58 protein-coding genes (1 of these 58 running past the window's edge) are annotated in these 57671 nt (G+C 55.8%); 12 read left to right on the top strand and 46 right to left on the bottom strand.

Annotation, left to right across the window (positions count from 1 at the left end; all coding sequences use genetic code 11):
• From aegA to BLU64_RS09735, 3 genes are all read left to right on the top strand, one after another.
• Positions 1-1066: the 3' portion of a formate-dependent uric acid utilization protein AegA gene (aegA, locus tag BLU64_RS09745; RefSeq protein ID WP_074728530.1), read on the top strand. The gene continues 941 nt to the left of window position 1, outside the view; only the last 1066 of its 2007 coding nucleotides appear in the window; its start codon lies off the left edge, out of view; its stop codon occupies positions 1064-1066.
• Positions 1063-1587, top strand: a complete 525-nt coding sequence (locus BLU64_RS09740) for a 4Fe-4S dicluster domain-containing protein (protein ID WP_074728528.1) — start codon at positions 1063-1065, stop codon at positions 1585-1587. The genes aegA and BLU64_RS09740 overlap by 4 nt, the downstream gene beginning before the upstream one ends.
• Positions 1588-1877: 290 nt before the next feature.
• On the top strand, positions 1878-2597 hold the full coding sequence (locus tag BLU64_RS09735) for a 4'-phosphopantetheinyl transferase family protein (RefSeq protein ID WP_074728526.1): 720 nt from the start codon (positions 1878-1880) through the stop codon (positions 2595-2597).
• Between the two features lie 32 nt (positions 2598-2629).
• Here BLU64_RS09735 and BLU64_RS09730 read toward each other — a convergent pair whose 3' ends face one another.
• Positions 2630-3967, bottom strand: coding sequence for an NCS2 family permease (locus BLU64_RS09730; RefSeq protein WP_074728524.1), 1338 nt, complete (start codon positions 3965-3967; stop codon positions 2630-2632).
• 261 nt (positions 3968-4228) lie between these two features.
• On the opposite strand from BLU64_RS09730, the gene yieH reads away from it, so the two are divergent.
• Positions 4229-4903: a 6-phosphogluconate phosphatase gene (gene yieH / locus BLU64_RS09725; protein WP_074728522.1), complete on the top strand. Its 675-nt coding sequence runs from the start codon at positions 4229-4231 to the stop codon at positions 4901-4903.
• Positions 4904-4907: 4 nt separating this feature from the next.
• On the opposite strand, the gene BLU64_RS09720 is transcribed toward yieH, so the two are convergent.
• The 43 genes from BLU64_RS09720 to ravA all read right to left on the bottom strand — a co-directional run bounded on the left by BLU64_RS09720 (position 4908) and on the right by ravA (position 46409).
• Entirely contained in the window at positions 4908-5624 is a 717-nt protein-coding gene (locus BLU64_RS09720) for an amino acid ABC transporter permease (protein ID WP_074728520.1), read from the bottom strand.
• A gap of 1 nt (position 5625) precedes the next feature.
• A complete protein-coding gene (locus BLU64_RS09715) occupies positions 5626-6375 on the bottom strand; it encodes an amino acid ABC transporter permease (protein ID WP_394296487.1) in 750 nt (249 codons plus the stop codon).
• A 64-nt stretch (positions 6376-6439) separates the two neighbouring features.
• The gene (locus BLU64_RS09710; protein WP_074728518.1) at positions 6440-7276 is read right to left on the bottom strand and encodes an ABC transporter substrate-binding protein; all 837 of its coding nucleotides are present in this window, start codon (positions 7274-7276) and stop codon (positions 6440-6442) included.
• A 181-nt stretch (positions 7277-7457) separates the two neighbouring features.
• Entirely contained in the window at positions 7458-8189 is a 732-nt protein-coding gene (gene phoU / locus BLU64_RS09705; protein ID WP_026743789.1) for a phosphate signaling complex protein PhoU, read from the bottom strand.
• A 13-nt stretch (positions 8190-8202) separates the two neighbouring features.
• Positions 8203-8979, bottom strand: coding sequence for a phosphate ABC transporter ATP-binding protein PstB (pstB, locus tag BLU64_RS09700; RefSeq protein ID WP_026743788.1), 777 nt, complete (start codon positions 8977-8979; stop codon positions 8203-8205).
• 52 nt (positions 8980-9031) lie between these two features.
• Positions 9032-9919 (bottom strand): phosphate ABC transporter permease PstA, encoded by an 888-nt coding sequence (pstA, locus tag BLU64_RS09695; protein ID WP_026743787.1) that lies wholly within the window; start codon positions 9917-9919, stop codon positions 9032-9034.
• Positions 9919-10878, bottom strand: a complete 960-nt coding sequence (gene pstC, locus BLU64_RS09690; protein WP_026743786.1) for a phosphate ABC transporter permease PstC — start codon at positions 10876-10878, stop codon at positions 9919-9921. Before pstC ends, pstA begins: the two co-directional genes overlap by 1 nt.
• A 123-nt stretch (positions 10879-11001) precedes the next feature.
• Complete coding sequence (gene pstS / locus BLU64_RS09685; RefSeq protein ID WP_026743785.1) at positions 11002-12042, bottom strand: phosphate ABC transporter substrate-binding protein PstS; 1041 nt, start codon at positions 12040-12042, stop codon at positions 11002-11004.
• Between the two features lie 608 nt (positions 12043-12650).
• A complete protein-coding gene (locus tag BLU64_RS09680; RefSeq protein WP_026743784.1) occupies positions 12651-13877 on the bottom strand; it encodes a beta-ketoacyl-ACP synthase in 1227 nt (408 codons plus the stop codon).
• Positions 13877-14608 (bottom strand): 3-ketoacyl-ACP reductase FabG2, encoded by a 732-nt coding sequence (locus tag BLU64_RS09675; protein ID WP_026743783.1) that lies wholly within the window; start codon positions 14606-14608, stop codon positions 13877-13879. The genes BLU64_RS09680 and BLU64_RS09675 overlap by 1 nt, the downstream gene beginning before the upstream one ends.
• Positions 14605-15081, bottom strand: coding sequence for a hotdog family protein (locus tag BLU64_RS09670; RefSeq protein ID WP_026743782.1), 477 nt, complete (start codon positions 15079-15081; stop codon positions 14605-14607). Before BLU64_RS09670 ends, BLU64_RS09675 begins: the two co-directional genes overlap by 4 nt.
• The gene (locus BLU64_RS09665) at positions 15074-16231 is read right to left on the bottom strand and encodes a beta-ketoacyl-[acyl-carrier-protein] synthase family protein (protein ID WP_074728516.1); all 1158 of its coding nucleotides are present in this window, start codon (positions 16229-16231) and stop codon (positions 15074-15076) included. Before BLU64_RS09665 ends, BLU64_RS09670 begins: the two co-directional genes overlap by 8 nt.
• Positions 16228-16803, bottom strand: coding sequence for a DUF3261 domain-containing protein (locus BLU64_RS09660; protein WP_175527809.1), 576 nt, complete (start codon positions 16801-16803; stop codon positions 16228-16230). Before BLU64_RS09660 ends, BLU64_RS09665 begins: the two co-directional genes overlap by 4 nt.
• Complete coding sequence (locus tag BLU64_RS09655) at positions 16803-19124, bottom strand: MMPL family transporter (RefSeq protein ID WP_074728514.1); 2322 nt, start codon at positions 19122-19124, stop codon at positions 16803-16805. The genes BLU64_RS09660 and BLU64_RS09655 overlap by 1 nt, the downstream gene beginning before the upstream one ends.
• On the bottom strand, positions 19096-19677 hold the full coding sequence (locus tag BLU64_RS09650; RefSeq protein WP_036153498.1) for a LolA family protein: 582 nt from the start codon (positions 19675-19677) through the stop codon (positions 19096-19098). Before BLU64_RS09650 ends, BLU64_RS09655 begins: the two co-directional genes overlap by 29 nt.
• Before the next feature lie 20 nt (positions 19678-19697).
• On the bottom strand, positions 19698-20126 hold the full coding sequence (locus BLU64_RS09645; protein WP_026738590.1) for an acyl-CoA thioesterase: 429 nt from the start codon (positions 20124-20126) through the stop codon (positions 19698-19700).
• Entirely contained in the window at positions 20123-21832 is a 1710-nt protein-coding gene (locus tag BLU64_RS09640) for a glycosyltransferase family 2 protein (RefSeq protein ID WP_026743776.1), read from the bottom strand. Before BLU64_RS09640 ends, BLU64_RS09645 begins: the two co-directional genes overlap by 4 nt.
• Positions 21823-22176: an ApeI family dehydratase gene (locus BLU64_RS09635; protein ID WP_026743775.1), complete on the bottom strand. Its 354-nt coding sequence runs from the start codon at positions 22174-22176 to the stop codon at positions 21823-21825. Before BLU64_RS09635 ends, BLU64_RS09640 begins: the two co-directional genes overlap by 10 nt.
• On the bottom strand, positions 22163-23521 hold the full coding sequence (locus BLU64_RS09630; protein ID WP_074728669.1) for an AMP-binding protein: 1359 nt from the start codon (positions 23519-23521) through the stop codon (positions 22163-22165). The genes BLU64_RS09635 and BLU64_RS09630 overlap by 14 nt, the downstream gene beginning before the upstream one ends.
• On the bottom strand, positions 23521-24114 hold the full coding sequence (locus BLU64_RS09625) for a COG4648 family protein (protein ID WP_051625577.1): 594 nt from the start codon (positions 24112-24114) through the stop codon (positions 23521-23523). The genes BLU64_RS09630 and BLU64_RS09625 overlap by 1 nt, the downstream gene beginning before the upstream one ends.
• Positions 24101-24352, bottom strand: a complete 252-nt coding sequence (locus BLU64_RS09620; protein WP_026743772.1) for an acyl carrier protein — start codon at positions 24350-24352, stop codon at positions 24101-24103. Before BLU64_RS09620 ends, BLU64_RS09625 begins: the two co-directional genes overlap by 14 nt.
• A gap of 2 nt (positions 24353-24354) precedes the next feature.
• Entirely contained in the window at positions 24355-24639 is a 285-nt protein-coding gene (locus BLU64_RS09615; protein WP_026743771.1) for a phosphopantetheine-binding protein, read from the bottom strand.
• Positions 24640-24673: 34 nt separating this feature from the next.
• Positions 24674-25462 carry a lysophospholipid acyltransferase family protein gene (locus BLU64_RS09610; RefSeq protein ID WP_074728512.1) on the bottom strand — a complete coding sequence of 263 codons (789 nt, stop codon included), beginning with the start codon at positions 25460-25462 and terminating at the stop codon, positions 24674-24676.
• On the bottom strand, positions 25455-26183 hold the full coding sequence (locus BLU64_RS09605) for a beta-ketoacyl synthase chain length factor (protein ID WP_026743769.1): 729 nt from the start codon (positions 26181-26183) through the stop codon (positions 25455-25457). The genes BLU64_RS09610 and BLU64_RS09605 overlap by 8 nt, the downstream gene beginning before the upstream one ends.
• A gap of 47 nt (positions 26184-26230) precedes the next feature.
• Entirely contained in the window at positions 26231-27313 is a 1083-nt protein-coding gene (locus BLU64_RS09600; RefSeq protein ID WP_074728511.1) for a methyltransferase, read from the bottom strand.
• 63 nt (positions 27314-27376) lie between these two features.
• Positions 27377-27769: a hypothetical protein gene (locus BLU64_RS09595; protein WP_026743767.1), complete on the bottom strand. Its 393-nt coding sequence runs from the start codon at positions 27767-27769 to the stop codon at positions 27377-27379.
• A gap of 316 nt (positions 27770-28085) precedes the next feature.
• Entirely contained in the window at positions 28086-29921 is a 1836-nt protein-coding gene (glmS, locus tag BLU64_RS09590) for a glutamine--fructose-6-phosphate transaminase (isomerizing) (RefSeq protein ID WP_074728509.1), read from the bottom strand.
• 252 nt (positions 29922-30173) lie between these two features.
• The gene (gene glmU, locus BLU64_RS09580) at positions 30174-31544 is read right to left on the bottom strand and encodes a bifunctional UDP-N-acetylglucosamine diphosphorylase/glucosamine-1-phosphate N-acetyltransferase GlmU (protein WP_074728507.1); all 1371 of its coding nucleotides are present in this window, start codon (positions 31542-31544) and stop codon (positions 30174-30176) included.
• A 269-nt stretch (positions 31545-31813) separates the two neighbouring features.
• Positions 31814-32227, bottom strand: coding sequence for a F0F1 ATP synthase subunit epsilon (locus BLU64_RS09575; RefSeq protein WP_026738603.1), 414 nt, complete (start codon positions 32225-32227; stop codon positions 31814-31816).
• A 29-nt stretch (positions 32228-32256) separates the two neighbouring features.
• Positions 32257-33639 (bottom strand): F0F1 ATP synthase subunit beta, encoded by a 1383-nt coding sequence (gene atpD / locus BLU64_RS09570; RefSeq protein WP_026738604.1) that lies wholly within the window; start codon positions 33637-33639, stop codon positions 32257-32259.
• A 46-nt stretch (positions 33640-33685) separates the two neighbouring features.
• Positions 33686-34549: a F0F1 ATP synthase subunit gamma gene (gene atpG, locus BLU64_RS09565; RefSeq protein ID WP_026743763.1), complete on the bottom strand. Its 864-nt coding sequence runs from the start codon at positions 34547-34549 to the stop codon at positions 33686-33688.
• A 53-nt stretch (positions 34550-34602) separates the two neighbouring features.
• Positions 34603-36144, bottom strand: a complete 1542-nt coding sequence (gene atpA / locus BLU64_RS09560; RefSeq protein WP_026743762.1) for a F0F1 ATP synthase subunit alpha — start codon at positions 36142-36144, stop codon at positions 34603-34605.
• A gap of 12 nt (positions 36145-36156) precedes the next feature.
• A complete protein-coding gene (atpH, locus tag BLU64_RS09555) occupies positions 36157-36690 on the bottom strand; it encodes a F0F1 ATP synthase subunit delta (protein WP_026743761.1) in 534 nt (177 codons plus the stop codon).
• Between the two features lie 14 nt (positions 36691-36704).
• Positions 36705-37175, bottom strand: a complete 471-nt coding sequence (gene atpF / locus BLU64_RS09550; RefSeq protein WP_074728505.1) for a F0F1 ATP synthase subunit B — start codon at positions 37173-37175, stop codon at positions 36705-36707.
• 63 nt (positions 37176-37238) lie between these two features.
• Entirely contained in the window at positions 37239-37478 is a 240-nt protein-coding gene (gene atpE, locus BLU64_RS09545; protein WP_005976545.1) for a F0F1 ATP synthase subunit C, read from the bottom strand.
• A 49-nt stretch (positions 37479-37527) separates the two neighbouring features.
• Positions 37528-38331: a F0F1 ATP synthase subunit A gene (atpB, locus tag BLU64_RS09540; protein ID WP_026743759.1), complete on the bottom strand. Its 804-nt coding sequence runs from the start codon at positions 38329-38331 to the stop codon at positions 37528-37530.
• A gap of 23 nt (positions 38332-38354) precedes the next feature.
• Complete coding sequence (atpI, locus tag BLU64_RS09535) at positions 38355-38738, bottom strand: F0F1 ATP synthase subunit I (RefSeq protein ID WP_026743758.1); 384 nt, start codon at positions 38736-38738, stop codon at positions 38355-38357.
• A gap of 638 nt (positions 38739-39376) precedes the next feature.
• Positions 39377-39991, bottom strand: a complete 615-nt coding sequence (gene rsmG, locus BLU64_RS09530) for a 16S rRNA (guanine(527)-N(7))-methyltransferase RsmG (protein WP_074728667.1) — start codon at positions 39989-39991, stop codon at positions 39377-39379.
• Between the two features lie 81 nt (positions 39992-40072).
• Complete coding sequence (gene mnmG / locus BLU64_RS09525) at positions 40073-41962, bottom strand: tRNA uridine-5-carboxymethylaminomethyl(34) synthesis enzyme MnmG (protein ID WP_074728503.1); 1890 nt, start codon at positions 41960-41962, stop codon at positions 40073-40075.
• A 377-nt stretch (positions 41963-42339) separates the two neighbouring features.
• Positions 42340-42783 carry an FMN-binding protein MioC gene (gene mioC, locus BLU64_RS09515; RefSeq protein ID WP_074728501.1) on the bottom strand — a complete coding sequence of 148 codons (444 nt, stop codon included), beginning with the start codon at positions 42781-42783 and terminating at the stop codon, positions 42340-42342.
• 91 nt (positions 42784-42874) lie between these two features.
• The gene (asnC, locus tag BLU64_RS09510; protein WP_026743754.1) at positions 42875-43336 is read right to left on the bottom strand and encodes a transcriptional regulator AsnC; all 462 of its coding nucleotides are present in this window, start codon (positions 43334-43336) and stop codon (positions 42875-42877) included.
• Positions 43337-43433: 97 nt separating this feature from the next.
• Positions 43434-44906, bottom strand: coding sequence for an ATPase RavA stimulator ViaA (gene viaA, locus BLU64_RS09505; RefSeq protein ID WP_074728499.1), 1473 nt, complete (start codon positions 44904-44906; stop codon positions 43434-43436).
• 6 nt (positions 44907-44912) lie between these two features.
• On the bottom strand, positions 44913-46409 hold the full coding sequence (ravA, locus tag BLU64_RS09500; protein WP_074728498.1) for an ATPase RavA: 1497 nt from the start codon (positions 46407-46409) through the stop codon (positions 44913-44915).
• Between the two features lie 233 nt (positions 46410-46642).
• On the opposite strand from ravA, the gene kup reads away from it, so the two are divergent.
• Complete coding sequence (kup, locus tag BLU64_RS09495; RefSeq protein WP_074728496.1) at positions 46643-48511, top strand: low affinity potassium transporter Kup; 1869 nt, start codon at positions 46643-46645, stop codon at positions 48509-48511.
• On the opposite strand, the gene qseC is transcribed toward kup, so the two are convergent.
• Positions 48508-49878 (bottom strand): quorum sensing histidine kinase QseC, encoded by a 1371-nt coding sequence (qseC, locus tag BLU64_RS09490; protein ID WP_074728494.1) that lies wholly within the window; start codon positions 49876-49878, stop codon positions 48508-48510. The genes kup and qseC overlap by 4 nt on opposite strands.
• Positions 49875-50537 (bottom strand): quorum sensing response regulator transcription factor QseB, encoded by a 663-nt coding sequence (gene qseB, locus BLU64_RS09485; protein ID WP_074728492.1) that lies wholly within the window; start codon positions 50535-50537, stop codon positions 49875-49877. Before qseB ends, qseC begins: the two co-directional genes overlap by 4 nt.
• A gap of 219 nt (positions 50538-50756) precedes the next feature.
• Here qseB and BLU64_RS09480 point away from each other — a divergent pair, with 219 nt between their 5' ends.
• The 7 genes from BLU64_RS09480 (at position 50757) to rbsR (ending at position 57207) form a co-directional block, all read left to right on the top strand.
• Positions 50757-51158, top strand: coding sequence for a YgiW/YdeI family stress tolerance OB fold protein (locus tag BLU64_RS09480; protein WP_026743748.1), 402 nt, complete (start codon positions 50757-50759; stop codon positions 51156-51158).
• Positions 51159-51370: 212 nt separating this feature from the next.
• A complete protein-coding gene (gene rbsD / locus BLU64_RS09475) occupies positions 51371-51790 on the top strand; it encodes a D-ribose pyranase (protein ID WP_026743747.1) in 420 nt (139 codons plus the stop codon).
• A 7-nt stretch (positions 51791-51797) separates the two neighbouring features.
• Positions 51798-53306 (top strand): ribose ABC transporter ATP-binding protein RbsA, encoded by a 1509-nt coding sequence (rbsA, locus tag BLU64_RS09470; protein WP_026743746.1) that lies wholly within the window; start codon positions 51798-51800, stop codon positions 53304-53306.
• Positions 53307-53313: 7 nt separating this feature from the next.
• Complete coding sequence (gene rbsC, locus BLU64_RS09465) at positions 53314-54282, top strand: ribose ABC transporter permease (protein WP_026743745.1); 969 nt, start codon at positions 53314-53316, stop codon at positions 54280-54282.
• Positions 54283-54308: 26 nt separating this feature from the next.
• Positions 54309-55199, top strand: a complete 891-nt coding sequence (gene rbsB, locus BLU64_RS09460) for a ribose ABC transporter substrate-binding protein RbsB (protein ID WP_026743744.1) — start codon at positions 54309-54311, stop codon at positions 55197-55199.
• Positions 55200-55263: 64 nt separating this feature from the next.
• Positions 55264-56190 carry a ribokinase gene (rbsK, locus tag BLU64_RS09455; protein WP_074728490.1) on the top strand — a complete coding sequence of 309 codons (927 nt, stop codon included), beginning with the start codon at positions 55264-55266 and terminating at the stop codon, positions 56188-56190.
• Between the two features lie 3 nt (positions 56191-56193).
• Entirely contained in the window at positions 56194-57207 is a 1014-nt protein-coding gene (rbsR, locus tag BLU64_RS09450) for a ribose operon transcriptional repressor RbsR (protein WP_026743742.1), read from the top strand.
• The last annotated feature ends 464 nt before the right edge of the window (positions 57208-57671 follow it).

The raw sequence follows: 57671 nt of genomic DNA, 5'->3' as shown, positions 1-57671 counted from the left end.
GAAACCCGATCTGAATCAGGTCAAGCCGACCGGTAAACGGGCGGCGATTATCGGCGCTGGCCCCGCCGGGCTGGCTTGTGCAGATGTCCTCACGCGTAACGGCGTCAAAGCGGTGGTCTTCGATCGGCATCCCGAGATAGGCGGCCTGCTGACATTCGGTATCCCCTCCTTCAAGCTGGATAAAGATGTACTCATCCAGCGCCGAGTTCTGTTTGAGGGCATGGGCATCGAATTTCATCTCAATACCGAGGTCGGGCGCGATATCTCGCTGACGCAACTGTTGAATGAATTCGACACCGTTTTCGTCGGCGTCGGCACCTACCGCTCCATGAAAGCCGGTCTGGATAATGAAGACGCACCGGGCGTTTATGATGCGCTGCCGTTCCTGGTGGCCAATACCAAACGGGTTATGGGCTTGCCGGACCTGGAAGATGAACCTTATGTCTCGATGCAGGGCAAACGCGTGCTGGTGCTCGGCGGCGGCGATACCGCCATGGATTGCGTACGCACTTCAATCCGACAAGGGGCGGAGTCGGTCACCTGCGCCTATCGTCGCGACGAGGCGAATATGCCGGGGTCGAAAAAAGAGGTGAAAAATGCTCGCGAGGAAGGGGTGGAGTTCATGTTCAACGTACAGCCGCAGAAAATCTGCCTCAACGAACAGGGCGAAGTCTGCGGCGTCAGCCTCATCCGTACCGAGCTGGGAGAGCCGGATGCCAGCGGCCGCCGGCGTCCGCAGCCGGTTGAAGGCTCCGAGTTCATCCACCCGGTGGATGCGGTGATTACGGCGTTCGGCTTTCAGTCTCATGCGATGCCGTGGCTGGATGACGCACAGGTACAGCGCAACAAGTGGGGGCAGATCGAGGCTCAACCGGTCGGCCGCAATGCCTGCCAAACCAGTCATTCACGCATTTTCGCCGGCGGTGACGCCGTACGCGGCGCCGATCTGGTGGTCACGGCGATCGCTGACGGCCGTAAGGCGGCGCGCAGTATGATCAATGCGATGAGCGAACCGCAAACTGCCACGTCGACATCCCGCGTCGACTCGCAGGAGCTGGTGCGATGAATGCGTTCGTGATTGCCGACGCCAGCCAATGCATTGGCTGCCGCACCTGTGAAGTCGCCTGCGCCGTCGCCCACACGAGCGGCGGGCTAAGCAGCCTGAATACCGCGTCATTCGCCCCCAGGCTAACGGTGATCAAAAGCGCCGAGGTCAGCGTGCCGGTGCTCTGCCACCAGTGCGAGAACGCTCCCTGCGCCAGCGCCTGCCCGCAGGGAGCCTTGGTCGCCCAGAACGACAGCATTCAGGTGGTTTCATCACAATGTATCGGCTGTAAAAGCTGCGTCATTGCCTGTCCCTTCGGTGCGATTCGGGTGGTGACCTCGCCACAGGAGAAGGGAGAACCGCACGCCCGCAGCGAAGTGCACAAGTGCGACTTGTGCCATGACGTGGCAGATGGACCATCCTGCGTCAGAGTCTGCCCGACCTCGGCCCTGCGGCTGGTAACGCCCGACGGGCTGCGCCAACAAAGGGAAGAGCGGCAACGGCAGTCGGCTGGAGAGCGTTCCCATTCGCACACGCAGTAGCGTTACAGGCAGTTTTGGCGCCACGACAGCAGATTGGACATAAAAACATCGGTCATCCCATCAAGCCGTGCCCTTGTCTCCCGGGCGATCCTGCTGACGGCAACTCTCCTTGTTTCAACGAGGCAAGGAGAGAATTTTGGCGAAAACAACATACGCACTCACTGTTGAACATTAATCCGTTAATTTGTGCTTAGTTAATATTTTTGTCTGTGATATATAGCATCACAGCGTTTATATCGTCTCAGCTAACCTCGGACGCCCCGATTTGCGTCATTATCATGGAGTGAATTATGACCTGCCATTTCGTCAGGTGGACCAGCACGGAAGTTTTGCCCAGTCTGCAACGCCTGTCTGACGACCTGATCGCCTCAACGCAGAGTTTTTCGATGAAACGGCGCGAACGCTATCTGAAAAGCCGGGCGTTATTGGCAGAACTCATGTTTTATCTGTTTGGCTATCCGATGCTGCCCCCTTTGATGACCGCGCCTAACGGCCGCCCCTGCTTTAGCGATATCAACCTGCCCAGTTTCAGCCTGGGCTATGCGGGGAATACCATCGGACTGCTATTGAGCGAGACGGGCAGTGTGGGGATGAGTATGGAGATCGTTCACGTGCGAGCGTCGCAACAGCCGCAGTCGGTGTGGCAAACGCAGGCGGAGAAGGCGTGGGTAGACGCTCAGATCGATCCGCTGGAAGCCGCCTCTCAGCTCGCCGTCATCCGCCAGTCCGTGCTCAAAATACCGGGATTCAATCTGGACGGCAGTAAGTCGTTGAAGCTTCATCCGGCGTCAGGGCGACTGCGCGTGGCGTATTTGCCGGAAGTGGAGGCGATGAGCGACATTGACGATTATCTGGCGTGGGCCTGCGCCCGGACGCCGCAGCTAAACCGGCTGGTACTGTGGAACTACACGGTGGCGGGAGGGCTTAGTAAAACGTCGGAGATTATTCAACAACAGCGCCAATCAACGCGGTTTATGAAACTGACCAGCCGCTCGGCGGAGAAGAAATAACGCGGCTGTCGCCGCGTTAAGTTTGTCATACATTAATGCGCGTCGACGAAGACAATTTTCAGCAGGAACAGCACCGCGACCACCACCACGCAGGGGCTGATTTCACGCCAGCGTCCGGTCGCCGCTTTCATCACGCAGTAGGAGATAAACCCAAGGGCGATCCCTTCGGTGATAGAAAAGCTGAACGGCATCATGACGGCGGTGATAAACGCCGGCACGGCTTCCGTCAGGTCTTCCCATTTCACGCGTGACAGGCTGGACGTCATCAGTACGCCCACGTAGATCAGCGCGCCCGCAGCCGCGTAAGCCGGCACCATCCCCGCCAGCGGCGACAGGAACATCACCAGCAGGAACAACACGCCCACCACAACGGCCGTCAGGCCGGTGCGACCGCCGACAGAAACGCCGGAGGAGCTTTCGATATAAGCGGTAACCGAGGACGTTCCGATAAAGGCGCCCGCGACTGAGCTGATGCTGTCCACATAGAGCGCTCGCTTCATCCCAGGGAACTTGCCCTTTTCGTCCGCCAGCCCGGCTTTCTCGGTCACGCCGATCAGCGTACCGGAGGAGTCGAACAAGTTAACCAGCATGAAGGAGAAAATGACGCCGGAGAGTCCGAGATTCAACGCTCCCGCCAAATCGACCTGACCAACGACGTTAGTGACGCTCGGCGGAAGCGAGAAGACGCCGGTATATTTCACATCACCCAGCAGCAGGCCGATGGCCGTTGTGATAACGATGGAGATCAGCACCGCGGCATGAATGCTGCGGGAGGCAAGTACCACGATGATGAAGAAGCCGAGTACACCCAACAACACGCTGTGTGAGGTCAGTTTACCCACCGCAACCAACGTGTCCGCATTCGGCACGATGATCCCGGCGTTTTTCAGCCCCATCATCGCGATAAACAGGCCGATGCCGCTGGCGATACCCAGACGCAGACACTGTGGGATATTGGCGATCATCCAGTAGCGGATCTGGAACACGGACAAGAGCAGGAAACCGATTGCGCCCCAGAAAATAGCGCCCATCGCTACCTGCCAGGGCAGGCCCATCGCGCCGACCACGGCAAAAGCGAAAAAGGCGTTAAGCCCCATCGCAGGCGCCAACGCCACCGGCAAGTTCGCCAGCAGGCCCATCAGGATACTGCCGAAGGCGGCGATCAAACAGGTGGTGACAAAGACAGCCTGCGTATCCATACCGGCCACGCCGAGGATTTGCGGGTTAACAAAAACGATGTAGACCATCGTCAGGAACGTCGTAAAGCCCGCGATCGTTTCAGTACGCGCCGTGGTGCCGTGCTGACGTAATTTGAACACGCGTTGCAACAGCCCACGCTCAGACGCGGAGCCAGTTTGAGATTTATCCATGAGTCATAATAGCCTGAAGAAAGGGAAAGATTATCCGTCAGGTATCCTATACCAAAATTCTCAGCGGTTGACGCTGTTGCCCCGTTTTTTTATCTACCATAAGGACATCCTATGCATAGGCAAGAAAAGTCCGCAGAGTGACGCTGAGAACACGTCGCGTTTGCGGGCGAATCCGACCTTTTCCCGCGGACACAAGCCATTACAACCGCATCATTGTGCAGTAAAGTAAGGTTATCTTTTGTCTCCCCGGTAAGGACGCTCATGTCCCAGATTGAGTGCATTTTCTTTGACTGCGACGGAACGTTGGTCGATACCGAAGTTTTGTGCTGTCAGGCCTATGTCAATGTGTTTGCCGCCTACAACGTATCGCTGGCATTAGAACAATTCATCGCCGAGTTTAAAGGCGTCAGGCTCCACGACATTATTCTCCGCACCTGCGAACGTTATCATTTGACGCAAGACACGGCCGTGCTGGAGCAGGAGTACCGCGACGAGATAGCCCGTTTGTTTGATGCAGCCCTGCAACCCATTCCGGGCGTACGCGACCTGCTGGAAAAACTGCAGGTGCCGACGGCGGTCGTCTCGAACGGGCCGGTGAGTAAAATGCAGCGTACGCTGGGGAAGACGGCACTTCTGCCCTTTTTCGGCGACAATCTTTACAGCGGCTATGACATTCAGACCTGGAAACCGGATCCGGCGATCCTCTACTACGCCGCTGACCAGATGAAGGTGGCGATCGAACAGTGCATTTTAGTCGAGGACTCAGAGGCCGGCGTACAAGCCGGCATCTCCGCCGGGATCCCGGTGTTTTACTACTGCGCCGATGCGCTCAACCGGCCCATTCATCACCCGCTGGTCACCCAGTTCGACGATATGCGCCAACTGCCCACGCTCTGGCGTGAGCGTGGCTGGTCTCAGTTGACGCCAGAGCGCTGAGCCGTCAGGCCGTCGCCTTTCCTTCGGCGACTTTCTGGACCCGACGGCCGCCGTAGCGGCGGCTGATGCCGGTCGCCAGCACATCTAGCACCAAGCACATAACGAAATAAACCAATGCCACGAACAAGAAGACCTCCAGCGGATACACCATGCTGCGGTTGTTGACCTGCGTCGCCAGAAACGTCAGCTCGCCGACGCCCACGATATACGCCAGCGACGTATCTTTGATCAGGGAAATCCACTGGTTGATGAACGAAGGCACCATCATGCGGAGCGCCTGCGGCAAGATGATGTAGCCTAACGTCTGCCAGCGATTAAAGCCAAGCGATAGCCCCGCCTGCCACTGACCACGCCCAATAGCCACAATCCCGGCCTTAACCCCGTGCGCCAGATAAGCGGAGGCGATCAGCGCCAGCGCACAAACGACGGTGGTGATCTCCGGTATATCCACGCCGAACAGCACCGGGAGTAGGAAATAAGTCCAGAAAATCAGCATGATGACGGGAATAGCACGGAAAAATCCCAGCACCATCGCCAGCAGCGCGGCCAGCCAGCCCCGGGACATGGCGAGTGCGATGCCGAGCACCGTGCCCAGCACGGCCGAGGCAACGCCCGCCATCAGGCTGATCGCTAACGTCAGCGCCGCCCCGCCCAGTGGCCCTTCGGGAAACGTGCCCCACATCAGATAGGTAACGTTATCGCGGATGATCGTAAAATCCATTTCAGCGCCCCTCCGTCGACTGCCGCTGTTGACGCCACATGCCCCATCCTTCGAGCACGGCAATGGCGCCGATATAAAACACCGTGGCGACGCCGAAGGCCTGAAAGGTGCGGAGCGTTTCGGTTTCCACCTGACGTGATGCGTATGACAGTTCCGCCACGCCGATCGCCATCGCCAGCGACGAGTTCTTGATGACGTTCATGTACTGCCCCAGCAACGGCGGAAAGGCGATGCGCAGCGCCTGCGGCAACAGCACATAGCGCATCGCCTGCCAGCCGGTCAGGCCGAGCGCCTGCGCGGCATACTTCTGCCCTGTCGCGACGCCGGCCATCCCCGCGCGCAGTTCTTCAGCGATAAAGGCGCTGGAATAGAGCGTCAGTCCCAGCAGTCCGGCGAGAAATTCAAAGGAAGGCCACGGCAGTGCGAATCCCAACGCAGAAAGTTCATGCGGGGCGTTCAGCCACTGCATCACCGACGACGGAAACAGCTGCCCGGCCCCGAAGTACCAGAAAAATAGCTGAACCAGTAGCGGCGTGTTGCGAAACAGCGCGCTATAGGCGATAGCCAGCCAACGCATAACGTGCACGTGACTGTCGCGGGCGGCGGCCAGCACCATGCCAAATAGCGTAGCCATGACCACGGTGGCGGCGGAGAGGCCGAGGGTCATCAGGAAACCTTGCCACAGCCATGCCAGATAGTTCGGCGCAAGCAGCCACTGCGTCAGCCAGTGTTGTATCGGTTCAGGAAACATCATAAACAACGATGCCCTTCGAGGTACGGAGGGCGAATGAGAACGTCAGTCATCTGTGGGGAGATCAGCTTTTAGGTTGTTGATCTAACGGCGCGAATTTAAAGTCGCCGCGCGGCTGGGCGGAAAGCGAATCCGGCCCAAACCACCGGTTGTAGATCTTCTCTGCCTCGCCGCGCTTTTCCAGATCCGCCAGTGCTTCATTGACCTTTTGCGTCAGCGCCTCTTCCCCTTTGGGAATCCCCACCCCCTGATATTCGCGCGTGATGCTGAACGGAGAGATTTCAAACTCCGCCTTCTGCGCCGCCGGTACGTTCGCCAGCAGACCAACCAGTTTGGCGTCATCCTGCGTTATCGCCTGCACATTGCCGTTACGCAAAGCGGCGAAGGCCAGTGGGGTGTCGTCATAGGAAATGACTTTCGCCGTAGGGTAGTGCTCGCGCAGCGTAATTTCCTGCACGGTGCCTTTATCCGCCCCAATGCGCAGATTTTTGATGTCTTCCGGGGTTTTCAACACGCCTTTACGGGCAATGAATTTTTGTCCGGTGGAGAAATAAGGAATACTGAAGTTCACCTGTTTGGCGCGTTCGTCGGTGATGGTGAAGTTGGCGGCGATAAGATCGACTTTTTTGGACACCAGCAGAGGGATACGGTTAGCGGGGTTGGTCGCGCGCAGCTCGACTTTAACGCCCAACGCCTTGCCGACGGCTTCAGCAATATCGACATCGTAGCCCACCAGCTTTTTGCTCTGCGGGTCCACATAGCCAAACGGCGGATTACTGTCGAAAACGGCGACTTTCACCACGCCTGACTTCTGAATATCCGCCAATTTATCCGCCTGCGCGGTCCCTGAAATCGCGGCCAGTCCGGCCACCAGCGTTAACGCCAAAAAGCGATGTTTCATGTGTTATCCCTGCCCCATTTTTTATTGGTTATAGGCTAACACCCGACAAAATATAGGGAAATAACATATCCGACTATAATATAATGTTATGTTACATATCTCGCCGGTCACGCATTTCGTCTGACGGGAAAAGAAAAAGCCCCGCAATGCGGGGCTGATAGGTCATACCGGAACCAGGACGTTAGCGGTCTTTTTTCGCATCATTTTCGATGAGCAGTTTTTCCAGCGCATCGCCGCCGACATGGCGGAAATCCTGACCCTTGACGAAATAGAAAATAATTTCGCAAATGTTCTGGCAGCGATCGCCGATTCGTTCGATGGAGCGCGCGCAAAACAGGGCGGTCAGCACACTCGGGATGGTGCGTGAGTCTTCCATCATGTAAGTCATGAGCTGACGCACGATGCCCTCGTACTCCTTGTCCACCTTGCGATCTTCCCGATAGATGCGGATCGCTTCTTCCAGATCCATACGGGCAAACGCGTCCAGCACGTCGTGCAGCATCTGCACCGTGTGCAACCCCATAGACTCCAGGCTGACCAACAGCGGCTGGTGCTGGTGGGAAAATTTCTCCAGCGCCGTGCTGCAGATTTTGTCCGCCACGTCGCCGATGCGCTCCAGTTCGGAAATCGTCTTGATGATCGCCATGACCAGACGCAGATCGCTCGCCGTGGGCTGACGTTTGGCAATGATGCGCACGCAGGCCTCATCAATGCTCACTTCCATCATATTGACCTTGGCGTCGCCTTCGATGACGCGCTTGGCCAGGTCTTCGTCCTGGTTATGCATCGCCGTGATGGCGTCCGTCAGTTGCTGTTCGACCAGCCCGCCCATCGTCATCACCTGAGTGCGAATATGCTCAAGTTCCGCATTGAACTGACCGGAGATATGTTTATTCAGATTGAGGTTTTCCATCAAACTCCCCTGATCAACCGTAGCGACCGGTGATGTAGTCTTCGGTCTGTTTCTGCTGTGGCGCAGTAAACAGCGTGTCGGTGTCGCTGAATTCAATCAGCTCTCCCAGGTACATGAACGCCGTATGATCGGAACAGCGCGCTGCTTGCTGCATGTTATGGGTAACAATCACCACCGTGTAGTCTTTCTTCAATTCGGAGATCAGCTCTTCGATGCGACCCGTGGAGATCGGGTCCAGCGCCGAGCAGGGCTCATCCAGCAAAAGAACGTCAGGCCGGATGGCGATCCCGCGTGCGATGCACAGACGCTGCTGCTGACCGCCGGACAGGCTGTAACCGCTCTGGTGCAGCTTGTCTTTGGTTTCCTGCCACAGCGCCGCCTTGGTCAGCGCCCATTGCACACGTTCGTCCATCTCTACGCGAGACAGCTTCTCAAACAGACGAACGCCGAAGGCGATGTTGTCATAAATCGACATCGGGAACGGCGTCGGTTTCTGGAAAACCATGCCCACTTTGGCGCGTAACAGGGCGATATCCTGGCTATCAGTGAGGATGTTGTTTCCATCCAGCAGGATTTCTCCTTCGGCGCGCTGCTCCGGATAAAGCTGATACATTTTGTTCAATGTGCGCAACAGCGTCGATTTACCGCACCCTGACGGACCGATAAACGCAGTGACCTGATTCTGGGCGATATCCAGCGTGATGTTTTTCAGCGCGTGAAATTTTCCATAATAGAAATTCAGATCACGCACCTGGATTTTGCTGGTGGATGTCTCAGTAACGATACTCATCAAGACTTCTCTCTTATAGCGGTGCTGCTGCTTCGCAACACTCGACAGGGTTTTAGGCGCTTTTCTTAGCGAACAGCACGCGCGCCACAATATTCAGCAACAGAACGCAGAGCGTAATCAGCAACACCCCCGCCCAGGCCAAATCCTGCCACTCTTTGAACGGACTCATGGCGAACTTGAAGATCGTCACCGGCAGGTTAGCTATCGGGTTCATCAGGTCGGTGCTCCAGAACTGATTCGACAACGAGGTGAACAGCAGCGGCGCCGTTTCCCCGGCAATACGCGCCACCGCCAGCAAAATCCCGGTGATGATGCCTGACACGGAGGCTTTCAGGGTGATGGCGGAAATCATTTTCCACTTCGGCGTTCCCAGCGCATAGGCGGCTTCGCGCAGACTGTCCGGCACCAGCTTCAGCATGTTTTCAGTCGTGCGGATCACGATCGGCACCTGCAACAGCGCCAATGCGATCACGCCAGCCCAGCCGGAGAAATGCTCCATCTTCGCCACGACCAGCGTATAGACGAAGAGACCCACCACGATGGAAGGCGCCGACAGCAAAATATCGTTAATGAAGCGAATCACTTCGGCAATCAGTGATTTACGGCCGTACTCCGCCAGGTAGATCCCGGCCAGAATGCCCAGCGGCGTGCCGAACAATGTGGCCCATAAGATGAGCAACCCGCTGCCGACGATCGCATTCGCCAAACCGCCTCCAGGGGTATTGGGCGGCGGCGTCATCTCAGTGAACAGCGCCATCGACATGCCGTCGAATCCCCGGGTAAAGGTGGAGAACAAAATCCAGATCAGCCAGAACAGCCCAAACGCCATGGTCAACATCGACAAGCACAGCGCAATGCGGTTTTTCTGGCGACGCCAGGACTGCATTTTGCGTCGATTACGCGCGACCTCGTCGCTGCGTTCGATATCCATCGTCGCCATCAGCTCGCTCCCTCATTTTTCGCCAGTCGCATGACCATGAATTTTGAGCAGGCCAGGACAATGAACGTAATCACAAACAGAATCAGCCCCAGCTCCATCAGCGCCGCGGTATGCAGGCCGGTATCCGCCTCGGCGAATTCGTTGGCCAACGCGGAGGTGATGCTGTTACCGGGCATAAACAGCGAAACGCTGTCCAACTGATAGGTATTACCGATAATGAAGGTCACCGCCATGGTCTCGCCCAGCGCGCGCCCCAGCCCCAGCATGACGCCGCCAATGACCCCATTTTTAGTGAATGGCAGCACGATGTGCCAGATCACTTCCCAGGTGGTGCACCCAATGCCGTAAGCCGACTCTTTCATCATCACCGGCGTCTGCTCGAAGACGTCGCGCATGACGGCGGCGATATAAGGGATGATCATAATGGCCAGAATCACGCCTGCGGCCAGAATACCAATGCCGAAGGCAGGACCGGAGAACAAGGAACCCACGAACGGGATCGCGGACAACACGTTTCCTACCGGCTGTTGGAAATATTGCGCGAACAGCGGCGCAAAAATAAACAGCCCCCACATGCCGTACACAATGCTGGGGATAGCCGCCAGCAGCTCGATGGCGACGCCCAGCGGACGCCTCAACCAGCCGGGAGCCAGCTCCGTCAGAAACAACGCGATGCCGAAACTGATGGGAATCGCGATGATGAGCGCGATCAGGGAGGTGACGACAGTGCCGTAAATCGGCACCAAAGCGCCGAATTTCCCCGCAGGCGCATCCCACTCTTTCGTCCATAGGAATGAAAAACCGAAGGTTTGAATACTGGGCCACGACGCAATAATCAGCGAAACGATAATACCGCCCAGCAGCAGCAACGTTAACAGCGCCGCCAACCGGACCACCGCGCCGAAGATCACGTCGCCATGTTTTCCTGGTGGAGTAATGGTTGGCTTATATTCAGCCATACAACTCTCTTCCTAATAAACTGGGATAACCCAATGAAATGTTCAAAGGTGGATAGGCCGTTTCCGGTTTATCCACCTCTCAGTGACCGCCTAATGGGAAACGTTCTATCGTACAACGTACGATTAGTACAGGGCTTTACCCTCACTGTCTTTAATCTGGGTTTTCCATGCGGCGCGAACCTGTTCAACCACTTCTTTCGGCAGCGTCGCGTAATCCAGCGCTTCCGCCTGAGCGGCGCCTTTATCGTATGCCCAGTCGAAGAACTTCAGCACTTCTTTGCCGATCTCAGGTTTACCCTGGGTTTTTTGCAGCAAGATGAAGGTGGTAGAGGTAATCGGCCACACATCGTCGCCTTTCTGGTCCGTCAGATCCTGCGCGAAGGACTTGCTCCAGTCCACGCCTTTCGCCGCGTTGCTGAACGAGGCGCCTGATGGGCTGACCGCTTTGCCATCTGCGGAGATCAGCTTGGTGTAAACCAGGTTATTCTGTTTGGCGTAAGCGTATTCAACGTAGCCGATCGACCCCGGCAGGCGCTGTACGAAAGCGGCGATCCCATCGTTGCCTTTACCGCCCAGACCGGTCGGCCAGTTCACCGTGTTGCCGGAACCGACTTTCTCTTTCCATTGCGCATTCACTTTCGCCAGGTAGCTGGTGAAGACATACGACGTGCCTGACCCATCGGCGCGGCGGACCACGGCGATATCCTGGTTCGGCAGCGTCACATTCGGGTTCAGCTTGGCGATGGCCGGATCGTTCCATTTTTTGATGGTGCCCAGGTAGATATCACCCAGCGTTTTGCCGTCCAGCGTCAATTCGCCCTGCTTCACGCCCTGAACGTTGACCGCCAGCACGATACCGCCAATGACGGTCGGGAACTGAAACAGATGATCCTGAGCCAGCTTCTCATCCTTCAGCGGAGCGTCGGATGCGCCGAAGTCTACGGTTTTAGCCGTCACCTGCTTCACCCCGCCGGAAGAACCAATGCCTTGATAGTTGACTTTATTGCCGGTTTCTTTCTGGTAGGAGTCAGCCCATTTGGCATAGACCGGAGCGGGAAAAGTCGCGCCTGCGCCGGTAATGTTAACGGCAGCGAAGGCAGAAACGGCGGTCAGAGAAACACCTGCTGCAACAAGACCGGCAACAGTGGTACGAATCAGTTTCATAATCCCTCCTGTGGGATATTATCGACATGTAGACCCAGAGCGAGCGTGTATTATCAGAGTGTAGTTTGCTGCAGCAAAAAATAGGTCAATTCGGTGACAGTAAAATGTACGAAATATGACATTTTTATGACAGCCCCGGTATTTAAAAGAACGAATTAATGAATGCTCTATTTCGCCGCTAATTTCCGTTTTTTTTCGCTTTTCTACGCTCATTTCTCTTCACTATCTTCAGGGCATGAACGCCGAATTAAACGCTACGTCGATTTATTTCCTTTCCCCCCTCATCATGCGGTGAATAATGCCTTTCACGGTAGCGATGACGAATTAATGTCACTCATTAAGGAAAATAAAATCGCTATATTGACTCGCCAAGAGAAGAACTATAATCATCCATAAAATCAACCACTAGCAGCAAAACCATTCGAGACATTACGTAACTGAAATATCAAAATAATGGCGTCAACGCCTTTCGAATCGATGAATGGGCGTAAGAATGGAAAGGCGCTGCTTAAGTTCTTATAAAAAACGGAGGGGATTAAAATTAGACTAAATCGCGATGTCGGATAACCTGCGGGTGAAACAGGTTATCCGGTAAATAAGAACTCGTTTTACTTCCAGCGGTGGAAAATCAGCGAGGTATTGATGCCGCCGAACGCAAAATTATTCGACTGCACATAATCCGCCTCAATACGCCGAGGTTCACTCATGATGTAGTCCAACTCGCCACACTCTTCGGCTGGTTGCCGTAAATTCAGCGTCGGCGCAAACCACCCTTCGCGCATCATTTCAATCGACATCCAGGCTTCCAGCGAACCGCAGGCTCCCAGCGTATGTCCGAAGTAGCTTTTCAATGAGGAGATCGGCGTAGTTCGACCAAATACCGCCGCCGTCGCCAGGCTTTCCGCGATATCGCCGCGATCCGTCGCCGTGCCATGCGCATTGATATAGCCGATATCTTCCGGCGACAAACCGGCGACGCGCAGGGCGCCCTCAATGCACAGTTGCATGGTTTCGCGCTGAGGTTGGGTGATATGCGCCGCATCGCAGTTAGTGCAGAAGCCCACCAGTTCCGCATAGATGGTCGCACCGCGCGCCACGGCATGGTCCAGTTCTTCCAGAATTAACGTCCCAGCCCCTTCGCCGATCACCAGACCATCGCGTCCGGCATCGAACGGCGCCGGGGTCGTTTCCGGGGCGTCGTTGCGCTGGCTGGTGGCAAACAGCGTATCGAAAACGGCCGCTTCCGACGGACACAGTTCTTCAGCGCCGCCCGCCACCATGACGGTCTGATAGCCATGCCGGATGGCTTCCCATGCATAACCGATGGCCTGACTGCCGGACGTACAGGCGCTGGATGTCGGGATCACCCGTCCCCGCAGGCCGAAGAACAAGCCGGCGTTGACCGCCGTAGTATGAGGCATCATCTGGACATACGTCGTTCCAGTGATGTTGTTGGTGTGTTTCTCCGTCAGCATGGTGGCGAATTCGCTGACCGGCCCGGTGCTGCCAGTGGAAGAGCCGTAGGCAATGCCGGTCTCGCCGTTGGTCAGGACAGGATTCCCCAGCAGACCCGCCTGTTCCAACGCCAGCTCCGTCGCCCGCGTCGCCAATAACGACACCCGGCCCATTGAGCGGATGCGCTTGCGCGTATAGTGCTCAGGCAGCTGGAACGACTTTATGGGCGCGCCCAGCAGCGTGTTCAGGCCGTCATAGACCTGCCATTCCGGCATTTTACTTACCGCGTTGCGACCGGACAACAAACCGCGGGAGACGCTTGCCCAGGATTCGCCAAACGCGGTTACCCCGCCCATTCCCGTCACCACCACACGACGCATTACAGCATGCCTCCATTAATCGAAATCACCTGTCGGGTCACATAAGCTGCGATATCCGACATCAGGTAGCTCGCCAATCCGGCGACCTCTTCTGCTTGCCCCATGCGCTTCATGGGGATCATTTTCATCGCCTCGTCCACCGCAACGGGCTCCATTTGAATCATGCCGGTATCAATCAACCCCGGCGCGATGCAGTTCACCGTGATCTTGCGTTTAGCCAGTTCGATGGCCAGCGCTTTCGTCGCGCCGATAATGCCGGCCTTGGCGGCGCTGTAGTTTACCTGACCGCGGTTTCCCATCAGGCCGGAGACGGAAGATAGCGTAATGATGCGGCCCCCCTGACGCAGGCCGATCATTGGCATGACGCAGGGGTGTATCACGTTGTAGAAGCTATCGAGGTTTGTGTGAATGACCCGATCCCACGCGTCTTCATCGAGCGCGGGAAAGGCGCCGTCACAGGTGATGCCCGCATTATTGACGAGGCCATAATAAGCCCCGTGACGCTCGATATCCTGCTCAATCTCCGTGCGGCATTGCTCACGATCGGCGATATCGAATCCGATAATGCGGCCCTGACCGCCCGATTCAACCATCTGGCGCAGCGTCTGCTCGGCGCCTTCCCGATCGCGATGATAATGCACCGCCACCGTAAACCCGTCCGCCGCCAGACTCAAAGCGATGGCCTGGCCAATCCCTTTGCTGGCGCCTGTTACCAAGACTGAACGACTCATTCGTTTTCTTCCTGCTCTAATAATTGTTGCAACTCGGCTTTGTCCGGCTGGTAGGTATTCAGCCTGCCGGAAGCGAACGGCGTTCCCGCGATCGAGATATCCCCTTCGAAGCTGCCTATCTTCTCATCGCGCATCAGTAGCCTGACGCGAATATCCAGCAGCGATCCAGCGGGAAAGTACTCCTGCTGACAACGATAACCGCGTCCGCCCAAAAGCATGCCGGGCTGTGGCTTAACGTCCTGAACCTGTCGCTGATGCCAGCCGGACCAAACGCCGACGGTCTGGGCGATAATCTCAATGCCGAACCAGGCAGGCAGATTCCCCTCAGTATCCAGAAAAGGCGCCAGTAGGCCGTTATCCGAGACGCTCACCCGGCAATGGGCGCTGTCGTCGTGAATGGCGACCACCTCTTCCACCATCACCATCGGCGTCTGGTGAGGCAGGTAACGCTCTGCGCCAGCATATTCAGCCATCATTCCTCCCCAGTATCAGGCAGGCATTGTTGCCGCCAAAGGCGAAAGAGTTGGACAGAATGACGGGACGCGCCAATTCCGCGGGTTCAGTCAGGACACCGCACGGCGGGAGTTCATCGTCCCGCTCGCTCTGCGAAAAATCCTGCGGCGGCAGCGGCAGGCCGCGCATCAACAGCAGCCAGCACAAGGCGGCCTCGCCAATCCCCGCCGCCCCCAACATGTGGCCGGTCAGATGTTTGGTGGAGCTGCTGGGGACCGTGCAGCCAAACACGCGGTGAACCACATGAGATTCAATCTGATCGTTAAGCTTCGTCGCCGTACCGTGCAGATTGATGTAGCCCAAATCTTGCGGATTCAGGCCGGCGTCGTCCAACGCCATGCGGATCGCCCGTTCGGCGCCCTCGCCCTCCGGGTGCGGCGCGGACATATGATAAGCATCCGACGACTCGCCAACGCCGAGCACGGCTATCTCGGCCGGTTCCCGGCCAATCAACATCAGCGCTCCGCCTTCTCCGATGGTAATGCCGTCGCGCTGTTTTCCGAACGGCGTACAGCGTTTCTCGGACAGCGATTCCAAACTGTCGAACCCATTTAGCGGCATCCGGCTCAGCGTGTCTGCCCCGCCGACGATGGCGACATCAGCCAGCCCCGCATCGATCAGCCGTTTTCCGCTGATGAGCGCACGCGAGCTGGAGGAGCAGGCGGTGGATATGGTGTAAGCCGGCCCGTGCAGACCGAGGTAAGAGGCTAGAAAACGCGACGGATCGCCCAGCTCCTGCTGTTCATAGTGATAATCCACCGTCTGGTCGCTAACGTAGCAATCCGCCTCATCCAAGCCAGAGGTGCTGGTTCCCATCACGACGGCCACGCGTTCCGCCCCAAACCGGGCTATCGCCGCGTTAACCTGCGGAAGTATCTGTTGCAACGCAGCCAGCAGCAGCTGGTTATTGCGGGTTTTATGCTTCGCCAGCGCATCGGGGATCGCCGGTAATTCAGCCATCACCTTACCCGTCCAGCAGGCCTTGTCGTGCAATAACCAGCGGTGATCGGGGCTCATACCGGGCGCGACGGAGCGCGACAGATTCCGGGCAATATCGTCATTATCGTTGCCCAAGGCATTCAACATGCCCGCAGCATGGATATATATCATGACTCGCCATCCAACGGTTGAATGCCAATCTTATAGCCGAAGACGAACTGCTGAACGCTGACCGGCTCGCGCAGGTTATTTCTGGTCATATAACGAATTTCCGTAATCAGATTGCCGCGATTATCGCGCAGCTGCCTGACGTCGCCGCTATCGCGTAACGACCATCCCGCCGGAAGCTGCGGCAGCCAGACGGCGATAGGCCAGTGGCTGAGCATGATGTCCGCCAGCACCTGATTGGCGGGCGGCATTTCGGGCAGGACGAGGGCTTGTTCGGTGTGGATGCCCGCCGAATCATACGTGATAAGGAAAAGACGAATCCCCAAAGAGGACAATCCGGCCAGCGAAAGACGCTGTTCATCCGCACTCAGCATCACCAACAACGACTGCTGTTTTCCCTTGTAAGTACTGGTCAGCAGTTGCTGCTGATTGACCGCGGACGTTATCGCCGGCGCGGGCAGAGTGACCCTCACGCCCGGTTTAAGCCAGGCCTGAGGGCGGTTGTCCTGCGATTTACCGGCGCAGGCGGCCAATAACAGGCTAAAAAATACCAGCACCACATTGCGTAATAACATTATTTTTTCTTTCCTTTCGAATCCGGTAAAGCCAGCGGCGCCAGTAAAAAGGCGATAAAAATACCACCGCACAGAACGATGCCAAAGCTGCTAATGGCCTGTGTGCCGCTAAAGACCAGCATGCCGAGCGTCAGCAACGTCGTGCACATCGCCAGCACCACCGCCAACAACGAGGTCATCGGCGTGCCGCGTGGGTTGCTGAAGAACAGCGTGTAGTTGATGCCAATGCCGAGCACGAGCACGAGCGCGAGCAGAGAAAACAGGTTAAGCGCATGGCCGCTCAGCGCCAGCAGGGCGAGGGCGCCGCCCAAAGACAGGACTGACGGCACCACGCTCAGCAAGCCCTTGCGTACGCCGAGACGCACCACATAGCTCAACGTGATCACCGCGACCGCCGCGATCAGCAGCCAGCTCAGCATGACGCGATAGAAGCCGAACAGGTGATCAAAGCTGCTTTTGCGGTCGATCCAGATAACACCCGTCGTTTCCTCGGCCAGACGCGCCAACGCCGCGCCGTCGCGAACGCCATTGACCGGTACCAGAGCACCGCTACGGCCGTCAGGCAATGTCAGCCAGAGCAGCCGCCATCCCTCGCTCAGGGGACTGTTCAACCAGACCTCCGGCGACACCGGCATCGGCTTCACATCCGGCGCAGACACGCTCACGCCCGCCTCTTGCAGTCGCGTCACCACGGTCGGCGCGGCGGCGGCGATGAGTCGTTCATCCTGCTGTTGCTGCGCCCGCGAGACCAGCGGCAGCAACCGGTAGGACATCAGCCAGCGCTGATGTTGAGCCTCTCGGAGCCGGGGAGCCAACTGTTCCAGGCGCTGCAGCGTTTGCTCAGCGTTGTCGCCGTACACGACGAACCAGGTTTGATCCCCGCCCTGTCCGGTTAACGCGGTGACCTGGCGCTCCTGCTGCATCAGCGCGGCGGGCATCGACTGCAACTGCGAGATATCGTCGTCGATCTTGAGCTGCCACATGCCGATAACGGCGAACACCAGCAGGGCGAAGGGGATCCCCCAACGCACCCGCCGATTTCGACGCCATGCCGCCAGCCAGCGTCCCAGCAGCGCCATCGCCGGAATCGGACGCACTGGCAGCCCCCGAACCAAGCGCGGATACCAGCAAACGACCGTCAGGCAGGAGGCGGCCAGCCCCGTCGCGGCGAAGATCGCCAGTTGCTGCAATCCGGGGAACGGCGCCAGCACCATGATCAGATAGGCCACCACGGCTGTCCCTAACGCCAACAGCAGGGACGGCAGAACCTTACGTAAACTCTCCAGCGGCGATACCGCGCCGCCATGCACCATGCGCTCGGTCAGGTAGTACAGCGTGTAGTCGGCCGAAATGCCGACAATACTGACGCTCATCACCAGCGTCATCAGGTGCAGTTCGCCGAACAGCAGCAGCGTAAAGACCGTTCCGGCCAGCGCGCCAATCGCCACGGAGAGCGCGCACAGCAACAGCGGCCGGGGCGAGCGGAAGACGGAAAACACCAACAGCAGCACGCCCACAATGGTCGCCGAGCCCAGCGTAGAGACATCCTGCTTCGCCTGCTGGCTGGCATGGTGGCTGAAAAGCACGGTGCCGCGCGTCAGCACCTGCGCGTCGGGATATCGGGTTTTCAGCCCCTCCTGTAAACGCGTCAACTTCTCGACCAGCCGCTGCCCCTGCGCCATATCGAACGAGTCGCCGTTCAGCTCGCCATGTAAAAAGTACCAGCGCTGACCGTTCTTATCCTGCGCGCTCAGCCATCCTTGCGATAGCCCAAGCTGGCTGGCCTGCTGCTGCAACGCTAATTGCGAACCTCGAACCAGCATCAGCGGATCGTGCGCCAGCTCCTGACCGCTGACCCCGGAGAAGGCGGAATAGAGCTGCGCCAGCACCCAGTCAGCCTGCGCGCCGCCGCTCTGCTGTAGGCGCTGGCGCGTGGCGTTGTCGATCAAGCCGTTACGATGTTCGTAAGCAAACTTGCCCCACGCCTTCTGCTGCTCGGCGTCGATAGGGCCTTTGACCTGCTTGAGCTCCGGCCACGTCCGCAGTTGCTGGAGCCACCACGCGGCGGGAGCCGGATCGTCCTGTTGCCCCGCCGCGACGAGCCAGACCATCTGCTGATCGAGCCGCTGCATAAACCCCGCCTGCAGTTCCGGCGGGATGTCGCCCATCGACTTATCGGGCAATAACGCCAGCACGCTGCTGTTGATGCGGGCCTGCGGCCACAGCAGCGTCAGCGCCACCAATAACGCCACGCAGCATCCGCCCCAGACGAACGCCGCCCGGCGATGCCATTTAGAAAACGAATCGTTTTTGCTCATCATCGCTCAATGTCCGGGGCGTCAGACGCTGGTTGCTAAGGGTTATCCGGGTGAGATCGCCCTGACGGTCGTTGAGCTCTATCTGGTCCAGATATTCACGGCCATTGAGGGTGATGGCGTTGAATAATTTATCCAGCGGCGAGGTTTTCGGCGTTAATACCAGCCGCCACCGCCGATCGCCCAGGTCGGCGAAATCAAGCGTGAAGTTTTGCTCCAGCACCTGACGGTCGGCCTGAAACAGCGCGCGCAGCAGGTGGTTGAACTGAAACATCTGCGGATTGCTCTCCGCGGTCACAATCTGCGGCGCCTGCCCGTTCATGACCTGCACCATTCGTTGCTCGTCCAGCACCAGCGTCAGCGGGAAAGGCTTGGCCTGATGCCACCACAGCCCTTTTTGCTGTGCGATCAGCATTTCTCCGCTGGATTTAAGCGGTTGCGCCATCCCCTTGATTTCACGCGTCTGGGTAAACGCCGCCCGCACGACCGGCTGACTGCTGAAACGCTGCTGTAGCGCTTCCAGCGTAATGGCCTGCGCCGTCAGGCTGAACATCATCATCACGGCAAAACCGACTATTTTCACAGTGTTACTCCCAGTCGTTCCAGCAGGATATCGGGCGAGACAAAGCTCAGCGTTTGGCTTCCTTCCTCCACCGCCACCTGAATGGTGTAGCCGGTAGTGGTGCGTTGTCCGCTCTCTACATCGAAAATTTGGTAGGCGATCCGCAGCCGGTTCTCCACTTCCTCCACCGTCGCGCGAACGCGAATACGCTGTTCGTAGGTCAGCGGCGAGCGGTATTTAACGCGGGTATCCACGACCGGCCAGACATAGCCGGATGCCTTCATTTCCCGGTAGCCATAGTTGAACTTGCTCAACAGCGCTTCACGCGCCACCTCGAAAAAGCGGAAGTAGTGGCCATGCCACACCACGCCCATAGGGTCGCAATCGTGGAATGAAACCGTTATCTCCACATCGTGACTCAGGCGGGGATCGTTCAGTGCACTCATTGTTTTTTCCTATCTGCCGACGTCTCGTCCGGCAAACTCCAAAAATCAAAAAAATTAAACCAGTCGAGAGGGGCTTTCAGCGCATAGTGCGCCAGCCTCCCGGCATAGCGGTCGATAACCTGTTGCAACGCTTCCTGGCGCGACCTTCTGGGCAGCACAATCGGATCGGCGAATGGCTCGCAGTAAACCCGAAGCTGGTTCTGCTCACGAAGGACAAACATACATAACACCGGGCAGCGCAGCGCGGCCGCGAGAATAAACGGCCCCTGCGGGAAAGGGGCGGGACGTCCCATAAAATCACTCCAGACGACGCGCTGCTGAACGCCGCGATGACGATGGACGGCAAGGCGGTCGCCGACTATCGCGACCCACTCGCCCGCATCCAGTTTTTGCTGCAACAGCATCGCGGTTTCGGGTCCGATGTCGCGAATGGGGATCAGATTCACACCCGCCTGCGGCGCCATGCTCTCCTGAATCTGCCGGAAACGTTGGGCATTATCGGTAAACACCAGGGCGTTTATCACCAATCCACTGACCTGTTGGGCCATACCACGACACACTTCGATGTCGCCGAGATGGGAGGCCAGGATCAATTGCCCCCGCTCCCGTCCTTGATGGATGACGTCCAGCGCGCCCGGCGCAAAGTCGATCTCCTTACCCCAGTGCAGCTCCCCGCGCCAGCTGGCGATTTTATCCAGCATCGCGTAGCCAAAACGCAGAAAATGGCGATAGCTGTTCAAGGGACGCGGCAGCGCAATGCCCTGCCCATCCGCATAGTCATGAACCTGGGCCAACCACTGGGTAGACGCCTGCCGCTGCGCCTTTCCAGTCAACCAGTAAAAAGCGATGACGGGCCACAGCAGCAGGGAAAAACCTCGCCGTCCCAGCCATTGATAGACGGTCAACATGATGCGCATGCCCAGCAGACCTTTACGTTCGGCAATCCGCGCCCAGTGAGTGCGGCGACGGCGGAACAAGAGAGAGGGTATGCGCGGCAACATGCCGAAAAACAGACGGGTGTGCATCCAGGAGATACGAAGATTGTCTCGCAGCGCGTCAAAATGCGAGAGACCGTTGTCTGGATAGGTGACGCGCGTCTCAATGAAACGGCTGGCGGTGCCTTGCCAGTAAAGCCGGACCATGATTTCCGTGTCGAAATCCATCCGTCGGCCTATCGTCTTTTGAGACGTCAGCTCCAGCGTAGCTGCCAACGGGTAAACCCGAAATCCACACATGCTGTCTTTGATCGAGAGGGAAAGCGTCTCGACCCAGACCCAGAAATGGGTGACGTAGCGGCCGTAGAGGCGAGATTTAGGCACGGAGGCATCATAACGCGGACGGCCCGAAATCAGGCTATCGGGGTGTTCGCGGGCGTCGTCCAGCAGACGAGGAATATCCTCTATCTGATGCTGTCCGTCCGCATCCACCTGCAACGCGTGCGTATAGCCTGCGGCGGCGGCGGTTTCGAACCCCACGATCACCGCCGCGCCTTTACCCTGATTCTTCGCAAGGCGCACCAGCGCCACGCGATCGTTTTCGCGGGCCAGTTGCGCCAACTGCTGCTGCGTGGCCGTCTCGCTGCCGTCATCCACGATAAAAACGGGCAGATCGAAAGACGCCAGTCGCGCCAGGACGCCGGGCACCATGCCCCCGTGGTTATAGCAGGGGATCACTACGCAGGGTAAGAAATCGCGGTTCATTGACATAGGGTGATTTTCCCGTTGCTCGCCGGCAGTTCGTCACCTCGCGCCCGCACAATGTGATAGCTGAACGCCAGCTGTCGCTTGTCTTCCCTCCAGTTCAAGGTAAGACGCAACGAGTTGCCCGGGAGTACGGGGCGTTGAAATTTAAGGCTTTCCACCGCGCTGAAACGCCACTGCGGCGCCAGGATCTCCACGCCATAACGCATCGCCCAGTCGAGCTGAGCGATGCCGGGGAGCAGCGGTTGTTCGGGGAAATGGCCGCGGAACCAAAACAGACGCTCGTCGGCGCGCAGCATCAGCTCCGCCTGGCCCTCATGGGTTGTCCGGGAGATCTCAACGGGCAGCATGGAAAAGCTCCTGTATTTGTGGCCAGGCGCGCTTGCTCTGCGTGTTGACGGGAATGGCCTCGACGATGCGCCATAACCGCGGCATCGCGACCGGTTCCAGCCACTGGTGCAGCTCATGACGCCATTTTCGTTTCAAATTCGGCAGGTCGGCGGCCAGATGAGAGGCTTTGAGGACCAGCACCACGCCGATACATGCACGGTCGCCCCGCTTGACCTGCACCGCTACCGCGTCTTCGATTTCAGGCAGTGACAGCAGTCGGCGTTCGATTTCACTGAGAGAAATACGCTTATCTTCGACTTTCAAAATACGATCGTGACGACCGCACAGTTCGAATCGCCCGTCGCCGGTGAACGCCAGCTTGTCATCCAGTCGAATCCCTTCCGGCTGTGGAATCAGGGCCGAACGTACCCACCAGTCGCCCGAATCATCCGCCTGATGCGTCACGCCGTCGAACGGTGTCCAGACGGTCTTTTCTCCGTCACGCGAACACCATGCCATAACGCCGGTTTCAGTACTGCCGTAGATCTCGTCGATCGGATGGCCTAACCCCTGAGCTGCTTTCTGCGCGGCCCCCCAGGGCAGCGCGCCTCCTGCGGAAACAATCAGCTGACAGCGCGGCACCGCCAATGCGTAATCCAGACGCCGCAAGAAGGCCGGACTGCTGATAAAAGCGTAGCGCTGTTCGCAGGGGAATGCCGCCAGCTGTTCGGTGTACATGATTTGTCGACTCTCGAAACTCAGGCCCAATGCCATGGGCAACCAGATGCAGAATGTCAGGCCGTACATGTGCTGATGCGTAACGGAGGCCACGACGTGGCAATCTTGCAAACGCTCGCCCCACAGCGCCCCCAGCCAACGCGACTCCTCATCGAGGCAGCTGACCGGCTTAACCACCTGCCGGGGTTTGCCGGTAGATCCCGAGGTGAACAGGACCACGCAGGCGTTATCCGGCATCGTCGGCAGATCGCCGGCGGGCGATGCCGGATGCGTTTCGGCGTTGAGGGTCACAACGGGACAATCCAAAGGCAGCGCGATATCCGTGAGTACGCCATCGAAATCGCTCATCTGCTCTTGCAGCACCGACGAACGGCAGTGGCCGGGAATAATGGGTGTCTTACCCGCATGCAGCGACGCCAGCAACCCCACGGTAAACAGATAGCTGTCTTCAAAACACAGCGCCCACCGCTGGGCGTTGTGAGCCAACAGCTGCTCGCACAATAAAGTCACCTGCTGACGCAGCATGGCAAGCGTAAACACCTGCGAACCTTGGCTGGCCACTCGGCGTTGCGCACCATTCTTCAGCGATAACCAGTCGCTGACCGGAGAGACTTTTATCGTCTTCATCATCTCTTTCTCAGGCGTTGGCGTATCAACCATTCTCCACCCATCACTATCCCTATCAACACGTAACTCATCAGCCCATTCCACAGAGCCCACCAGCGGAGATTGCCCGCCAGACAGGTCCATGCCGCTACGCTGCCGTTAAACACGAAAAACAAACACCACATCTGCGTTACTTTGCGCGTATAGCGAATGGCCTGAGGGGGCAGGTCAGGTTCTTTCAAGCGAGCCAGCCGTTCAACGAGCGGCATGCGGCTGTACAGCGATCCGCCAAATAACCCCAGCATCACTAGATTCACCACCACCGGATACCCCATTAGCCACTGGGTATCCTGCAACCACAGGCTCGTCAGGCAAAGGAGCGCCCCGATGCCCGCCAACAGGCCCCCGGTTTCTCTGAACAGCCGCTTATCTCTGGATAACGCGTAAAAACGCAGTAGAAAAACCAGGACCAGCAGAGGCAGGATCCAGCGTTGATGGGGGTGCGTGACACTAAACCACACCAGAAAAGGCCAGCTCAGCGTAAGCAGTGCGCTCAGCCCGGCCGTCAACCGGGAGAGGATTTTCCCTGACGGTGAACCACTATTGCCCTTCATTGAGTAGATGTTCAACCGCAGTAACGACGTCCTGTACGGTTCGTACAGACTTAAAGGTTTCTGGAGATATTTTCCGTCCAATACGTTTTTGCAGGTGAACCACCATATCCACAGCATCGATGCTGTCGAGTTCCAGATCCTCATACAAGCGGGATTCAGGGGTGATATCATCCGCATCAAGCTCGAAAAGCTTAACCAGCAACCCGGTGACTTCCTGATAAATATCGCTCTTATCCATAATTAACCCATTGTTTTATTATCAGAATTAATGGAACTCTGTGCGTTGATGAACGCAGCCAGAGTGGCGACAGAGAAGAAATGCTGACGCATCTCTTCACTTTCTGCGGAAAGCGCGACGCCATAACGGTTTTTAACCGCCAACCCTAGTTCAAGTGCATCAATAGAATCCAAACCGAGCCCATCGCCAAATAAAGGCGCATCGTTCTCAATCTCATCGACGCTCACCTCTTCGAGATTCAGTGCATCAATAATCATCTGTTTGATTTCAATAAAAAGACTATCCATAACTCATACCTGTTTTTTTTGAATAATAATGAAATTAAAGCGTTAACGAATCCCGTAAAAAACGAGTCAGGCGTCGCGCGGCCAAAGAGGGTTCGTCGCCCTGTCCGACAAAATCCTGGCTGCGAATACGCTCCTGAACCGTGACGGTCAAAAACGGTTTTACGCGGGGAATGTGGTACCAGCGGTCGTGTTTACCCAACGTCTGCTGGGTACTACGAATATGGACGACGCGGAGATCGCAGCCGCAGCGAACGGCGATGTTCGCCGCGCCGCGTTGCAACACCAGCGGCCGACCGGGGTCGGTTCGAGTCCCTTCGGGGAAAATCATGATGGCCTCGCCGCGCTTCAAACGCCGTTCGCACTCCGGCAATAATGTGTATGACTGACTGTTGATCAGGTAGTCTGCCGAACGGATCACCCCGCGAAAGAACACATTTTTCTGCAACTCCGCCTTCACGAGACAATCCACCTCAGGCATGACCGATGCCAACATGACGTAGTCAATCAGCGTTGGGTGATTGGCGACAACGAGACAACCGCGGTCTCTCCTGAGCGTTTCCACCCCTTCTATTTTGTAGTCCAGCACGCCCAATGAACGAACGCACCAGAGGAAAAACCGAAAGCTCGCGGAGATGCTGCGGCGCGCCAGCTGCCGGCGGCGTAATGCGCCGCAGGGCATCAGCAGCAGTAAGTTGAACCACACCAACGAAAGCAGTAGTCCGCCCAGGCTGAACATGGCGAAACAGAACCCGGTCATCGCCAGCCGCCAGGCTCGGTTTAGCCAGGAAGAGGGAGCCATTGGCGCAATAGCATCATCACTCATAGCGCGCCTTCCACTGCCAGCTCACGTTGGCGCCCTCAATGTTGAATGCCCTTTTTTGCGCTAATACTGCCTGCAAAAATTGCAGACTCTGGGGCGTTCCAGGCTCTTCCGCCTCACTTAAAGGAGAGGATGCACACGTCAGGTCATCGCCGGGAGCCAAGAGCAGCGCAACCGCATAAGGGTAACGCGGCACCTGTTCCGGCAGTTTATCGTCGAAAAAGGCAGGTACCGCGCCATCGAAATCCACCAGCACGACATGACGATATCCCGCCTTATGCAGCGCGGCGACTTCCAGTAGCCCCTGCTGAAAGGAGTCCAGCCCTGCCGCAATCGACGTCGATACTAATGATGATCGGGCGGCGATGGTCAGACTTCCCACAGCGGAGTTATGCACAGACATCGTGAAGTCGGTAGGAGACAGGCTTTCCTGCTGCGACAGCGCCAACAGGATGCGCAGGTTACGCTCCAGTTCGCCGTGACGGCTGGTAAATACGACGGCGTCGCCGCCATGCTGTTGTAACAAAGACAATCCGCAGTCGACCGAGAGCCGGCTACCGCTATTGAGACGTCTCGCCGTCATCATCGGCAGATGACGGCATTTGCCCACGGGTAGCTCAGGATCGATGGCACAGGACGTTTTCCCCCAACGCTGCCAGTCGGCAAGATCATTTAAGCCCGGCGCTCTCGCTTGCCAGTCAAGGAGTGTAAAAGCAAAATTCATACTTGGTTTTCTTCTATTCGTGTCACGATCACTCGCTTTCCCTGACGTTAATTTATTGATACATCGGCTTTTTTACAGACCAATAGCGTATGTCCCACGCCGATATTGTCGACCTGCTGCTCTACGTCCAGCCCCGCCTGAGCCAACAACGGTATAAAGCGCTTCGCGGCATAGAAACGGCTGTTACCGTTGGCAAGACAGGTAAAGTAAAGCGACGACATATTGAGGCTGAATGCGGCCGCTTCCCATTTCTGTCGATCCCAGAATATTTCCAGAATGCAAATCCTGGCTTCCGGCTGCATACTCCGCGTGATCTTGCGTAAAATCCACACAATCTGCTCTTCGCTGAAGCAATCGAGAAATTGGCTCATCCACCAGATATCGGCCTCTGTCGGCAGAACATCGTCAGAAAGGATGTCGGCGGCCACGCCGCTGATGCGGCCAGACTTGCCGGCTTGCGCCACGGCCGTTTCCGCTAACGCTATCTGTTCAGGTAAATCGACCAAAGTGATGTGGACATCCGGGTTGTAGTCATGGCACAACATCGCCCATTTACCGGTATTGCCACCCACGTCATACAACTGTCGGGGACCATAATGAAACACGTAGGGCAGCGCGGCTTTAAACGCCGCATCCGAGTAAAAGTGATCGAAAGCAAACCAACTTTCCCGCGCCTTAGGCGGTAACACGCTCAAAGCCGGATAGATCGTCGGCCAATCGCCAAAAACGCGTAATCCCGCCGGTTTGTTTTCTGATAAGGCTTTATCGAGATAGAACATGCCCTGATAACAAACGTCTTGGGTGAAATCCATATTCACTCGCGTCATGCGATCGTGAAGGAGGAAATAACCGGTTTTACTCAGAATATAATGTTCATTTTTCAGGTAAATAAGACGGCCGCTTAATCCCGCATCCAACAAATTCGCGACAGCATAGCGTTCTAAATTAACGGCGGAGATAATATCATCCAATAAAGCGCCCGTCTGTCCACGCTCATCTAAGAAAGACAAGATGCCATAATTGCGCAAATTAACGGCTGCCTGAAACAGCATCGGGGCAAATGCGATACGCTGAGCTTCGGTAATCGCGTCTAAAGCGCTGATATTATCTTTATCGTATCCGTGAAACACCGCATTTCCCTGAAAAATGAACAGAAAGCAAAAGGCCGAATGATAAATATTCGGCCCTGATTGTTATTTAATAAGCTGGGCAGACAGGCGCAATTGAATTTCGCGATCCAAATTGTTTATCCAGCGATTGTAATTACGATGGATTTTTCCATTGGCAGCCCTGAGATTCTGGCTACTGACGTAGTTGATGGAATAACTGCTGGTCGAGTAGTTGATGCGGATATCCGCGATATGGCCGCGCTGGTTGATATGACCGTTGATCACGCCAGGAGCGACAGGCGTCATGACCCACTCACGCTGCTGCCCTGCCTGAATAATGGCTGTTTTTACCTGTTCAATGCTGTAATGGGCTGCGATGGGTTGATTCACATTCATAATATAGGCGCTTCGGGAAGAACACCCCACCAACGTGAAAAAACACACCAGACACGCGGCCAAAATACGAAACTTTTTCATAGAATCCCTGTAAGAATGTCACCATTAGGTCTGCCTGGGTTAAGACGGCAGTCATGGATGCGAAGCCTGAAACGACCATGCATCATTGCGCACATTTTACCCAAGATTAAAATATTTTTACAAAAGTTATCCTAAAACAGACAACCAATTGCGCTTAAAACAACCAACTCAACGGGAAGCCCCCAATAAAATCGAGTCGGTCAGGCATAAAACGGCGGCGGCAGGGAAAAATTTATAAAGAAGTTAAAGAAAAGGGGAAAATAACGCCAGCCAGAGAATATGAACATGATTTCTCTGGCTGGCGAGGCAGATTTAATTACTCCACGGTGACCGACTTCGCCAGATTACGTGGCTGGTCAACATCGGTGCCTTTTATTAAGGCAACATGGTAAGCCAGCAGTTGAAGCGGCACGGTGTAGAAGATGGGGGCAATAACCTCTTCTACATGTGGCAGAGAAATGATTTTCATCATATCGTTGTCCGAGGTGAATCCCGCTTCTTCATCCGCAAAGACATATAGCTCACCGCCTCGGGCGCGTACTTCCTCAATGTTAGATTTGAGTTTTTCCAGCAAATCATTGTTAGGCGCAACCACTACAACGGGCATATCCGTATCAATCAACGCCAGCGGACCATGTTTTAATTCGCCGGCTGCGTACGCTTCCGCGTGAATGTAGGAGATTTCTTTCAGCTTGAGCGCCCCTTCCATCGCTATCGGATACTGGTCGCCACGACCCAGGAATAGCGCGTGGTGCTTGTCTGAGAAGCCTTCCGCCAGCGATTCAATCAGCTTGTCCTGAGACAGGATCTGCTCTAGACGCGCGGGCAAGGCCTGCAGGGCGTGCACGATATCGTGCTCAACCTGAGGTTCCATACCGCGCAGGCGCCCAATTCGCGCCACCAGCATCAGCAATACCGTCAGCTGAGTAGTGAAAGCCTTGGTCGACGCCACGCCGATTTCCGTGCCGGCTTTGGTCATGAGCGCCAAATCGGACTCGCGCACCAGCGATGAACTGGCCACGTTGCAGATCGCCAGCGAACCTAGATAGCCGAGCGACTTGGACAAACGCAGCGCGGCCAGCGTATCGGCGGTTTCCCCGGACTGGGACAGCGTAATCATCATGCTGTTACGCCGCACAGCCGGCTTGCGGTAACGAAATTCAGAAGCGATTTCGACGTCGCATGGAATACCCGCCAGCGACTCAAACCAGTAGCGGGACACCATTCCAGAGTTGTAGGAGGTTCCACAGGCGATAATCTGCAAATGCTCGACTTTCGACAGCAGTTCGTCTGCATGCGCGCCCAGCTCGGACAAATCAATCTCGCCATGGCTGAAGCGGCCTTCCAGCGTGTTTTTGATCGCCAGAGGCTGTTCGTAAATCTCTTTCTGCATGTAGTGACGGTAGGCGCCTTTGTCTCCGGCATCGTACTGCACGTTGGATTCGATCTCTTCGCGCGTCACTTCCGCACCCTGACGATCGAAAATACGTACCGTACGGCGAGTGACTTCAGCAATATCGCCTTCTTCCAGGAAGATGAAGCGGCGGGTTACCGGCAGCAGCGCCAGCTGATCGGAAGCGATGAAGTTTTCCCCTACGCCGCGACCAATGACCAGGGGACTGCCGGAACGCGCGGCCACCAGAACGTTGGGATCGGAGCTGTCCATCAGCACCATGCCATAAGCGCCACGCAGCTGAGGAATGACGCGTTTGACGATATCAATCAGCGATCCGCCGTTTTCTTTCTGTTCCCAACGCACTAAATGCGCGACGACTTCCGTATCTGTTTCGGAAACGAATTCAAAACCCCGCGCGGTCAGCGTTTCACGCAGCGGCTCATAGTTTTCAATGATGCCGTTGTGCACGACAACGATGTTTTCGGACACATGCGGATGCGCATTCGCTTCCGACGGTTCGCCGTGCGTCGCCCAACGCGTATGGGCGATCCCGGTGCCGCCGTGCAGCGGATGTTCGTCCGCCGCCTGGGCCAGCATCTGGACTTTCCCTAAACGACGCAGACGGGTCATATGCCCTTCGTTATCGACAACCGCCAGACCGGCCGAATCATAGCCCCGGTATTCCAGACGGCGTAACCCTTCCAGCAGGATTTCAGCAATATCTCGTTGCGCGACTGCGCCTACAATTCCACACATACAATGGTATTCCTATAGAGGCGACATACTGTGTCGCCGATGAAGTCTTTGACCTGATTAATCCGGTGTATTCCGGGCTCCCCGAGCCTTGTAGAGTGGGGAATTATTATGTTTTGGCCTGCCAGTTCGCGCATCAATAAGAAAATGCAGGACAAAACCGTCTTTCATCAAGACAATGCTCATCCCGCCCTGCTGGGACGGGATGAGCTGTTTGACGAGGGCGCGTATATCCACCGCCGCCATCACAACGTTTTACTTCTTTTTCACCGGCCTATGCCAACCCGCGATGCTTGTCTGTTTGACGCGGCTAAGTACCAGCTCATTTTCGCCCACATCGCGAGTCACCGTGGTGCCAGCGCCAAGAGTCGCTCCATTGGCAATGCGAACCGGCGCCACCAGCTGGGTATCCGAACCGACAAAGACATCATCGCCGATGAGGGTTTGATGCTTGTTGGCCCCGTCATAATTACAGGTGATAGTACCCGCGCCAATATTCACGTTCGCGCCGATATCCGCATCGCCCAAATAGGTCAGGTGGCCGGCTTTAGAGCCTTTCCCCAAACGCGCTTTTTTCATTTCAACGAAATTGCCGACGTGAGCGCCTTCCGCCAGCTCGGCGCCAGGCCTCAGACGCGCAAAAGGCCCGATAGTGCACTTCGCTTCCAGCACGGCGTCTTCCAACACCGAGTATGGACTGACTTCACAATCATCACCAATGACGCTGTTTTTGATCACGCAGCCCGCACCAATCGTCACGCGATCCCCCAAAGTGACGTGGCCTTCCAGTATGACATTGCTGTCAATGGTGACGTCACGGCCAAACTTCACGTCGCCGCGCAGATCGAACCGCGCCGGATCCTGCAACATGACCCCTGCCATCAACAGCTTTTCCGCCTGTTCCTGCTGATAGATGCGCTCCAGACGCGCCAGTTGGAGGCGATTGTTGACGCCTTCCACCTCGCTGGGGCGTTCTGGGTGTACTGCGGCGACGTGACGGCCTTCTTGAGCAGCCATCGCGATGATATCGGTGATATAAAATTCGCCTTGCGCATTGTCGTTGCTCAGTTGGCTCAGCCAACGCTTCAGATCGCGGCCGCCCGCCACCAGAATTCCGGTATTGATTTCGCAGATTTCACGCTGCGCTTCGCTGGCGTCTTTATGTTCCACGATACCGACCACCGCCTGGTCCTGCCGTACAATGCGGCCGTATCCGGTAGGATCGTCGACTTGTACGGTCAGCAGGCCGATGCCGCCCTCGGGTTTCGCCTGCACGAGATGCTTTAACGTCGCTTCGGCGATCAACGGCACATCGCCGTACAACATCAAGACATCTTCGTCATCGGTAAATGCTGGCGCCGCCTGCTGCATCGCATGCCCCGTCCCCAGCTGTTCGGCCTGCAACACCCAGTTCAGCGCTTCGCCGGACAACATCTTTTTCAGGCGATCGCCGCCGTGACCATAAACCAAATGAATACGCTCGGCGCCCACCTTCATGGCGGTATCAATCACGTGTTGAACCATCGGCTTGCCAGCCAGCGGGTGGAGAACTTTGGGAAGATCGGAATACATGCGCGTTCCCTTGCCGGCGGCAAGAATGACGACGCTGATAGCACTGTTCGACATAGGCATCCTGACTGAAACTGATTGGTGCCCACCAAGTGGGACGAATGAAAGTTAACCCTATTATTACACCGGATTACTACATATTTTTCAGCGAAAAATCCCGCTTGGCCGCTTTTTGCGTGATAACGCCGACGAATTGGCGGATTCAACCTCAAAGGCGTCCATTTAGCGACGGTTTTGAGTCTTAACCACCTTAAACATCGCCCGGGCCACGGGTATAAAAAAAGCCAGCAGGTAAACACCGGCCGGCTTTTTGGAGATTGTTTCTGTTACATCGATTTTCTGGTCAGCTCGATAACGCGCAGTTTGGCAATGGCTTTGCTCAGTTCAGCAGAGGCCTGAGCGTAATCCACGTCACCGTGTGAACTGCGGATATGTTCTTCAGCCTTGCGCTTCGCTTCCAAAGCCCGCGCTTCATCAAGATCCTGCCCACGGATGGCGGTATCAGCCAAAACGGTGACCGCGTTCGGCTGTACCTCAAGGGTACCACCAGACAGGTAGATGAACTCTTCATCACCGTGTTGCTTAACAATACGCACCATACCAGGCTTAATGGCCGTCAGCAGGGGGGCGTGACCAGGGTAAATCCCCAGCTCGCCTTCGCTACCGGTCACCTGAATTTTCTGTACCAGACCGGCGAACATTGCCTGTTCCGCACTCACGACATCCAGATGGTAAGTCATAGCAGCCATGTCACCCTCCTATCAAGGCGTTACAGTTTCTTGGCTTTTTCCACGGCTTCGTCAATGGAACCCACCATGTAGAACGCCTGCTCCGGCAGGTGGTCGTATTCGCCGTCCATGATGCCTTTGAAGCCACGGATGGTCTCTTTCAGAGAAACGAATTTACCCGGAGAACCCGTAAACACTTCTGCCACGAAGAATGGCTGAGACAGGAAGCGCTGAATCTTACGAGCTCGGGATACAACCAGTTTGTCTTCTTCAGACAGTTCGTCCATACCCAGAATCGCGATGATGTCTTTCAGTTCCTGGTAACGCTGCAGAATGGACTGCACGCCACGAGCGACATCATAGTGTTCCTGACCCACAACCAGCGGATCCAACTGACGACTGGTGGAATCCAGCGGGTCAACGGCCGGGTAGATCCCCAGAGACGCGATCTGACGGCTCAGTACCACGGTTGCATCCAAGTGAGCAAAGGTGGTGGCTGGCGACGGGTCGGTCAAGTCATCCGCAGGGACGTAAACGGCCTGTACGGATGTGATGGAACCGGTTTTCGTGGAAGTGATACGTTCCTGCAACACACCCATTTCTTCCGCCAGCGTCGGCTGGTAGCCCACCGCGGAAGGCATACGTCCCAGCAGAGCGGACACTTCGGTACCGGCCAGCGTATAACGGTAGATATTATCGACGAACAGCAGAACGTCGCGGCCTTCATCACGGAATTTTTCCGCCATGGTCAGGCCGGTCAGTGCTACGCGCAGACGGTTACCCGGCGGCTCGTTCATCTGACCATACACGAGCGATACTTTATCCAAAACGTTGGATTCGCTCATTTCGTGGTAGAAGTCATTACCTTCACGGGTACGTTCCCCTACGCCCGCAAAGACGGAGTAACCGGAGTGCTCGATAGCGATGTTACGGATCAGTTCCATCATGTTGACGGTCTTACCCACACCCGCGCCGCCGAGCAGGCCGACTTTACCGCCTTTGGCGAATGGGCACATCAGGTCGATAACCTTGATACCCGTTTCCAGCAGTTCCTGTGAGTTGGACAGATCTTCGTAAACCGGCGCTTCACGGTGGATAGCCCAACGCTCTTCTTCGCCGATGTCGCCCTTCATGTCGACTGGCTCGCCCAGTACGTTCATGATACGACCCAGCGTCGCTTTACCTACCGGCACTTCGATAGGGTGACCGAGGTTAGCAACGTCCAGGCCGCGACGCAGACCGTCTGAAGAACCCATTGCAATACAACGAACAACGCCGCCGCCTAACTGCTGCTGTACTTCCAGCACCAGTTTTTCAGCACCGTTTTCAACCTCAAGCGCATCGTACACCTTCGGTACGGCATCCTGAGGGAACTCGACGTCCACCACGGCGCCGATTACCTGGATAATCTTTCCAGTAGCCATCTTGAATCCTCTACGTAATTCGACAATACGTAATTCGTAAACCTGCTTAAACCGCGGAGGCTCCCCCGACGATCTCGGTGAGTTCCTGAGTGATGCTGGCCTGACGAGCTTTGTTGTATACCAACTGCAGCTCTTTAATCAGATTGCCGCCGTTATCGGTGGCGGCCTTCATCGCAACCATTCGCGCGGCCTGCTCGCTGGCCAGGTTCTCTACGACGCCCTGATAAACCTGAGACTCCACATAACGGCGCAGCAGGGTATCCAGCAGTGCTTTAGGGTCCGGCTCATACAGGTAATCCCAGGATTTCTTCTTCAGCGCGCTGTCTTCCGCCGGGGGCAGAGGCAGAAGCTGAACAACCTGAGGCTCCTGAGACATGGTATTGATGAACTTGTTGCTCACCACATACAGCCTGTCCAGACGACCTTCGTCATAGGCCTGCAGCATGACTTTTACCGATCCGATCAATTCAGATAGGCTGGGGGTATCGCCCATTCCAGTCACCTGAGCGACAATGTTTCCGCCAACGGAATTGAAGAAAGAGACGCCTTTTGCCCCTACCAGCGCCAGATCGCTTTCGACGCCCTTGTCGCCCCACTCTTTCATCTCGGCCAGAAGCTTTTTGAACAGGTTAATATTCAAGCCACCACACAGGCCACGGTCCGTAGACACTACAAAATACCCGACGCGCTTCACTTCGCGCTCTTCCAGGTACGGATGTCTATATTCCAAATTACCTAACGCAAGGTGACCAATCACTTTGCGAATAGTTTCAGCATAAGGACGGCTGGCCACCATACGATCCTGCGATTTACGCATTTTGGAAGCGGCGACCATCTCCATCGCTTTAGTGATCTTCTGCGTATTCTGGACGCTTCCGATCTTACTACGTATCTCTTTTGCGCCGGCCATCTTAGCTTCTCCTCAATAGCCTAGCGGTCTGCTGTGAGGCAGACCGCGGGCGATTACCAGGACTGGGTTGCTTTAAAGGTATCGAGGATAGTTTTGAATTGCCCCTCGATTTCATCGTTATAAGCACCCGTCTGGTCGATCTGCTGCAGAAGTTCGCCGTGCTCACGGCTGGCATAGGCCAGCAGCGCTGCTTCGAAACTTCCCACTTTAGACAGCTCAACGTCTTCCAGGTAACCGCGTTCTGCCGAGAACAGTACCAGAGACTGCTGCGCGATAGACATCGGCGCATACTGTTTCTGTTTCAGCAGTTCAGTGACTTTCTGACCGTGGTTCAGCTGCTTACGCGTTGCATCATCCAGATCGGAAGCAAACTGAGAAAACGCCGCCAGTTCGCGATACTGTGCCAGTGCGGTACGAATACCACCGGACAGTTTCTTCATGATCTTGCTCTGAGCCGCACCACCTACACGGGATACGGAAATCCCCGGGTTAACCGCAGGACGAATACCGGCGTTGAACAGGGTGGATTCCAGGAAGATCTGACCATCGGTAATGGAAATGACGTTGGTCGGTACGAACGCGGAAACGTCTCCAGCCTGGGTTTCAATGATAGGCAGCGCCGTCAGAGAACCCGTTTTGTCCTTCACTTCACCGTTGGTGAATTTTTCTACGTACTCGGCGTTGACGCGCGCAGCACGTTCCAGCAGGCGGGAGTGCAGATAAAACACATCGCCCGGGAATGCTTCACGGCCCGGCGGACGGCGCAGCAGCAGAGAAATCTGACGATAAGCGACAGCCTGTTTGGACAGGTCATCGTAAATGATCAGCGCATCTTCACCACGGTCACGGAAATATTCTCCCATAGCGCAACCGGCATAAGGCGCCAGGTACTGCAGAGCGGCAGATTCGGAAGCCGTAGCCACAACCACGATGGTGTTATCCAGCGCGCCGTGCTCTTCCAGTTTGCGCACCACGTTGGAAATAGTGGATGCTTTCTGACCGATAGCGACGTAGATACATTTGATGCCGGAATCACGCTGGTTGATGATGGCATCAACGGCCAGTGCGGTTTTACCCGTCTGACGGTCGCCGATGATCAGCTCACGCTGACCCCGGCCGATCGGAATCATCGCATCGACGGATTTGTAACCGGTCTGAACCGGCTGGTCGACAGACTGACGTTCGATAACGCCCGGCGCAATCGCCTCAACTGCGGCGAAACCGTCGTGCTCTACCGGACCTTTGCCGTCGATAGGCGCACCCAGAGTGTTAACCACTCGGCCCAGCAGGCCGCGGCCGACCGGAACTTCCAGAATACGGCCGGTACATTTCACTTTCATGCCTTCGGCCAGGTCCGCATAAGGACCCATAACCACAGCCCCTACGGAGTCGCGCTCCAGGTTCAGGGCGATGGCATAACGGTTGCCGGGCAGGGAAATCATTTCCCCCTGCATCACATCGGCCAGACCGTGTACGCGGATGATCCCGTCACTGACGGAAACGATAGTACCTTCGTTATGAGCTTCGCTCACAACATTGAACTGAGCAATCCGCTGCTTGATCAGTTCACTGATTTCGGTGGAATTCAGTTGCATGCTCCAGTCCCCTTAAGACTGCAAGACGTCTGCCAGACGATCCAGACGACCACGAATACTGCCGTCTATCACCATATCGCCTGCGCGAATGATCACGCCGGCCATAACAGACTTATCAATTTTGCAATTCAGCTTCACTTTACGTGACAGACGTTGTTCCATTGCAACCGCTATCTTGGATAGCTGCTGCTCGCTCAGCGTCGCGGCAGAAATCACATCGACATCAACTGTCGATTCCTGTGCCGCGCGAAGTTGAACAAACTGTTCCAGTACTTCAGTAAGCACCGGTAAACGCCCGTTTTCGGCCATAACCCTAATCAGGTTCTGGCCCGCATCATCTAGTTGATCACCGCAGACCTCAATGAAGGTATTCGCCAGCGTATGCGGCGCGACAGCGCCGGAAAGCAGTTCGGCGATCTGTTCATCTCGGCTTACTTCCGCAGCAAATGCCAGCATGTACTGCCAGTGTTCAACCGCCTGATGTTCTGCGGCAAAGTCAAAAGCTGCTTTGGCGTAGGGGCGAGCTACCGTGACAAATTCAGACATCAGCCCCTTCCTCCTTACAGTTCAGCGACCAGTTTATCGACGATGTCGCTGTTGGCAGCTTCATCCACGGAACGTTCAATGATTCTCTCGGCACCCGCAATGGCCAGCGAAGCGACCTGCTTACGCAGTTCTTCGCGAGCGCGCTTGCGTTCAGCGTCAATCTCAGCCTGGGCCTGCGCCACAATTTTGTTGCGTTCCGTTTCTGCTTCCACTTTCGCTTCTTCCAGAATCTGAGCGCGCTGCTTATTCGCCTGCTCAATAATGACCTGAGCATCCGCTTTAGCTTTCTTCAGTTGATCGGTCGCATTGGCCTGCGCTAGGTTCAGATCGTTCTTGGCGCGTTCTGCAGAAGACAGACCGTCAGCAATTTCTTTTTGACGCTTCTCGATGGCAGCCATAATCGGCGGCCATATGAACTTCATGCAGAACAGGACAAACAGGACAAACGCAATGGCCTGGCCGAGGATTGTAGCGTTAATATTCACAGCACAATGCCTCTTCGTAAGTTAAATGGTTGATGTTCCATCACCGGGCAAGCACAAGCTTGCTTAGGCGACCGCAAACATCACATACAGACCCAAACCAACAGCGATCATCGGGATTGCATCCACCAGACCCATTACGATAAAGAACTGTGTACGCAGCAGAGGAATCAGATCGGGCTGACGTGCAGCGCCTTCCAAAAATTTACCACCCAGAATGCCGATACCGATCGCAGCACCGATAGCCGCCAAACCCATCATCAACGCGGCAGCCATGTACAGCAGATCCACACTCAGGTTTTCCATGACAGTCTCCAGTTTGTTTCAGTTAAAACGTTATTGTGTTGAAAGAAAATCAATGCTCTTCAGATGCCATCGAGAGATAAACAACCGTCAGAACCATGAAAATAAAAGCCTGAAGCGTAATGATCAGGATGTGGAAAATGGCCCAAGGGACATTCAACAACCATTGAGACCACCACGGCAACAAGCCGGCAATCAGGATGAAAATCAACTCACCCGCATACATGTTGCCAAACAGTCGCAATCCCAGTGAAACGGGTTTGGACAGCAGGCTGACACCTTCAAGAATCAGGTTGATAGGGATAAAGACAGGATGATTAAACGGCTGTAGAGTCAGCTCTTTGACAAAGCCGCCTATGCCTTTCATTTTGATGCTGTAGAACAGAATCAGAATGAAAACGCCTAACGCCATCGAAAGCGTAATGTTCACGTCGGCAGAAGGTACCACGCGCAAATAAGCATGGGCCGGATCGTGCCCGGCGACGCTATAAATCTTCGCCCAAATTTGCGGCAGCAAATCGATCGGCAGCAGGTCCATAAAGTTCATCAGGAAAACCCAGACGAAAATGGTCAGCGCCAAAGGAGCAATCAATTTGCTCTTGCCGTGATACATATCACGCACGCTGCTATCCACGAAACCGACGACCAGCTCAACTGCTGTCTGCAGCTTGCCAGGCACGCCACTGGTTGCGTTTTTAGCGACTGAACGAAAGATGACCAGAAAGAGTATACCGAGAGCGACTGAGAAAAACATCGAATCGATGTTGATCGCCCAGAAGCCCGAACCCACCTGTAAATGCGTCAGATGATGGCCGATATACTCTTGCGGAGTAGAGATTTCTCCTGAAGCAGACATGATGTCCCTTACCCTTTTTGTTGTTAACTACGGTAACGGTTAATGACAGCGGGTGCCACGATTTGGATAACCAACACCGACAAGTATGTCAGGCCAAGCGGAAGGAACGCCGCATGTAACCCGCCTAACGCCACCACCAACAATGCCATGGTGAAGAGCATTTTCAGCGCCTCGCCCACAGCAAATGACCAGGCAATGCGTCCTGCTGACGGTGTCTGCACGTTCTGCCGTAAGGCAAACAGCATAAACACCATATTCGGCAACCAGGCTGCCAATCCCCCGCCTAATGCGGAAACCGCCGCTTTCTGGCTGACCGTGGCGAAAATAGCGCTCAACGTTATCATCGCCACGCATTGTATCAGCAACGAATGCAACGCGACTTTCCCATTGTAAAGGGGTACAGACATGACGCTTGCTCTCCCCGTACCTTTTTTCAGAGGTATGCTGAACAAAGTCGTATAAAACTGCCTTTAGAGCATCGAGTCAAGCAGCAAAAAACGAGCAAATTATACGTTTCAGCCAAGCGAATTCAATCAATAAGTAGCCAAAAGGTGAACGATTATTTAAATTTATTTCAGAAGCCTTATTTTTACTAACTATGCTGTTAACACCGCTTTAATAAAACCAGCACTAAATCGGCTACATTGTGTGATATTACTCACATAAAACGCGCTACAGGGTTTTATATACGATCGGCTTTTTTTTTGTCTTTAGCAAAAATAGCTATTTTTATTTATTTAATTTCAAATAGTTAAAAACCAACACTCAGCAAACATAACAAAACCACAGCGAAAACCGGTTATTGACATTCCGGATAATTTTATCTCACATCATTAACACATATCCGTCACTTAAAACGGCACCGAAATTGCTCGACTGTTTAAAAAAAACACAGCCACTTTCCCGTCAAAATGCATCAAAGACACCGCTGTGTAACATCACATTAAAAATTACTGAGGCCGCTAATTTATCACGCGCACGGCCCTGACTATCGTGTGAAAAGTGCAATTACTTCGTGCTTATTTGATAAAAAACAACATTAAAGCTAACGCAATATCACCAGATGACGCTCCCCTTCTTGCTCGGGGACGCTCAATTTGACGATCGACTCGGCAGAAACGCCCTCCGGCAGCGCATGCAGCTCATCATCGGGAAGCACGCCTTTAAGGGCGTAAAAACGCCCCTGAGGACGCGCGGGAAGATGGTGACACCATTTCACCATATCCTGCAGCGAAGCGAAGGCGCGGCTAATGACGCCGTCAAAAGCAGGCTCCGCGGGGAAGTCCTCTACGCGGCTCTGTACCGGTTCGATGTTTTCCAACTGTAGCTCATGCTGCACCTGACGCAGAAAGCGTACGCGCTTACCCAAACTGTCTAACAGAACGAAATGGGAATCAGGACGGACGATGGCCAACGGAATGCCAGGCAGGCCGGGGCCAGTGCCGACATCTATGAACCGTTGCCCTTCCAGATGGGGTTCTACCACCAAGCTATCCATGATGTGGCGCACCAGCATTTGGTCGGTGTCGCGCACCGAAGTCAAATTGTAGGCCTTGTTCCACTTATTCAGCAGTTCGACATACTGGATCAGCTGCGTTTTCTGGCGATCGGTCAACGTTATGCCAGCGCTGTCCAACAGGTGGTTTAATTTCGTAAGCACGCAAAAATCCTGGTTTTTCGTTCTGTTAGCTTGATAGACATGATGAAGCGCGGCCGACGTCATGCGGTCGGCCGCGCTCTTTTAGGCGCTGCGACGCAGCATCCCTTGTTTCTTCAGCCACACCAGCAAAATGGAGATGGCGGCAGGCGTGACGCCAGAGATACGAGACGCCTGGCCGATGGAGCCAGGCTTGTGATCGTTGAGCTTGGCGACCACTTCGTTCGAGAGGCCGCTGACCTGACGATAGTCCAGCTCAGCCGGCAGCACCGTATTTTCATTACGCAGCTGTTTTTCGATCTCTTCCAGCTGACGGGCGATATAACCTTCGTATTTGACCTGAATCTCGACCTGTTCAGCCGCTTTGGCATCGGCCAGCGCCGGAGCGAACATCGGCAGCTGGGTCAGCAGCGCGTAGTCGATTTCAGGGCGACGCAACAGATCTTCGCCGTTGGCTTCACGCGACAGCGGCGCCTTCAGCAGCGTGTTGATCTGGGCGACCTGCTCAGAATGTGGGTGGACGAAAACATCGCGCAGACGCTGACGCTCTTTTTCGATGCTCTCCAGCTTCTCGTTGAAGTGCGCCCAGCGCATATCGTCCACCATGCCCAGCTGTCGACCTTGCTCGGTCAAACGCAGGTCTGCGTTGTCTTCACGCAGCATCAGACGATACTCCGCTCGTGAAGTGAACATGCGGTATGGCTCTTTCGTGCCCAGCGTGCAGAGATCGTCCACCAGCACGCCGATATAGGCCTGATCGCGACGAGGCGTCCACCCTTCCTGCTCGAAGGCCAGTCGTGCGGCGTTTAGCCCCGCCAACATACCCTGAGCGGCGGCTTCTTCGTAACCGGTGGTGCCATTGATTTGACCGGCGAAGAACAAGCCGTGGATAAATTTGTTTTCCAGCGTCGGTTTGAGATCGCGCGGATCGAAAAAGTCATATTCGATCGCATAGCCCGGACGAATGATGCGTGCGTTTTCCAACCCGGCCATCGAGCGAACAATCTGCCATTGCACGTCGAAAGGAAGGCTGGTGGAAATGCCGTTCGGGTAAATCTCGTTACTGGTCAGCCCTTCCGGCTCCAGGAAAATCTGGTGAGCATTGCGGTCAGCAAAGCGCATGACTTTGTCTTCGATCGACGGACAGTAGCGAGGACCAATGCCTTCGATAACGCCAGCGTACATTGGGCTGCGATCCAGATTGTTGCGGATCACTTCATGCGTACGTTCGTTGGTGTGCGTGATGTAGCACGGCATCTGCGCCGGATGCTGACTGGCCTTTCCCATGAAGGAGAAGACCGGCATCGGCGTATCGCCATGCTGTTGACCCAAAACGCTGAAGTCGATAGTGCGTGCGTCGATACGCGGCGGCGTCCCGGTTTTCAGCCGACCGACACGAAGCGGCAACTCCCGCAGACGTTTGGCGAGCGGTATGGATGGCGGATCGCCCGCTCGGCCACCGCTATAGTTATCCATTCCGATATGAATTTTACCGTCAAGGAAAGTTCCGACGGTCAGGACGACGGATTTGGCGCGGAATTTCAGCCCCATCTGGGTCACGACACCCACCACGCGATCGTTCTCCACGATGAGATCGTCAACGGCCTGCTGGAAGATCGTCAGGTTTTCCTGATTCTCCAACGCCGTTCTTACCGCTTGCCGATACAGGACGCGGTCTGCCTGAGCACGAGTCGCTCGCACCGCAGGCCCTTTGCTGATGTTTAGTATCCTAAACTGAATACCCGCCTGGTCGATAGCGCTGGCCATCAGGCCGCCCATGGCGTCGATCTCTTTGACCAGATGACCTTTTCCGATCCCGCCGATGGCTGGATTGCATGACATTTGTCCTAACGTATCAATGTTATGCGTCAGTAAAAGGGTTTGACGTCCCATTCGAGCAGAAGCCATCGCGGCTTCTGTGCCGGCGTGACCTCCGCCGATCACAATGACGTCAAAAGGATCTGGATAAAACATGGTACTGCACCTCGCGTGGTTGCGAACGATCGTTACGGCCCTGGGGTGGGGGATTCTACTCAAGTTTGTTCGAACGACCAAGCGCGGTTGATCGTCAGGTAATTAAAGAAAGATCTTTTTATTTAAAGATCTCTTTATTAGATCTCTTATTAGGATCGACCATATCTGTGGATAACCCTAAATAAGCGAGAATGATCATGCGATTAAGCGGGATCATTAGCTGTGAAAGATCGGTGATCCCACTCCGTATAAGCTGGGATCTGAATGGGACTTTATGCACAGGTCAGAAAACAAACAGTAGTTGTTACTGGGATAACTACCGGTTTTACCCGTGATATAACGTGTTTTATCCACAGGTAAAGGTGTAAAAAAAGGCATTATCTGAGTAAATTAATCCACGATCCCAGCCATTCTTCCGCCGGATCTTCCGGTATTTCGTGTTCGGTGATGTCGATCTTGAGGATTTCACCGATCCTTTTCGCGCCACGATCCTGCAAAACGCGGTCAGCGGTCAGGATCGCGCCGCAGTATGTGTCGTACTCTTTACTGCCGATCCCGATAGCGCCAAACCCGATCTCCGAGAGGTCGGGTTTATTCACTTCTATTTCTTCAAACAACGTTTTCAGGTTGTCAGGCAGGTCGCCAGCGCCGTGCGTAGAGGTGATCACCAGCCATAACCCTTCCGTAGGCACTTCACTGAGTTCTGGGCCATGCAACAGCGTGGTGGAAAAGTCAGCCTGTTGCAGCAGGGTTTCCAAATGCTCTGCGACGTACTCCGCGCTGCCAAGCGTGCTACCGCTAATAAGAGTGATATGGGTCATACACGATCCCGTCGGATGAAAAGACGGGACATTGTACGCTGTGATTTTGGTGGGATCTACCTGTGGATAATAGGGGGATAGTAAAAAAGGGTTAGGGCGTGATGGTCCGCATGATGGGGTTTTGCAGGGAGATCAAGGTCTCCGTGGACTGAATTTCATCAATGGTTTGGATCTTGTTGATAAGTACATCCTGCAATGCGTCGATAGAGCGGCACATCACCTTGATGAACACGCTGTAGTGCCCAGTGGTGTAATAGGCTTCCACCACTTCTTCCAGGTTATTCAGCTTTTCGAGCGCGGCGGGGTAATCTTTGGCGCTCTTCAAGATAATGCCGATAAAACAGCATACGTCGTAACCCAGCTGCTTGGGATTTACGTCCAGACGCGTGCCGACAATGATGCCCGCCTGCTTCATTTTTTCTACCCGAACGTGGATGGTGCCGGGGCTGACAGCGAACTGCTTGGCAAGCTCCGCATAGGGCGTACGCGCATTTTCCATTAGCGCGCTGAGGATACTGCGGTCGAGTTCGTCCATTGAATAGGTGTCGGCCATATCTCGTCTCTATTGTTGTCTGTTTCTGCGTTTTACTGCGAATGCTGGATTGAAGCAACGTCTATCACGGAGGAGTCGGAAAAAACCGAGCGGGTGTTCAGTTTTTCGTATGATGCAGGCGACGTTGCAAACGGCTTTTCAGACCGGTATTGAAGCGCCAGATATGGTCGAAAATAGTTAAGATGCCCGGTTTCCCGTGATCGGACATCGCCACCGCATGAAAACGATGATGATACTGACGCTGGCGCCGACGGACTTCCGTGATCAACGGCTCGGGAAGACGCTGGGCGATAAAGTCCGAGATCATGACGGCATCCGCATCCTGCCATTGCCGACTGGCCATGATATCTAGCAGGGCGGCGATGCAGTCCGCCATGTCCGTACCGCCGCGGAACGACTGATTAAGAAAACGAATCGCTTCATCCAGACCGTTGGCGGACGTCAGCTCGTAGCTCACGACGCCCGTCGAGAACAGAATGATGTAGCAGCGGCGGTTATCTTCCAGCGCGATACGCATCAACGCCAGACAGAAGGCTTTGGCGCAGCGTTCATTGAAACCGCCCATCGAGCCGGAGGTATCCACGCAGACGATGAAGGGGCCGCGCGGCTGCTGCTCCTGATTTTGATGAACGACTGGACGCTCCTGAATCTTTTCGCGCCAGCCTTCGCCCTGCAACCGGTAAGTGAGCAGTCGGTGTTCCGCCAGGCGGCGATAAAACTCGTACTCCAGTTCGTCGACGCCAAGCGTCGACAGTTCAGTCGGGATCAGCCGCAGAATATCGTCACTCTGGTGGATGCCGCTGACCTGTTCCGGCGTCAAGGACGGCTCGCGAATCCTCACCTTGAACGGTTCGAGCGGCGTCGTCTGGCTGAGTACCGTTTTGGTTGCATTGCTGCGGCCCAGGCGTTCCGCCAATTGCTGAAGCTCGGGCTGTTGCTGCAAGAAGGCGCTGGTGGCGAGCAGCGGTTGCAGAGCCGGGGTCAGGCGCTTTCCAACGCTGAGATCCCATAGACGGCCGGCGGCGGTGTCGTTTTCCGCCAGCACCGGAATCAGTGATTCGGTGACGGTGAGACGCTGCTGTAACTCCTCCAAAAGCGTATCCCGCTCCTGATCGACGATTCGATGATGCAGTTCCAGCGTCTGCTGTGTCAGGCTGGCGCGCCAGCGCTGGATAAATAACGTGTGTAATCCCGCGCTCATCTCATGGTCGGCGGCATCCGGCGAGTGGCGTAGTTTGTCCGCCTGAGCCAGAAACGGCGAATTGACTTCTTTCAGCAGGGTCATCAGCTCCGGCAGGCGGGATGGCAAAGTATGGCGACTGGTGGCCAGCGCCCGTTGGTAGCCTTCCACTTCCTTTTCGAGTTCTTCCGGGGCCGCGGTGGTATGGAGCCGCTGCTGCAACAGCGTTTTCCACCTGGGGAGATCGTTCATGACGGCGGATTTTAGTCGCGGGTGCTTTTCGAAGAACATCGCCAGTTGCGGCGTCGACAGCAGCGTGACGAGCATATCGTCCAGGAGATGGTTTTCATCGATTGAAAGCAGGAGTTCCAGCGATTCCAGCGTCAGCATTGGGGATTACTCCTGTCGAGACTGTTCTATCTGTTCATCGACCAGCCGCAGGCTTTCTTCAATCCTTGCGAACCACTCTTTAGGGACGAACAGACAAGGCTGATGCTGCGAGAAGCGGCGCTGCTGTTCCTTGAGCTGAAGTTTTAGCGTGTCGTACTGCTGTACCAAAGACTCGGGCAGCTTGATGTTGTTTTTGTCCGGCAATGAAAGCGTGGTGCTCTGGAGGCTGATGTCATGGACCACCAGATGCTGGGCGTCGTCCACTTTCATATCAATACGCTGCCCGAATCCAAGCCCATTGAGTTTGGCGCGAATCTCTCCTCCGGCATTCAGCCAGTGCGACAAAGCCTTGGTCTCGAAGACCAGATGGGTGACCGTTCGGTCATTCAGCACCAGCGGGGTTCGCAGCACCAGCGTCAGTGTCTCGTCGGCGAGGGTTTCAGGCAGCGTGTAATGCGGCTTGCGAGCGAAGAAATTCCCCTGTTTTTCCACCCGAAAGGCCTGAAGCTCACTCTGTTGCTGTTCATACTGCTGCCGTTCGAGATTGAGCTGCTGGAGTCGGTAAAGCAGCGTCTGCTGCTGGTAGGCATGCTCGGTCATCAGTTGAATCATCAGCTGTTTCACCAGATCGTACGAGGTATTGTCGTGCCACAGGCAATCTTTGAGCAGGATGATATCCACCGGCGTGATGTTGTCCCGCCCGCTGAAGAAGGCGCTGGCCTGAAGCAGACGAATAGCTTTTTTCCACCGGCGATCGGAGACGTAGGGCGCGTTTTCCTGCGAGTCCAGCAGCTGGCGTAGTTGGAAAATTAAATCGAAGCACGCATCCGGCAACGTTATCTGATTAATAAGTGATTGCCACTTCACATACTCTTCGCCGCTGATGCTCAAGGCGTCGCTGACCGGATTCTCGCGTTCCCCGTTGCTGGTGGTCAGCATGGCCCGGAAGTTCTGTTTATCCTGCACGCGGCCGAGCCACAGGCGGATCAACATACGGTCGTATAGCGCTTCCAGACTGCTGTCGGCTTCTGGCAGTTCGTTAGAGGCGGTGACCAGCAGGCGCATGGGAATAGGCTCTTCGCTGTCGCCATTGCGAAAACGTCGTTCGTTGATGGCGGTCAGCAGGGTATTCAGTATTGCCGGACCCGCCTTCCATATCTCATCCAGAAAAACGATTTCCGCTTCCGGCAGGTAGCCTGAGGTCAGACGCTCGTAGCGTCCTTCGTCTTTCAGCGCCTGGATAGACAACGGTCCGAAGACTTCTTCCGGCGTGGAAAAACGCGTCATCAGATATTCGAAAGCCCGGGAGTCCCTGAACGCATATTTCAGACGGCGGGCGATAAGGCTTTTCGCAATCCCCGGCGGACCAAGTAAAAAGACGCTTTCTCCGCTGAGCGCGGCCAGCAGGCATAAGCGTATGGCATGTTGTCTTTCATACAGACCGTGTTCGAGGGCTTGGCTCAGGCGGGCGATTCGGTCAGCCAGCGCGGTGGGTTGTATCATTATTTATCCATCATTGCCGTCAATCACGGTTTGAGATTACCAGTCTGGCAGGAGAATTATTAGCTGATTATGGGCATTGTTAGCCGCGTTAATCAATAATTGTCCCGTAAACGAAACGGTAAGGCGGGTTTTAAAAATGGGCTTTTAGCGTGATTTGTGCATACTGAGCGTTTTTGGGGCCGCTCAACGAACGGGTGGTTCTATGTGTTAATGGACTATAGAAGATAGGCTTTATGAATTCAGAACATAAACGTCCATTGCCAGCAATTACGCTGGCAGCTATAGGGGTAGTATACGGCGATATCGGTACTAGTCCTCTCTATACGCTCAGGGAATGTTTGTCCGGGCAGTTCGGTTTCGGGGTGGGATCAGATTCTGTCTACGGGTTTCTGTCGCTGATTTTCTGGTTGTTGATACTCGTCGTTTCAATGAAATACCTGAGTTACGTCATGCGGGCGGACAACGCCGGGGAAGGGGGCATATTGACGTTGATGTCTCTGGCCGGGCGCAACACCACGGACCGGGTCACGGCGATAGTCGTTATTATGGGGTTGATCGGCGGCAGCTTTTTCTACGGCGAAGTCGTCATAACACCGGCTATCTCAGTGATGTCGGCGATAGAGGGGTTGGATATCGTCGCGCCCTCATTAGAATCTTATATTGTCCCCGTTTCCATCGCCGTTCTGACGCTGCTGTTCATGATCCAAAAACACGGTACTGGACGCGTGGGGAGTCTGTTTGCGCCGGTGATGCTGGTATGGTTCCTGACGCTCGGCATTCTCGGCGCGCGCAGCGTGATCGATAATCCGCAGGTCTTGCAGGCGCTAAACCCGATGTGGGCCGTGAATTTCTTCGTCAAATATAAGATGGTGTCGTTCTTCGCGCTGGGCGCCGTGGTGCTGGCCATCACCGGGGTGGAAGCCTTATATGCCGATATGGGCCACTTCGGCAAACTCCCTATTCGTATCGCCTGGTTCCTGGTGGTGCTGCCATCATTGATACTTAACTATTTCGGTCAGGGCGCGCTGCTGCTGAAAGATCCCGAAGCCATTAAAAACCCCTTCTTCCTGCTGGCCCCTGACTGGGCGCTGATCCCGCTGTTGGTACTGGCCGCCTTAGCGACCATCATCGCCTCGCAGGCGGTCATCTCTGGCGTTTTCTCCCTTACCCGTCAGGCGGTTCGTCTCGGTTATTTGCCGCCGATGAAGATTGTGCACACCTCCGATATGGAGTCCGGGCAAATCTATATTCCGGTGATCAACTGGCTGCTGTATGTGGCGGTCGTGTTAGTGATCGTCAGCTTCGAACACTCGAGCCGATTGGCTGCGGCGTATGGGATTGCGGTGACTGGCACGATGGTGCTGACCAGTATTCTGGTGTGTATCGTCGCGGTCAAAAACTGGCACTGGTATCGCTATGTGGTCTATCTGATGTTGGCGTTACTGCTGATGATCGATGTGCCGATGTTCCTGGCCAACGCCGTGAAAATTTTCTCTGGCGGCTGGTTGCCTCTGGCGCTGGGCATGGTGATGTTCATCATCATGACCACCTGGAAGAGTGAGCGTTTCCGGTTGATGAGGCGGTTAAATGAACACGGCAACTCGCTGGAGGCGATGATTGCTTCACTGGAGAAAAACCCGCCGGTACGGGTGCCGGGCACGGCGGTTTATTTTTCCCGCGCCACGCACGTCATCCCCTTTGCGTTGCTGCATAACTTGAAACATAACAAGGTGTTGCATGAACGCGTGGTTCTGCTGACGATGAGGACCGAAGATGCGCCGTACGTGCATAACGCTCGCCGGGTAACGGTCGAACAGCTTTCTCCGTCCTTCTGGCGCGTTATCGCCAGCTATGGGTGGCGGGAAACGCCTAATGTGGAAGAGGTCTTCCACCGCTGCTGGCAGGACGGCCTGACCTGTCAGATGCTGGAAACCACTTTCTTCATGTCTAACGAATCGCTGATTATGGGAAAACGGCCTTGGTATATGCGCGGTCGCGGCAAGCTGTTCATGATGCTGAGCCGCAACGCGCTGAGAGCTGCAGACCAGTTCGAAATACCGCCTAACCGGCTGATTGAGCTTGGTATCCAGGTGGAAATCTAGTGACCTCGGGTTAGTGGCCAGGTCAGCTGGGCGGAGAATCCGCCGCCCGGCAGATTAGCGAACCGTGTCGTCATACCATGCAGGTGGGCGATCCGGTTCACTATCGACAGGCCCAGTCCGCTTCCCGAAGCTTCCTGACCGGGCGGACGAAAGAAGCGTTCGCCCAATCGCTGCAAAATCTCCTCATGTACGCCCGGCCCTTCGTCGGCCACTTCCAAACCCTCCCTCGTTAACATGATGCGCACGACGCCGCCTGTGCCGTTACTGCCATAACGAAGGGCATTATCCAGCAAATTGCGCACCAGCAGCGTCAACAACAACGCATTGCCCGCCGTTTCTACGGGCGTTTCCGGCATAGTGAGCTTCAGCATCATGCCCTGACGCCGGGCTTCCTCGGTCTGATCGGCGACGGCCTGCTGAAGCAGCGGCTGCCAATGCACCGTTTCCGAAGAGGCAGGATTGTCGTCGACGTCGAGACGAGAAAGGGTCAGCAACTGATCGACCAACCGGGCCGCCCGGTCGATGCCCGCGTCCAACTGACCGAGCGCGCGTCGACGCATCGCGTCATCGTCATGAGCCAACTGGACCACTTCGGCCTGCACCTTCAGCGCGGCTAACGGGCTGCGCAGTTCATGGGCGGCATCGGAGGTGAAACGACGCTCCCGCGTCAGCATGGCGTTGATGCGGGCGAACAGGCCGTTCAGCGCATCTACCAGCGGGCGCACCTCTGGCGGAACTCTCTGCGCACTGATGGGCGAGTCGTCGTCGGGACGGCGCTGTCCGAGCTGGCGCGCGATAGGCGTCAGCGGCCGCAGCTCATAGGTGACCAGCAGGAACAGCAGGATCAGCATCACTGGCAGGGCGGCCAGCCAGGGCGTGAGATTGGTTTTTACGATATCGAGCGCCATATCGTGACGATATTCCACCTCCTGCCCGACGGCCACCACATAGCGTTTATCCGGCATGGTCAGCCAGACCAGCCGCCAGAGATCATCGTCGTCGTGCAATTGGCCGGTGGTGAAGCCATCGTGTCGATAGTCCGAGAACAGAAACCGTTTGCCGTTATCGTCATCACTCAGTACCCGCTGTCCGTCGGTCCGGAAAATGGCGAAGGCCAGCGCATCCTCATCCTGTTCGCCTCGCGCCTTTTTCGTGATTTGCCGGGCGGCCGGTAGCGCCTGAGGTTGGAGATCCTGCGGCGTGAGGGTGGCCAGCCGTTTGGCGAACAGGAGTTGCTGGGTATCGAACAGCTCGTTGATGTTATGCCGAGTCTGTTGCCAGGCCAGTATGGCGGCTGCGCCCCAGCACAGCAGCGTTAGCAGCATAAATCCCAGCAGCAGACGCAGGCGCAGATTCAAACGGCTCATGGGGCCTCTCCCAGTCGGTAACCCACGCCGTGGACGGTTCGAATGACATGGCTGCCCAGTTTTTTGCGCAGATGATGAATGTGGACTTCCACGGCGTTGCTGGAGACGTCATCGTCCCAGCCGTACAGCTTTTCCTCCAACTGAGCGCGCGTCAGGATCCGACCTGCGTTCATCATGAACAGCTCCAGCAGCGCCAGTTCGCGCGACTTCAGCTCGACCGGCCGACCGTCGACGGTGACGGCGCGCGTTCCCGGCTCTAACGCCACGTTATCGTAGACGAGCTTTGGCCGCAGCTCGCCGTGACGGCGGCGGATCAGCGCCTGTAGCCGAGCGGCCACTTCGGTGAGGGCGAACGGTTTGCACAGGTAGTCGTCTGCGCCCTCCTGCAATCCCTGAACCCGATTTTCCAGCGCGTCGCGCGCGGTCAGAATCAGTACGGGGATTGTCTCCCCGGCCTGCCGCCAGCGTCGCAGAATGACCAGACCATCGATTTCGGGCAGGCTCAGGTCCAGCACCACCGCGTCGTAAGGGGCGGCGTGCAGCGCCTGCATACCCTGTTCGCCTTGCACGAACCAGTCGACGCTAAACCCCAGTTTGGTCAATCCGGCTTTGATGCCGTCGCCTATCAGCCGGTCATCTTCTATCAGCAGTATTCTCATTTTTTTCCACCTTGCGTTGGGGGGATGTTATCGGGGGACGGTACTGACAGAACAGCCCAAAGGTTCGGAAATGTGGCGCAGACCACCGTATGGATAAAGATAACGGATGATTGGCTATCCTTAAGATCCTGTTAAGAAGATTTTGTTTAAGTGGCGCTGTAAGGCAAATGAAACGCAGTTTTACCCTACGGCAATCAAATATTAATAAGGAGTCTTTATATGAAAAAAACAGCAGCGTTATTCGCTATCACCGCACTGTGCGCCGCCCCGGCTTTTGCCGCTCAGACCGGCGGATTTGTGGAACCTAATGCCTCCTCATCCCCGGCACATTCCGCCGGCGGGTTTTCCGGTCCCGACGGTAGCGTGACGACGGTAGCGAAAGCCAAAGAGCTGAAAGACGACAGTTGGGTGACGGTGCGCGGCCATATTGAACGCCGCGTCGGCAGCGAGGATTATCAGTTCCGCGACGAAACCGGCACGATAACGGTCGAGATCGACGACAAATACTGGAACGGCCAGAACGTGACGCCGACCGACAAGGTGGAGCTGCAAGGCGAGATGGATAAAGGCTTCAATTCGGCAGAGCTGGATGTCAAACAGGTGAAGAAAATCCAGAACTGACACGTCTCGAACACCTCTCCTTTCCGGGCGGGTTACCCCGCCCCTCTTCGCATCCTTTCACTTTCCTCCACCTTTCTTACGGTCTCTCCGCTGTTTTTATGGTGTGAGCGAAACGTTTCGATAGCGATCACATTTTGGTTACATCATGATTGTCTTCCCAGCCCCGTTTGCTCATTATCCGGGCAAGCGAAACGTTTCGCTGAGGGGGAATGATGAAAAAAGGTGTGTTGCTGAATACCGCGATTTCTGAGGTGATAGCTCGTCTGGGTCATACCGACAGCATCGCGATCGCGGATGCCGGACTGCCGGTGGCGGAGAAGATTCTCCGCATCGATCTGGCGCTCACCCACAACGTGCCCGAGTTTATGCAGGTCGTGGCGGCCGTGACTGAAGAAATGCAGGTGGAAGCGGCCATTCTGGCCAAAGAGATCATCGAGAACAATCCTCGTATTCACGATGCGCTATTGCAGCATTTACTCCAGCTTGAACAACGTCAAGGCAATACGATTTCGCTTCATTACGTCACCCATGACGCATTCAAACAGCAAAGCGCTCAAAGCCGGGCCGTGATCCGCAGCGGGGAGTGCTCCCCTTATGCGAACGTCATCCTGCGCGCGGGCGTCACTTTCTGAGGCCGCTATGCAACCTTTACTGCAACTGCACGGCATCACCAAATCTTTTCCGGGCGTTAAAGCGCTGTCTGGCGCGGGACTGAACGTTTATCCGGGCAAAGTCATGGCGCTGGTGGGCGAGAACGGCGCGGGTAAGTCCACGCTGATGAAGGTGTTGACCGGGATATACCGCAAAGACGCCGGGAGCGTGTGTTTCCTCGGCGAAGAGGTGGCCTTCAGCGGGCCTAAAGCGTCGCAGGAAGCGGGGATTGGCATCATCCATCAGGAACTGAATTTGATCCCGCAGCTCACCATCGCGGAAAACATCTTCCTGGGGCGTGAATTCACGACGCCGCTGGGCCGCATCGACTGGAAGCGAATGTATGCCGAAGCGGATCGCCTGTTGCAGCGTTTGAATCTGCGTTATGACAGCCGTCGTCCGGTGGGAGAGCTGTCTATCGGCGACCAGCAAATGGTGGAAATCGCCAAGGTGCTCAGCTTCAAATCCCGGGTTATCGTGATGGATGAACCCACGGATGCGTTAACCGATACCGAAACCGCCTCCTTATTCAGCGTCATCGGCGAGTTGACAGCGCAGGGCTGTGGGCTGGTTTACATCTCTCATCGCCTCAAGGAGATCTTCGAGGTCTGCGATGACGTAACGGTGATGCGTGACGGGCAATTCATCAGTGAGCTGCCCGTGGGCGATCTGCAGGAAGAGCGGCTGATCGAGATGATGGTGGGCCGCAAGCTGGAAGATCAATATCCCCGCCTGGCTCAGGCGCCGGGCGCGATCCGGATGAACGTCGATCGGGTCTCCGGGCCGGGCGTACTGCCGGTCAGCTTTACCTTGCACAGAGGCGAAATTCTCGGTGTTTCCGGCCTGATGGGCGCGGGACGCACAGAGTTGATGAAAATCCTCTACGGCGCCCTTCCCCGCACCGGCGGCACGCTGACGCTGGAGGGGCGGGACGTGGTGACTCACTCACCGCAGGACGGTTTGGCGAACGGCATCGTCTATATTTCCGAGGATCGCAAGCGCGACGGTCTGGTGCTCGGTATGTCGGTAAAGGAAAACATGTCTCTGACGGCGCTGCGTTATTTCAGCCATACCGGCGGAACGCTGAAACACGGTGAAGAAGCGCAGGCCGTGAGCGACTTTATCCGCCTGTTTCATATCCGAACCCCATCGATGGAGCAGCCTATCGGATTGCTCTCCGGCGGCAATCAGCAAAAAGTGGCGATAGCGCGCGGACTGATGACGCGGCCGAAGGTCCTGATCCTCGATGAGCCGACGCGCGGCGTGGACGTCGGCGCCAAAAAAGAAATCTACCAGTTGATTAACCAGTTCAAGCAAGAAGGGCTGAGCATCATTTTGGTGTCGTCCGAAATGCCCGAAGTTCTGGGGATGAGCGATCGTATCATCGTGATGCACGAAGGGCGGCTGAGCGGCGAGTTCTCCCGCGATGAAGCGACGCAGGAAGCGCTGATGGCGGCCGCCGTCGGAAAACAACACTACCGCATAGAGCAGGAGTAAGGCCGATATGAGCACTCACACTATCATCGCAAAGCGCCGGTTCGGCAAAGCGTGGCTGCTGGAACAAAAGTCGCTGATCGCGCTGCTGATCCTCATTGCTGTGGTGTCGGCGCTAAGCCCCAACTTTTTCACTTTGAACAATCTGTTCAATATTCTCCAGCAGACGTCGGTGAACGCCATTATGGCGGTGGGAATGACGCTGGTGATCCTCTCTTCGGGCATTGATTTGTCCGTCGGGTCGCTGCTGGCGTTGACCGGCGCGGTGGCGGCGTCGCTGGTGGGAATGGAGGTCAATGCGCTGGTGGCGGTGTTCGTCGCGCTGGGGTTGGGGGCGGCGATCGGCGCTGGCACTGGCTTTATTGTTGCTAAAGGTCGCGTACAGGCTTTTATCGCGACGTTGGTCATGATGTTGCTGTTGCGTGGCGTCACCCTGGTTTATACCAACGGCAGCCCGATCAACGCCGGGTTTTCAGCGTCGGCGGACGTGTTGGGTTGGTTCGGCATCGGGCGTCCGCTGGGCGTGCCTACGCCTATCTGGCTGATGGCAGGCGTGTTTCTGGCGGCGTGGTATGTCCTTCATCATACCCGTTTCGGACGCTACATCTATGCACTGGGCGGCAATGAGGCGGCGACGCGTCTCTCCGGCATCAGCGTGGATAAGGTCAAAATTGCGGTATACGCGGTGTGCGGTCTGCTGTCGGCGCTGGCGGGCATTATCGAAGTCGCGCGTCTGTCGTCCGCGCAGCCTACGGCGGGATCGGGCTATGAACTGGATGCGATCGCCGCCGTTGTTCTGGGCGGCACCAGCCTGGCCGGTGGCAAAGGGCGAGTCATGGGGACGCTGATCGGTGCATTGATTCTGGGGTTCTTGAACAATGGGCTGAATCTGCTGGGCGTGTCGTCTTACTACCAAATGATCGTCAAAGCGGCCGTGATTCTGCTGGCGGTTCTGGTAGACAACAAAAGCAGTAAATAACCGTCATCTATATAGGAATCATCAAGATGAAAATTAAAATGCTTGTGACGTTGATGACCGCCGTTGCCTTAAGCGCAACGCTTGCCACGCAGGCGGCGGCCAAAGAGACCATCGCGCTGGTGGTGTCGACCTTAAACAATCCCTTCTTTGTTTCACTAAAGGATGGCGTCCAGAAGGAGGCGGATAAGCAGGGCTACAACCTGGTGGTGCTGGATTCGCAGAATAATCCAGCGAAAGAGCTATCGAACGTGCAGGACCTGACCGTTCGCGGCGCCCGGTTGTTGTTGATTAACCCCACGGACTCTGATGCCGTGGGAAATGCCATCAAGATGGCCAATCAGGCCAACATCCCGGTGATTACGCTGGATCGCGTTTCCAGCAGCGGTCAGGTCGTCAGCCACGTGGCGTCGGACAATGCCGCAGGCGGAGCCGCCGCGGCAGACTTTATCTCCGATAAGCTGGGTGAGGGGGCGAAGGTCATCCAGTTGGAAGGGCTGGCGGGAACCTCGGCGGCCCGCGAGCGCGGTCGCGGTTTCATGACCTCGGCGAAGCGACACCAGTTTGACATTTTGGCCAGCCAGCCAGCGGACTTTGACCGCACTAAGGGGTTAAATGTCATGCAAAATCTGCTGACGGCGCATCCGACGGTGAAAGCGGTATTCGCACAAAATGATGAAATGGCGCTGGGCGCGCTGCGCGCCTTGCAGACGGCGGGCAGGGATGATGTGCTGGTCGTGGGATTTGATGGCACCGAGGACGGGATAAAAGCGGTGAACGGTGGCAAGCTGGCCGCCACGGTGGCTCAGCGACCGGATCAGATTGGTATCATCGGCGTTCAGACGGCGGATAAAGTCCTGAAAGGTGAACAAGTGCCTGCGGTGATCCCCGTCGATTTGAAATTAACGACCAAACCCTAACGTCAAAGGGATGTATTGACGATACGTCGCGGCTTACGCGGCGTTTTCATTCGGAGAGCGTGTTATGAAAGCCGGAAAACTGGTGGTGCTGGGCAGCATCAATGCGGATCATATTCTCAATCTGACGCAGTTTCCTTTGCCTGGTGAAACGGTGATCGGTAAGCATTATCACGTGGCTTTCGGCGGCAAAGGGGCTAATCAGGCCGTCGCGGCCGGGCGCTGTGGGGCGGATATCGCTTTTATCGCCTGCGTGGGGGCCGACGATATCGGTCAACGTATTCGCCAGCAGCTGGCGGAAGACCGCGTCGACATTTCCGCCGTGGAAGCGGTTCCCGGCCAGACGACCGGCGTGGCGCTGATTTGGGTCAACGATGATGCTGAAAATATGATTGCCATTCACTCGGGGGCGAACGCGGCCTTAAGCCCAAGTGTGATGGCGCGGTTTCAGCAGAAAATTGCTGAGGCGTCCGCGCTGTTGATGCAATTGGAATCACCGTTGGAAACCGTGATGGCCGCTGCGGCGTTAGCGCGGCGACACGGCACCCGCGTCATCCTCAACCCCGCGCCTGCGCGTTCGCTGCCGGACGAACTCCTGACGCAGGTGGATATAATGACGCCCAACGAAACCGAGGCGCAGCATCTCACCGGTATCTGTGTTGAAACGGAGCACGATGCCCGACACGCCGCTCAAGTGTTGCATGACAAAGGCGTGAGCAGCGTCATTATTACGTTGGGACGTCGCGGCGCATGGGTGAGCGAACAGGGGCGCGGACGGCTGATCCCGGGCTTTCAGGTAGAGGCTGTCGATACCATTGCCGCAGGGGACACCTTTAACGGCGCGTTGCTGACGGCGCTATTGGAGGAAAAGTCGATGCTGGAAGCCGTTCGTTTCGCTCATGCTGCTGCTGCGATCGCAGTAACGCGACGTGGGGGTCAGCCGTCAGTACCGTGGCGTAATGAAGTTGAGGCTTTTTTGCAGGAACAGGAGTAATTCTTGGCAACGATGAAAGATGTCGCCAGAGTGGCGGGCGTATCCACGTCAACGGTGTCTCACGTTATCAATGGCGACCGTTTTGTCAGCGAAGCCGTGCGCGGGAAAGTCTTGCTGGCGGTTAAGCAGTTGAACTATGCGCCGTCCGCGCTGGCCCGCAGTCTTAAAATCAATCAAACCCGCACCATCGGTATGCTGTTGACGGCGAGCAGCAACCCCTTTTATGCAGAGGTTGTGCGCGGGGTGGAACGCAGCTGCTATGAGCGAGGCTACAGCCTGATCCTGTGTAATACGGAAGGCGACTCCGAGCGTATGAGCCGCAGTCTGGAGACGCTGTTGCAAAAACGGGTGGATGGTCTGCTGTTGATGTGCTCGGAGAGCTGCCCCCTCTCTCCGGACATGATGAGCCGATACCCTACAATGCCGACGGTCATGATGGACTGGGCGCCTTTCGAAGGGTGCGGCGGAGTCATTAAAGACAATTCGCTGCAGGGCAGTGAGATCGCAGTACAGTACCTGATAGCGCAAGGATATCGCCGTATTGCCTGTATCACGGGGCCGCTGGATAAAACCACGGCGCATAATCGTCTGGAGGGTTACCGGAAAGCGATGGACGATGCGGGATTGCCTCGTTTTCCTTTCTATGAGGTCTCCGGTGATTTCGAATTTGACTCCGGTTATCGCGCAATGCAGCAGTTGCTAACGTTAGATCAACCACCGGAAGCCGTTTTTGCCTGTAACGATGCAATGGCGGTGGGCGTTTACCGTGCGTTGCATCAGGCCGGGTTGTCCATTCCCGAGGATATGGCTGTGATGGGGTACGACGATATAGAACTGGCGCGCTATCTCTCTCCTCCGTTGACCACGATTCATCAGCCTAAGGATGAATTGGGTGAACTCGCTATCGATACACTGCTGTATCGAATGACGGATCCGGACTCTCCGCCGAATGTTTTGACGTTGACGCCGGAGCTGGCAGTCCGGGAGTCGGTAGGGACATATCGTCATCGTTGCTGACGGTGCGTGATTTATAGACGATATGGCGGTAAATCGCGGTTTTTACATCCGCTTTGGGTAAAAAAAATCCACTCGATAATATTTTTCATATTAACGCTTGTCAGCCCGAAATAACTCCCTATAATGCGCTCCCACTGACACGGCAAAGCGGACAACGCGACGCGGTGACAGTCGGAGAAAAACGAAGAAAGTCGTTGACTCTGAATGAGGCAAGCGTAGTATACGCGGCCTCACGTTAGTCGCCACGGCGGCAACGAAACGCTCTTTAACAATTTAATCAGACAATCTGTGTGGGCACTCACAAGACACTATCGCAATCAGATACGAAAAAGTCTTGAAGAGTGAACAACAGTTAATTCATTACGAATGAACAGTAAATTCTTTGAGCATCGCTATTAACTTAGCAAATCAAGCTTTTAATTGAAGAGTTTGATCATGGCTCAGATTGAACGCTGGCGGCAGGC

This window comes from Lonsdalea quercina, assembly GCF_900107885.1.
Classification (GTDB): domain Bacteria; phylum Pseudomonadota; class Gammaproteobacteria; order Enterobacterales; family Enterobacteriaceae; genus Lonsdalea; species Lonsdalea quercina.
This window is presented reverse-complemented; position numbering and strand designations above follow the sequence as displayed.

Coding starts and splice junctions, on each gene's coding strand:
- rbsK (WP_074728490.1), top strand. CDS start 55,264: ATGAAAGCCGGAAAACTGGTGGTGCTGGGCAGCATCAATGCGGATCAT.
- viaA (WP_074728499.1), bottom strand. CDS start 44,906: ATGCTGACGCTGGAATCGCTGGAACTCCTGCTTTCAATCGATGAAAAC.
- BLU64_RS09620 (WP_026743772.1), bottom strand. CDS start 24,352: ATGGATAAGAGCGATATTTATCAGGAAGTCACCGGGTTGCTGGTTAAG.
- BLU64_RS09670 (WP_026743782.1), bottom strand. CDS start 15,081: ATGGCTGAATATGCTGGCGCAGAGCGTTACCTGCCTCACCAGACGCCG.
- atpI (WP_026743758.1), bottom strand. CDS start 38,738: ATGTCTGTACCCCTTTACAATGGGAAAGTCGCGTTGCATTCGTTGCTG.
- BLU64_RS09720 (WP_074728520.1), bottom strand. CDS start 5,624: ATGGATTTTACGATCATCCGCGATAACGTTACCTATCTGATGTGGGGC.
- BLU64_RS09635 (WP_026743775.1), bottom strand. CDS start 22,176: ATGCTGCCCGTTGAGATCTCCCGGACAACCCATGAGGGCCAGGCGGAG.
- BLU64_RS09625 (WP_051625577.1), bottom strand. CDS start 24,114: ATGAAGGGCAATAGTGGTTCACCGTCAGGGAAAATCCTCTCCCGGTTG.
- pstA (WP_026743787.1), bottom strand. CDS start 9,919: ATGGCGACGATGGATATCGAACGCAGCGACGAGGTCGCGCGTAATCGA.
- asnC (WP_026743754.1), bottom strand. CDS start 43,336: ATGGCCGACACCTATTCAATGGACGAACTCGACCGCAGTATCCTCAGC.
- yieH (WP_074728522.1), top strand. CDS start 4,229: ATGTCCCAGATTGAGTGCATTTTCTTTGACTGCGACGGAACGTTGGTC.
- atpE (WP_005976545.1), bottom strand. CDS start 37,478: ATGGAAAACCTGAGTGTGGATCTGCTGTACATGGCTGCCGCGTTGATG.
- BLU64_RS09610 (WP_074728512.1), bottom strand. CDS start 25,462: ATGAGTGATGATGCTATTGCGCCAATGGCTCCCTCTTCCTGGCTAAAC.
- BLU64_RS09715 (WP_394296487.1), bottom strand. CDS start 6,375: ATGTTTCCTGAACCGATACAACACTGGCTGACGCAGTGGCTGCTTGCG.
- rbsA (WP_026743746.1), top strand. CDS start 51,798: ATGCAACCTTTACTGCAACTGCACGGCATCACCAAATCTTTTCCGGGC.
- pstC (WP_026743786.1), bottom strand. CDS start 10,878: ATGGCTGAATATAAGCCAACCATTACTCCACCAGGAAAACATGGCGAC.
- BLU64_RS09665 (WP_074728516.1), bottom strand. CDS start 16,231: ATGATATATATCCATGCTGCGGGCATGTTGAATGCCTTGGGCAACGAT.
- rbsD (WP_026743747.1), top strand. CDS start 51,371: ATGAAAAAAGGTGTGTTGCTGAATACCGCGATTTCTGAGGTGATAGCT.
- atpH (WP_026743761.1), bottom strand. CDS start 36,690: ATGTCTGAATTTGTCACGGTAGCTCGCCCCTACGCCAAAGCAGCTTTT.
- rbsB (WP_026743744.1), top strand. CDS start 54,309: ATGAAAATTAAAATGCTTGTGACGTTGATGACCGCCGTTGCCTTAAGC.
- pstB (WP_026743788.1), bottom strand. CDS start 8,979: ATGAGTATCGTTACTGAGACATCCACCAGCAAAATCCAGGTGCGTGAT.
- BLU64_RS09730 (WP_074728524.1), bottom strand. CDS start 3,967: ATGGATAAATCTCAAACTGGCTCCGCGTCTGAGCGTGGGCTGTTGCAA.
- BLU64_RS09480 (WP_026743748.1), top strand. CDS start 50,757: ATGAAAAAAACAGCAGCGTTATTCGCTATCACCGCACTGTGCGCCGCC.
- BLU64_RS09630 (WP_074728669.1), bottom strand. CDS start 23,521: ATGAAGACGATAAAAGTCTCTCCGGTCAGCGACTGGTTATCGCTGAAG.
- BLU64_RS09680 (WP_026743784.1), bottom strand. CDS start 13,877: ATGCGTCGTGTGGTGGTGACGGGAATGGGCGGGGTAACCGCGTTTGGC.
- qseC (WP_074728494.1), bottom strand. CDS start 49,878: ATGAGCCGTTTGAATCTGCGCCTGCGTCTGCTGCTGGGATTTATGCTG.
- qseB (WP_074728492.1), bottom strand. CDS start 50,537: ATGAGAATACTGCTGATAGAAGATGACCGGCTGATAGGCGACGGCATC.
- rbsC (WP_026743745.1), top strand. CDS start 53,314: ATGAGCACTCACACTATCATCGCAAAGCGCCGGTTCGGCAAAGCGTGG.
- pstS (WP_026743785.1), bottom strand. CDS start 12,042: ATGAAACTGATTCGTACCACTGTTGCCGGTCTTGTTGCAGCAGGTGTT.
- mnmG (WP_074728503.1), bottom strand. CDS start 41,962: ATGTTTTATCCAGATCCTTTTGACGTCATTGTGATCGGCGGAGGTCAC.
- BLU64_RS09640 (WP_026743776.1), bottom strand. CDS start 21,832: ATGTCAATGAACCGCGATTTCTTACCCTGCGTAGTGATCCCCTGCTAT.
- phoU (WP_026743789.1), bottom strand. CDS start 8,189: ATGGAAAACCTCAATCTGAATAAACATATCTCCGGTCAGTTCAATGCG.
- kup (WP_074728496.1), top strand. CDS start 46,643: ATGAATTCAGAACATAAACGTCCATTGCCAGCAATTACGCTGGCAGCT.
- glmU (WP_074728507.1), bottom strand. CDS start 31,544: ATGTCGAACAGTGCTATCAGCGTCGTCATTCTTGCCGCCGGCAAGGGA.
- BLU64_RS09660 (WP_175527809.1), bottom strand. CDS start 16,803: ATGTTATTACGCAATGTGGTGCTGGTATTTTTTAGCCTGTTATTGGCC.
- glmS (WP_074728509.1), bottom strand. CDS start 29,921: ATGTGTGGAATTGTAGGCGCAGTCGCGCAACGAGATATTGCTGAAATC.
- ravA (WP_074728498.1), bottom strand. CDS start 46,409: ATGATACAACCCACCGCGCTGGCTGACCGAATCGCCCGCCTGAGCCAA.
- atpA (WP_026743762.1), bottom strand. CDS start 36,144: ATGCAACTGAATTCCACCGAAATCAGTGAACTGATCAAGCAGCGGATT.
- BLU64_RS09605 (WP_026743769.1), bottom strand. CDS start 26,183: ATGAATTTTGCTTTTACACTCCTTGACTGGCAAGCGAGAGCGCCGGGC.
- mioC (WP_074728501.1), bottom strand. CDS start 42,783: ATGACCCATATCACTCTTATTAGCGGTAGCACGCTTGGCAGCGCGGAG.
- atpD (WP_026738604.1), bottom strand. CDS start 33,639: ATGGCTACTGGAAAGATTATCCAGGTAATCGGCGCCGTGGTGGACGTC.
- atpG (WP_026743763.1), bottom strand. CDS start 34,549: ATGGCCGGCGCAAAAGAGATACGTAGTAAGATCGGAAGCGTCCAGAAT.
- BLU64_RS09710 (WP_074728518.1), bottom strand. CDS start 7,276: ATGAAACATCGCTTTTTGGCGTTAACGCTGGTGGCCGGACTGGCCGCG.
- BLU64_RS09650 (WP_036153498.1), bottom strand. CDS start 19,677: ATGATGATGTTCAGCCTGACGGCGCAGGCCATTACGCTGGAAGCGCTA.
- BLU64_RS09740 (WP_074728528.1), top strand. CDS start 1,063: ATGAATGCGTTCGTGATTGCCGACGCCAGCCAATGCATTGGCTGCCGC.
- atpB (WP_026743759.1), bottom strand. CDS start 38,331: ATGTCTGCTTCAGGAGAAATCTCTACTCCGCAAGAGTATATCGGCCAT.
- BLU64_RS09615 (WP_026743771.1), bottom strand. CDS start 24,639: ATGGATAGTCTTTTTATTGAAATCAAACAGATGATTATTGATGCACTG.
- BLU64_RS09735 (WP_074728526.1), top strand. CDS start 1,878: ATGACCTGCCATTTCGTCAGGTGGACCAGCACGGAAGTTTTGCCCAGT.
- BLU64_RS09595 (WP_026743767.1), bottom strand. CDS start 27,769: ATGAAAAAGTTTCGTATTTTGGCCGCGTGTCTGGTGTGTTTTTTCACG.
- BLU64_RS09675 (WP_026743783.1), bottom strand. CDS start 14,608: ATGAGTCGTTCAGTCTTGGTAACAGGCGCCAGCAAAGGGATTGGCCAG.
- BLU64_RS09645 (WP_026738590.1), bottom strand. CDS start 20,126: ATGAGTGCACTGAACGATCCCCGCCTGAGTCACGATGTGGAGATAACG.
- BLU64_RS09575 (WP_026738603.1), bottom strand. CDS start 32,227: ATGACTTACCATCTGGATGTCGTGAGTGCGGAACAGGCAATGTTCGCC.
- BLU64_RS09655 (WP_074728514.1), bottom strand. CDS start 19,124: ATGATGAGCAAAAACGATTCGTTTTCTAAATGGCATCGCCGGGCGGCG.